Annotated in this window: 60 protein-coding genes, 3 tRNA genes and 1 pseudogene (2 of these 64 running past the window's edge); 19 read left to right on the forward strand and 45 right to left on the reverse strand. The window is 62.7% G+C overall.

Annotated elements, in window-relative coordinates; genetic code table 11:
- The 5 genes from dnaE to proS form a co-directional block, all read right to left on the reverse strand.
- Positions 1-330, reverse strand: partial view of a DNA polymerase III subunit alpha gene (gene dnaE, locus LZ538_RS10715; RefSeq protein WP_347402765.1) — the beginning only. Its footprint begins 3117 nt before the window's first position; the window shows 330 of its 3447 coding nt (coding positions 1-330); the start codon lies at positions 328-330; its stop codon lies off the left edge, out of view.
- A 61-nt stretch (positions 331-391) separates the two neighbouring features.
- Positions 392-1393: a lysozyme inhibitor LprI family protein gene (locus LZ538_RS10720; RefSeq protein WP_249832000.1), complete on the reverse strand. Its 1002-nt coding sequence runs from the start codon at positions 1391-1393 to the stop codon at positions 392-394.
- 56 nt (positions 1394-1449) lie between these two features.
- Positions 1450-2124: an ABC transporter ATP-binding protein gene (locus LZ538_RS10725; RefSeq protein WP_249832001.1), complete on the reverse strand. Its 675-nt coding sequence runs from the start codon at positions 2122-2124 to the stop codon at positions 1450-1452.
- Positions 2117-3367 carry a lipoprotein-releasing ABC transporter permease subunit gene (locus LZ538_RS10730; RefSeq protein ID WP_249832002.1) on the reverse strand — a complete coding sequence of 417 codons (1251 nt, stop codon included), beginning with the start codon at positions 3365-3367 and terminating at the stop codon, positions 2117-2119. The genes LZ538_RS10725 and LZ538_RS10730 overlap by 8 nt, the downstream gene beginning before the upstream one ends.
- Positions 3364-4686: a proline--tRNA ligase gene (gene proS / locus LZ538_RS10735; RefSeq protein ID WP_249832003.1), complete on the reverse strand. Its 1323-nt coding sequence runs from the start codon at positions 4684-4686 to the stop codon at positions 3364-3366. Before proS ends, LZ538_RS10730 begins: the two co-directional genes overlap by 4 nt.
- Positions 4687-5053: 367 nt before the next feature.
- Between proS and LZ538_RS10740 the strand changes: the two genes are divergently transcribed.
- Both LZ538_RS10740 and metC read left to right on the forward strand, forming a co-directional pair.
- Complete coding sequence (locus tag LZ538_RS10740; RefSeq protein ID WP_249832004.1) at positions 5054-5386, forward strand: hypothetical protein; 333 nt, start codon at positions 5054-5056, stop codon at positions 5384-5386.
- 68 nt (positions 5387-5454) lie between these two features.
- Positions 5455-6615: a cystathionine beta-lyase gene (gene metC / locus LZ538_RS10745; protein WP_249832005.1), complete on the forward strand. Its 1161-nt coding sequence runs from the start codon at positions 5455-5457 to the stop codon at positions 6613-6615.
- An 11-nt stretch (positions 6616-6626) separates the two neighbouring features.
- On the opposite strand, the gene LZ538_RS10750 is transcribed toward metC, so the two are convergent.
- The 5 genes from LZ538_RS10750 to LZ538_RS10770 form a co-directional block, all read right to left on the reverse strand.
- On the reverse strand, positions 6627-7214 hold the full coding sequence (locus LZ538_RS10750; protein WP_249832006.1) for a sulfotransferase family protein: 588 nt from the start codon (positions 7212-7214) through the stop codon (positions 6627-6629).
- A 58-nt stretch (positions 7215-7272) separates the two neighbouring features.
- Positions 7273-7755, reverse strand: a complete 483-nt coding sequence (locus tag LZ538_RS10755) for a hypothetical protein (RefSeq protein ID WP_249832007.1) — start codon at positions 7753-7755, stop codon at positions 7273-7275.
- A gap of 15 nt (positions 7756-7770) precedes the next feature.
- Positions 7771-7974, reverse strand: coding sequence for a hypothetical protein (locus tag LZ538_RS10760; protein ID WP_249832008.1), 204 nt, complete (start codon positions 7972-7974; stop codon positions 7771-7773).
- Complete coding sequence (locus tag LZ538_RS10765) at positions 7971-8870, reverse strand: DUF2092 domain-containing protein (RefSeq protein WP_249832009.1); 900 nt, start codon at positions 8868-8870, stop codon at positions 7971-7973. The genes LZ538_RS10760 and LZ538_RS10765 overlap by 4 nt, the downstream gene beginning before the upstream one ends.
- Before the next feature lie 425 nt (positions 8871-9295).
- Positions 9296-9372: transfer RNA gene (locus LZ538_RS10770), tRNA-Met, on the reverse strand.
- 126 nt (positions 9373-9498) lie between these two features.
- On the opposite strand from LZ538_RS10770, the gene LZ538_RS10775 reads away from it, so the two are divergent.
- Positions 9499-9924: a DUF3775 domain-containing protein gene (locus LZ538_RS10775; protein WP_249832010.1), complete on the forward strand. Its 426-nt coding sequence runs from the start codon at positions 9499-9501 to the stop codon at positions 9922-9924.
- On the opposite strand, the gene LZ538_RS10780 is transcribed toward LZ538_RS10775, so the two are convergent.
- Genes LZ538_RS10780 through LZ538_RS10790 form a run of 3 tightly spaced genes read right to left on the reverse strand, consistent with a single transcriptional unit; the run spans position 9921 to position 12955 of the window.
- On the reverse strand, positions 9921-10427 hold the full coding sequence (locus LZ538_RS10780; RefSeq protein WP_249832011.1) for a 2'-5' RNA ligase family protein: 507 nt from the start codon (positions 10425-10427) through the stop codon (positions 9921-9923). The genes LZ538_RS10775 and LZ538_RS10780 overlap by 4 nt on opposite strands.
- Entirely contained in the window at positions 10412-10975 is a 564-nt protein-coding gene (locus LZ538_RS10785; protein WP_249832012.1) for a PRC-barrel domain containing protein, read from the reverse strand. Before LZ538_RS10785 ends, LZ538_RS10780 begins: the two co-directional genes overlap by 16 nt.
- Positions 10976-11008: 33 nt before the next feature.
- Entirely contained in the window at positions 11009-12955 is a 1947-nt protein-coding gene (locus LZ538_RS10790; protein ID WP_249832013.1) for a potassium transporter Kup, read from the reverse strand.
- A 140-nt stretch (positions 12956-13095) separates the two neighbouring features.
- On the opposite strand from LZ538_RS10790, the gene ald reads away from it, so the two are divergent.
- Complete coding sequence (gene ald / locus LZ538_RS10795; RefSeq protein WP_249832014.1) at positions 13096-14199, forward strand: alanine dehydrogenase; 1104 nt, start codon at positions 13096-13098, stop codon at positions 14197-14199.
- A gap of 4 nt (positions 14200-14203) precedes the next feature.
- Here the strand turns inward: ald and LZ538_RS10800 are convergent, their stop codons facing one another.
- The 14 genes from LZ538_RS10800 to LZ538_RS10860 all read right to left on the reverse strand — a co-directional run bounded on the left by LZ538_RS10800 (position 14204) and on the right by LZ538_RS10860 (position 22268).
- Entirely contained in the window at positions 14204-14824 is a 621-nt protein-coding gene (locus tag LZ538_RS10800) for a tetratricopeptide repeat protein (RefSeq protein WP_249832015.1), read from the reverse strand.
- A complete protein-coding gene (locus LZ538_RS10805; protein ID WP_249832016.1) occupies positions 14824-15231 on the reverse strand; it encodes a cytochrome c-type biogenesis protein in 408 nt (135 codons plus the stop codon). Before LZ538_RS10805 ends, LZ538_RS10800 begins: the two co-directional genes overlap by 1 nt.
- Positions 15228-15755 (reverse strand): redoxin family protein, encoded by a 528-nt coding sequence (locus tag LZ538_RS10810; protein WP_249832017.1) that lies wholly within the window; start codon positions 15753-15755, stop codon positions 15228-15230. The genes LZ538_RS10805 and LZ538_RS10810 overlap by 4 nt, the downstream gene beginning before the upstream one ends.
- Entirely contained in the window at positions 15752-17686 is a 1935-nt protein-coding gene (locus tag LZ538_RS10815) for a heme lyase CcmF/NrfE family subunit (RefSeq protein WP_249832018.1), read from the reverse strand. Before LZ538_RS10815 ends, LZ538_RS10810 begins: the two co-directional genes overlap by 4 nt.
- The gene (ccmE, locus tag LZ538_RS10820; RefSeq protein WP_249832019.1) at positions 17683-18123 is read right to left on the reverse strand and encodes a cytochrome c maturation protein CcmE; all 441 of its coding nucleotides are present in this window, start codon (positions 18121-18123) and stop codon (positions 17683-17685) included. The genes LZ538_RS10815 and ccmE overlap by 4 nt, the downstream gene beginning before the upstream one ends.
- Positions 18124-18133: 10 nt before the next feature.
- Entirely contained in the window at positions 18134-18262 is a 129-nt protein-coding gene (locus tag LZ538_RS13305) for a hypothetical protein (RefSeq protein ID WP_283937755.1), read from the reverse strand.
- Positions 18259-18975, reverse strand: coding sequence for a heme ABC transporter permease (locus LZ538_RS10825; RefSeq protein WP_249832020.1), 717 nt, complete (start codon positions 18973-18975; stop codon positions 18259-18261). Before LZ538_RS10825 ends, LZ538_RS13305 begins: the two co-directional genes overlap by 4 nt.
- Positions 18976-18984: 9 nt before the next feature.
- The gene (locus LZ538_RS10830; RefSeq protein ID WP_249832021.1) at positions 18985-20034 is read right to left on the reverse strand and encodes a Glu/Leu/Phe/Val family dehydrogenase; all 1050 of its coding nucleotides are present in this window, start codon (positions 20032-20034) and stop codon (positions 18985-18987) included.
- A 466-nt stretch (positions 20035-20500) separates the two neighbouring features.
- The gene (locus LZ538_RS10835) at positions 20501-20701 is read right to left on the reverse strand and encodes a hypothetical protein (RefSeq protein ID WP_249832022.1); all 201 of its coding nucleotides are present in this window, start codon (positions 20699-20701) and stop codon (positions 20501-20503) included.
- A 46-nt stretch (positions 20702-20747) separates the two neighbouring features.
- Positions 20748-20933: a hypothetical protein gene (locus tag LZ538_RS10840; protein WP_249832023.1), complete on the reverse strand. Its 186-nt coding sequence runs from the start codon at positions 20931-20933 to the stop codon at positions 20748-20750.
- 403 nt (positions 20934-21336) lie between these two features.
- Positions 21337-21561, reverse strand: coding sequence for a hypothetical protein (locus LZ538_RS10845; RefSeq protein WP_249832024.1), 225 nt, complete (start codon positions 21559-21561; stop codon positions 21337-21339).
- Positions 21558-21776: a hypothetical protein gene (locus LZ538_RS10850; RefSeq protein WP_249832025.1), complete on the reverse strand. Its 219-nt coding sequence runs from the start codon at positions 21774-21776 to the stop codon at positions 21558-21560. Before LZ538_RS10850 ends, LZ538_RS10845 begins: the two co-directional genes overlap by 4 nt.
- A gap of 129 nt (positions 21777-21905) precedes the next feature.
- Positions 21906-22064 carry a hypothetical protein gene (locus tag LZ538_RS10855; RefSeq protein WP_249832026.1) on the reverse strand — a complete coding sequence of 53 codons (159 nt, stop codon included), beginning with the start codon at positions 22062-22064 and terminating at the stop codon, positions 21906-21908.
- A 127-nt stretch (positions 22065-22191) separates the two neighbouring features.
- Positions 22192-22268, reverse strand: a tRNA-His gene (locus LZ538_RS10860).
- An 89-nt stretch (positions 22269-22357) separates the two neighbouring features.
- Here LZ538_RS10860 and LZ538_RS10865 point away from each other — a divergent pair.
- A complete protein-coding gene (locus LZ538_RS10865; RefSeq protein WP_249832027.1) occupies positions 22358-22786 on the forward strand; it encodes an HIT family protein in 429 nt (142 codons plus the stop codon).
- An 83-nt stretch (positions 22787-22869) separates the two neighbouring features.
- A complete protein-coding gene (locus LZ538_RS10870) occupies positions 22870-23577 on the forward strand; it encodes a Crp/Fnr family transcriptional regulator (protein ID WP_249832028.1) in 708 nt (235 codons plus the stop codon).
- Between the two features lie 19 nt (positions 23578-23596).
- Here the strand turns inward: LZ538_RS10870 and LZ538_RS10875 are convergent.
- From LZ538_RS10875 to lon, 3 genes and pseudogenes are all read right to left on the reverse strand, one after another.
- Positions 23597-23671 (reverse strand) — tRNA-Val (locus tag LZ538_RS10875).
- A gap of 49 nt (positions 23672-23720) precedes the next feature.
- A pseudogene (locus LZ538_RS10880) lies at positions 23721-23996 on the reverse strand (HU family DNA-binding protein); the annotation flags it as partial.
- Between the two features lie 96 nt (positions 23997-24092).
- On the reverse strand, positions 24093-26492 hold the full coding sequence (gene lon / locus LZ538_RS10885; protein ID WP_249832030.1) for an endopeptidase La: 2400 nt from the start codon (positions 26490-26492) through the stop codon (positions 24093-24095).
- 93 nt (positions 26493-26585) lie between these two features.
- Between lon and LZ538_RS10890 the strand changes: the two genes are divergently transcribed.
- Together LZ538_RS10890 and LZ538_RS10895 are read left to right on the forward strand one after the other, a co-directional pair.
- A complete protein-coding gene (locus tag LZ538_RS10890) occupies positions 26586-26795 on the forward strand; it encodes a hypothetical protein (RefSeq protein ID WP_249832031.1) in 210 nt (69 codons plus the stop codon).
- 66 nt (positions 26796-26861) lie between these two features.
- A complete protein-coding gene (locus tag LZ538_RS10895; RefSeq protein ID WP_249832032.1) occupies positions 26862-28286 on the forward strand; it encodes a L,D-transpeptidase family protein in 1425 nt (474 codons plus the stop codon).
- A 3-nt stretch (positions 28287-28289) separates the two neighbouring features.
- On the opposite strand, the gene LZ538_RS10900 is transcribed toward LZ538_RS10895, so the two are convergent.
- Together LZ538_RS10900 and clpX are read right to left on the reverse strand one after the other, a co-directional pair.
- Positions 28290-28817, reverse strand: coding sequence for a CPBP family glutamic-type intramembrane protease (locus LZ538_RS10900; RefSeq protein WP_249832033.1), 528 nt, complete (start codon positions 28815-28817; stop codon positions 28290-28292).
- Positions 28818-28842: 25 nt separating this feature from the next.
- Positions 28843-30108 carry an ATP-dependent Clp protease ATP-binding subunit ClpX gene (clpX, locus tag LZ538_RS10905; RefSeq protein ID WP_249832034.1) on the reverse strand — a complete coding sequence of 422 codons (1266 nt, stop codon included), beginning with the start codon at positions 30106-30108 and terminating at the stop codon, positions 28843-28845.
- A 290-nt stretch (positions 30109-30398) separates the two neighbouring features.
- Between clpX and LZ538_RS10910 the strand changes: the two genes are divergently transcribed.
- Positions 30399-30722, forward strand: a complete 324-nt coding sequence (locus LZ538_RS10910; RefSeq protein ID WP_249832035.1) for a hypothetical protein — start codon at positions 30399-30401, stop codon at positions 30720-30722.
- Here LZ538_RS10910 and LZ538_RS10915 read toward each other — a convergent pair.
- From LZ538_RS10915 to dapA, 6 genes are all read right to left on the reverse strand, one after another.
- Complete coding sequence (locus LZ538_RS10915; protein WP_249832036.1) at positions 30716-31462, reverse strand: alpha/beta hydrolase; 747 nt, start codon at positions 31460-31462, stop codon at positions 30716-30718. The two genes, LZ538_RS10910 and LZ538_RS10915, sit on opposite strands and share 7 nt — an antisense overlap.
- A 33-nt stretch (positions 31463-31495) precedes the next feature.
- Positions 31496-31852 (reverse strand): response regulator, encoded by a 357-nt coding sequence (locus LZ538_RS10920; RefSeq protein WP_249832037.1) that lies wholly within the window; start codon positions 31850-31852, stop codon positions 31496-31498.
- A gap of 40 nt (positions 31853-31892) precedes the next feature.
- Positions 31893-34274: a hybrid sensor histidine kinase/response regulator gene (locus LZ538_RS10925; RefSeq protein WP_430741975.1), complete on the reverse strand. Its 2382-nt coding sequence runs from the start codon at positions 34272-34274 to the stop codon at positions 31893-31895.
- A 13-nt stretch (positions 34275-34287) separates the two neighbouring features.
- Positions 34288-36357, reverse strand: a complete 2070-nt coding sequence (locus tag LZ538_RS10930; RefSeq protein ID WP_249832038.1) for a M13 family metallopeptidase — start codon at positions 36355-36357, stop codon at positions 34288-34290.
- Between the two features lie 97 nt (positions 36358-36454).
- Positions 36455-36937, reverse strand: coding sequence for an SsrA-binding protein SmpB (gene smpB, locus LZ538_RS10935; RefSeq protein ID WP_249832039.1), 483 nt, complete (start codon positions 36935-36937; stop codon positions 36455-36457).
- A 6-nt stretch (positions 36938-36943) separates the two neighbouring features.
- Positions 36944-37819 (reverse strand): 4-hydroxy-tetrahydrodipicolinate synthase, encoded by an 876-nt coding sequence (dapA, locus tag LZ538_RS10940; protein WP_249832040.1) that lies wholly within the window; start codon positions 37817-37819, stop codon positions 36944-36946.
- A gap of 80 nt (positions 37820-37899) precedes the next feature.
- Here dapA and LZ538_RS10945 point away from each other — a divergent pair, with 80 nt between their 5' ends.
- Both LZ538_RS10945 and greB read left to right on the forward strand, forming a co-directional pair.
- A complete protein-coding gene (locus LZ538_RS10945; protein WP_249832041.1) occupies positions 37900-39870 on the forward strand; it encodes a lytic transglycosylase domain-containing protein in 1971 nt (656 codons plus the stop codon).
- Positions 39871-39882: 12 nt separating this feature from the next.
- Positions 39883-40368, forward strand: a complete 486-nt coding sequence (greB, locus tag LZ538_RS10950; RefSeq protein ID WP_249832042.1) for a transcription elongation factor GreB — start codon at positions 39883-39885, stop codon at positions 40366-40368.
- Here the strand turns inward: greB and LZ538_RS10955 are convergent.
- On the reverse strand, positions 40365-41099 hold the full coding sequence (locus tag LZ538_RS10955; RefSeq protein WP_249832043.1) for a polyphosphate kinase 2 family protein: 735 nt from the start codon (positions 41097-41099) through the stop codon (positions 40365-40367). The two genes, greB and LZ538_RS10955, sit on opposite strands and share 4 nt — an antisense overlap.
- Positions 41100-41196: 97 nt before the next feature.
- Positions 41197-42972, reverse strand: coding sequence for an aspartate--tRNA ligase (gene aspS, locus LZ538_RS10960; protein WP_249832044.1), 1776 nt, complete (start codon positions 42970-42972; stop codon positions 41197-41199).
- A 117-nt stretch (positions 42973-43089) separates the two neighbouring features.
- Between aspS and rnd the strand changes: the two genes are divergently transcribed.
- Positions 43090-44283, forward strand: a complete 1194-nt coding sequence (gene rnd / locus LZ538_RS10965) for a ribonuclease D (protein WP_249832217.1) — start codon at positions 43090-43092, stop codon at positions 44281-44283.
- Positions 44276-44572: an I78 family peptidase inhibitor gene (locus tag LZ538_RS10970; RefSeq protein ID WP_249832045.1), complete on the forward strand. Its 297-nt coding sequence runs from the start codon at positions 44276-44278 to the stop codon at positions 44570-44572. Before rnd ends, LZ538_RS10970 begins: the two co-directional genes overlap by 8 nt.
- Here the strand turns inward: LZ538_RS10970 and LZ538_RS10975 are convergent.
- Positions 44569-45192 (reverse strand): P-loop NTPase family protein, encoded by a 624-nt coding sequence (locus LZ538_RS10975; protein ID WP_249832046.1) that lies wholly within the window; start codon positions 45190-45192, stop codon positions 44569-44571. The two genes, LZ538_RS10970 and LZ538_RS10975, sit on opposite strands and share 4 nt — an antisense overlap.
- Complete coding sequence (locus LZ538_RS10980) at positions 45189-46478, reverse strand: heavy-metal-associated domain-containing protein (RefSeq protein WP_249832047.1); 1290 nt, start codon at positions 46476-46478, stop codon at positions 45189-45191. The genes LZ538_RS10975 and LZ538_RS10980 overlap by 4 nt, the downstream gene beginning before the upstream one ends.
- Positions 46479-46543: 65 nt before the next feature.
- On the opposite strand from LZ538_RS10980, the gene purM reads away from it, so the two are divergent.
- From purM to LZ538_RS11000, 4 genes are read left to right on the forward strand one after another with little or no spacing between them, the layout of a single operon-like run.
- On the forward strand, positions 46544-47632 hold the full coding sequence (gene purM, locus LZ538_RS10985) for a phosphoribosylformylglycinamidine cyclo-ligase (RefSeq protein WP_249832048.1): 1089 nt from the start codon (positions 46544-46546) through the stop codon (positions 47630-47632).
- Complete coding sequence (purN, locus tag LZ538_RS10990; protein WP_249832049.1) at positions 47625-48185, forward strand: phosphoribosylglycinamide formyltransferase; 561 nt, start codon at positions 47625-47627, stop codon at positions 48183-48185. Before purM ends, purN begins: the two co-directional genes overlap by 8 nt.
- Entirely contained in the window at positions 48182-48544 is a 363-nt protein-coding gene (locus LZ538_RS10995; protein WP_249832050.1) for an MmcQ/YjbR family DNA-binding protein, read from the forward strand. Before purN ends, LZ538_RS10995 begins: the two co-directional genes overlap by 4 nt.
- 43 nt (positions 48545-48587) lie before the next feature.
- Positions 48588-49031: a DUF6265 family protein gene (locus LZ538_RS11000; RefSeq protein WP_249832051.1), complete on the forward strand. Its 444-nt coding sequence runs from the start codon at positions 48588-48590 to the stop codon at positions 49029-49031.
- Here LZ538_RS11000 and ndk read toward each other — a convergent pair.
- The 3 genes from ndk to LZ538_RS11015 all read right to left on the reverse strand — a co-directional run bounded on the left by ndk (position 49028) and on the right by LZ538_RS11015 (position 51432).
- Positions 49028-49450, reverse strand: coding sequence for a nucleoside-diphosphate kinase (ndk, locus tag LZ538_RS11005; protein ID WP_249832052.1), 423 nt, complete (start codon positions 49448-49450; stop codon positions 49028-49030). The genes LZ538_RS11000 and ndk overlap by 4 nt on opposite strands.
- A gap of 77 nt (positions 49451-49527) precedes the next feature.
- Positions 49528-49965 (reverse strand): DNA polymerase III subunit chi, encoded by a 438-nt coding sequence (locus LZ538_RS11010; RefSeq protein WP_249832053.1) that lies wholly within the window; start codon positions 49963-49965, stop codon positions 49528-49530.
- A gap of 15 nt (positions 49966-49980) precedes the next feature.
- Entirely contained in the window at positions 49981-51432 is a 1452-nt protein-coding gene (locus LZ538_RS11015; RefSeq protein ID WP_249832054.1) for a leucyl aminopeptidase, read from the reverse strand.
- Between the two features lie 144 nt (positions 51433-51576).
- Here LZ538_RS11015 and LZ538_RS11020 point away from each other — a divergent pair, with 144 nt between their 5' ends.
- Together LZ538_RS11020 and LZ538_RS11025 are read left to right on the forward strand one after the other, a co-directional pair.
- Positions 51577-53790 (forward strand): LPS-assembly protein LptD, encoded by a 2214-nt coding sequence (locus tag LZ538_RS11020; RefSeq protein ID WP_249832055.1) that lies wholly within the window; start codon positions 51577-51579, stop codon positions 53788-53790.
- A gap of 59 nt (positions 53791-53849) precedes the next feature.
- A protein-coding gene (locus LZ538_RS11025; RefSeq protein ID WP_430741979.1) for a peptidylprolyl isomerase crosses the window boundary here: on the forward strand, positions 53850-54526 show its start. It continues 697 nt past the right edge of the window; the window shows 677 of its 1374 coding nt (coding positions 1-677); the start codon lies at positions 53850-53852; the stop codon falls past the right edge of the window.

A 54526-nucleotide genomic window follows, 5' to 3' on the forward strand; every position in this document is an offset into this window, starting at 1 on the left:
ACGGTCCAGGTGCGCGGACGACACGAGCTTGCAAAGGTGTGCATATCCCGTTTCGTCCTTGGCCAGCAGCGCGAGCCAGTCGATTCCCGCTTCGCCGCCGATCGCCGACGGACGAGAAATGGCCATCATGGTGCCGATGATCGGCTGGACGCCTTTCGAAAAACAGGCGTCGCCGAACGGCATCGCGCCATAGAGGCCATTGCGATCGGTGAGCGCGACCGCAGGAAAGCCCAGCTTCGCTGCACGTTCCGCAATGGTTTTTGGCTCGATTGCCCCTTCGAGCATCGTGAACGAAGAGAAAACGCGCAGCGGAACGTACGGCTGAGTCACCGCGATACTATGGGGTCACGGCGCCAACCCGGAAAGCTTTCTCGGCTTACTTATCCACGATTTAGCGGGGCGGCTGCCAACGACCTGACATGATGTCGCTGATTTCTCGCATCCGCCCCCGGTAGGCGTCGGCTATGCATCCGTTGGTCTGGCAGGAATCGCGATACGAAAGGAAGCGCGAGCGAGTCCGCTGCAGGATCGAACGTTCGTTCGGGCCCGCGATGCCTAGTGCGCGATTGAATTGCGCGGCCATTTGGCGGTCGAGAGTGGCCAGCCCCGCATCCGAGCAAACGGCTATCTCGCCGCGCGTGCCTGCGTTCCCACAATCGAAGCTCGGCCGGGTGTTGACGGCCCGAGGCTCGCTCCGGGGCGCCATCGGCGCTGCGGGCTGCGCTTCGGGTTGCGGGGCCAGGGGATCTGCCGGCGATACGACATTCGCGTCCGGACTCGCCGGTTGAGCAGCCGGCTCGGCGATCCGCGCCAGGGTCGCAAGTGGGGTGATGATCGGATCGGCATTGCGCAGCAGGACCACGGGGCCGCTATCGTCCGTCGCCTGTTGTACCGAATAGTCGACTTCTGCGCTGACTGTGCGCCGCCCGCCGACCACGGCGACGCCAAGCGGCAGGTCCAGCGAGAGGGAGCCGGAGCAATTGACGGCGCCCGTGCCGCTGTCTTCGCTCTCCATCACCGGATTTTCCATGCGTAGCGTCGCGTAGGACGACAGCCGGTCGAACGCGGCCTGGTCGCTGCCGCGCACCTGGGCAGCGCGGCGGAACAATTCGCGCTTGATCAGGTCGTAAGTCGCCTTCTTCGAGCAAAGCTTGTCCGGATCGGATGCCGAGCTTGTCTCCGTCGAGGGGTTGATAAGCTTGTCCTGATCTTCGTTTCGGGTGGTGGTGAATAGCCAAAGACCGAGAAGCAGCAGGAGCAGCACGCCCAGAGCGATGAAGACAGGGCTGATACGCCGCCCGCCGCGATCGACGACTGTCATATTGGTCTCGGCTCCATTCGGGCCGCGCCGTACTGGCCACTCCGGCTCGCTGCCGCGATCAGCGCCGTTCATCTACGCACTCCCTCCTCAACACCCGTCGCAACGCAGCCGAGGCCCCGAAGGATGCACTAATCGAGATGCCCCTCGTGAAGACGGACCACACGATCCATTTTGGCGGCGAGGCGCTCATTATGCGTGGCGACGAGCGCGGCGCTCCCCTCGCCTCGAACCAGTCCTAGAAACTCGGCGAGGACCTTGTCGGCGGTATTCTCGTCGAGATTGCCGGTAGGCTCGTCGGCGAGCACCAGCGGCGGCTTGTTCGCGAGCGCACGAGCCACCGCAACTCGCTGCTGTTCACCGCCGGAAAGCTTCGACGGTCGATGCTCGAGGCGCTGCGACAGGCCGAGCGCGCCCAATAATTGTTCGGCGCGGGCGCGGGCGGCTCCGGGATCCGCATCGCGCACAAGCTGCGGGAGGACGACATTCTCGAGCGCGTTGAACTCGGGAAGCAAGTGGTGGAATTGATAGACAAAGCCAAGCAACTCGCGCCGGAGGCGCGTGCGACCGTCATCGTCCAGTTCTGCAGCCTCCTGCCCCGCAAGGCGGATCGACCCCTCGAAACCACCTTCAAGGAGCCCCACGGCCTGGAGCAAGGTCGACTTTCCTGATCCTGACGGACCAAGCAACGCGACGATCTCTCCGGGGGCAACCTCGAGGTCGACGCCACGAAGCACTTCAATGGTAACGTCGCCCTGCGTGAAGCTGCGCTTGAGCCCGCGGGTCGCAAGCACGGGCTCACTCATAGCGGAGCACCTGGACGGGGTCCGTGCCCGCCGCTTTGTAAGCCGGATAAAGCGTGGCGAGGAAGGAAAGGATCAAGGCGGTCAGCACAATCGCAGTGACCTCGACTGGGTCGGTCTTGCTCGGCAGATCCGTCAGGAAGCGTACCGAAGGATCCCACAGATTTTGTCCCGTCACGACCTGGATGGCGTCGACCACATTCTGCCGGAAGAACAGGAAGATCGCGCCGAGGACGATCCCGAGGAGGATTCCGAGAGAGCCGATCGTGACGCCGACGGTAACGAATACCTTCATCATGCCGCGCCGGCTTGCCCCCATGGTCCGCAGGATCGCGATGTCACGCGTCTTGGCGCGCACGAGCATGATCAGCGACGAGAGGATGTTGAAGACCGCCACAAGCACGATCAACGACAGGACGACGAACATGGCCACGCGTTCGACCTCCAGCGCCTGGAAAAGTGCCGAGTTCATCTGCCGCCAGTCGACGATGATCCCGCGACCTTCCACGAGCGGCCGGAGCGGTGCCAATATCTCTGATACGCGGTCTGGGTTCGAAGTCTGGATTTCGACCATCCCTACCTGATCGCCGAGCATCAACAGCTCCTGAGCGTCCTGCATCGGCATGATGACGAACGCCTTGTCGTAATCGTAGACCCCGACCTCGAAGACCGCGCCGACCGTGTAGCTGACGATGCGCGGGACTGTCCCGACCACCGTGGATCGGCCTTCGGGGCTGATCAGGCTGACCTCGCTGCCGGGAAAAGCGCCAAGCGTATCAGCGAGCCGAGACCCGATCGCGATCTTCCCGCTGCCCGGCGTAATCGCCTTGATGTCTCCGGCAAGCACGTTCGACGTGATTGTCGGATTGCTTCGAATATCCTGGACGCGCAGGCCGCGGACGAGCACGCCTTCCACCCGTCCATTGGACGAAGCCATCAGCGGCTGCTCGATTAAAGGCAGTGCGGATGTGACACCCGGCGTCTTCCGAGCGGTGTCGGCGATCCTTTGCCAGTCCGGAAGGCGCCCCTCATACCCCTGGACGACCGCATGGCCGTTCAGGCCGACGATCTTGTCGAACAGTTCGGCGCGGAAGCCATTCATCACGCTCATCACGATGATCAGCGCGGCCACGCCGAGAGCGACCGCGATCAGGCTGATGGTCGCGACGAGGAAGATGAACCCCTCCCCCTTGCCGGGAAGTAGATAGCGCCGGGCGAGCATTCGCTCCGCACGGTTGAGAATCATGAAGTCAGCCTCGCCAATGCGGATTCGAGGCTCAACTCCTCACGCTCGCCGGTTGCCCGCTTCTTGAGCTCCACCGTACCTGCGGCGATCCCGCGCGGACCCACGATGATTTGCCACGGCAGCCCAATCATATCCATCGAGCCGAGCTTGACGCCGCCGCGCTCGTCACGGTCGTCAAACAGCGTCTCAATCCCCGCCCCCGTGAGATCGCCATAGAGCTTTTCCGCGGCAGCAGCGCTCGCTTCGTCATCGGCGCGCATCGTGATGAGGCCGACCTGCCACGGGGCGACGGCCTCCGGCCAGATGATACCAGCGTCGTCGTGACTCGCCTCGATGATTGCGCCGACCAGGCGCGATACGCCGACGCCATAGCTGCCCATCATCGGAGTGACCATGCTTCCGTCTCGGCCCGAGACCTTCAGGCCCATCGCGGCTGAATATTTGTCGCCGAAGTAGAAGATGTGACCCACTTCGATCCCGCGGCCGGTCCGCTGCCTATCAGCGGAGATCCCGCTCCACCGCTCTTCATCGTGCGTCTCGTCAGTCGCGGCATATGTCGAGTTCACGCGTTCGAAGAGGCCCTGCAAGCCCGCGGCGTCATCGTACCGGAGATCGGACTGTTGCCAGTCGAACTCCTCATAGGCGGCATCGTAGAAGACCTCGCTCTCCCCCGTCGGTGCAAGCACGATGAATTCGTGGCTCAGATCGCCACCGATCGGCCCCGATGCCGCCTTCATGGGTACGGCCTGGATGCCCATCCGCTGGAAGGTGCGCAGATAGGCGAGCATCTGTGTGTAATAGCTTTGCCGCGCTCCGGCTTCGTCGAGATCAAAGCTATAGGCGTCTTTCATCAGGAACTCGCGCCCTCGCATGACGCCAAAGCGGGGACGAACCTCATCCCGGAACTTCCACTGGATGTGATAGAGCGTGCGCGGCAGGTCGCGATAGCTCTTCACTTCATCCCGAAAGAGCACCGTGATCATCTCTTCGTTCGTGGGACCGTAAAGCATCTCACGCTCGTGCCGGTCCCGGATCCGCAGCATCTCCGGACCATAAGCGTCGTAACGCCCGCTCTCACGCCAGAGCTCGGCCGACTGGAGCGTCGGCATCAACATTTCAAGCGCGCCGGCGCGGTCCTGCTCCTCACGAACGATCTGCTCGATCTTTTTCAGGACGCGAAATCCGAGCGGTAGCCACGCATAGATTCCAGCCGCCGTCTGGCGCACCAGCCCGGCGCGCAGCATGAGCTTGTGACTGACGATCTGAGCGTCGGCCGGACTCTCCTTGAGAACCGGCAAGAAAGCACGGGACCAGCGCATGGTCCGGCGCTCTAGGGGGCCACTCTACGGCTGGCAACCACACCCTTGTGTGGCTCGCTCGACACAGGAGTCGCGGAAATGCAGCGATATGCGATTTCAGCGGTGACAGTCCGGCGGTCCGGGAATAGCAAGCCTTGTCCGAACAGCTGGCTCTTGGGTCGTGGTTCGGGATGCAGCGGGCGCTAATGGGGACACTCGCTGTCACACTCCAAGGGGGCTGACGAGCAATCGTCACGCAGGACGCCCGGATCGCTCGACGGTCCGGGCGTTTGCTTTATCCCGAAGTGGACTGCTTTGGCCCCCCGTTGGATGCCGGGCCGGATAGGCGTAGAACGACCGGCAGCTTGGACCGAACGGGAGGTATGCCATGCGCATGACCAAAGCTTTCATCTTCGCTGTCGCTGTCACGCTCGCTGGAACGCAGGCGGGCGCGCAAAATACTACGGACGCCGGAAACGCCGCGGACGTGGCCGCCGAGAACGCCGCGAGCACGACTACGAATGACGTCTCGGCGCCTTCCGCGGTACCTCCTGCTGACGCGAATGCCCTGGAACCGATCGACAGCAATACGGGCGAAATAGACAGCACCGATATGGGAACGCCGCCGCCCGTGGATGAAGGGGGCCGAAGCTTTCCATGGGGCTTGCTCGGCCTTCTGGGATTGCTCGGGCTTATCCCGCGGTTGCGCGGCGGCAGATAGCAATACGTAACCGTTCCCCTTCGCGGAGCGCGCTGCCATAACCCGTGGCGGCGTGCCGGGGAGTGCGGATGACGGAGCGGAAACCAGGGATTGGCACCAAGCTGGTGGAAGGCGGCCGCCGAAAAGAATGGCGCGGACGGCTGGTGACGCCGCCTGTGGAGCGTGCATCCACCATCCTGTTCGACAGCGTTGCCGACTTGGAAAACGGCACGCCTCGCCTTGGCGAATACCGCTACGGCCTGCAGGGCACCGCGACGCATTGGGCCCTTTCCGAAGCGTTGACACAGCTCGAGCAGGGCGCAGCAGGAACTGCGTTGTTCTCGTCCGGCCTGTCAGCGATCACGGGAACGTTGCTCGCTTTGCTTTCTCCCGGCGACGAGCTCCTTGTCACCGACAGCGTCTATGGGCCGACCCGACGCTTTTGCGACACGATCCTGAAGCGGTTCGGCATTGTCACGACTTACTACGCGCCCCTCATAGGCGCCGACATTGCAGACCTCATCACGGAACGTACCCGAGCCATCATCCTCGAAAGCCCGGGCTCGCACACGATGGAAATTCAGGACGTGCCCGCAATATGCGCGGCGGCGGCCGACAGAGACGTCGTGACCGTAATCGACAACACCTGGGCAACGCCCCTTTTCTTTCCGGCGCTTTCCGCTGGCGTGGACATCACCATCCTGGCGGCAACCAAATATGTCGCCGGACATGCGGACCTTCTCCTCGGTACCGCAACTGCGACGGCCAAATATTTTACGCGCATCCAACGGACCGCCTGGGACCTGGGCCACGCTGTTTCCGCAGACGATGCCTGGCTCGCCCTGCGCGGACTTCGCACGATGGCTGTCCGGCTGAAGCAGCATCAGGAAAATGCGCTGACCGTGGCGGGATGGCTGAAGCAGCAACCTCGAGTCGGTCAGGTCCTGCACCCAGCTCTGGCTGACTGTCCTGGCCACGAACTTTGGTCTCGCGACTTCAAAGGCTCATCCGGCTTATTCTCGTTCGAGCTGACAGGCGCGAATGATGCGGAACGGGCCGCGTTCGTCGACCGGCTCGACATGTTTGGTATCGGTTACAGCTGGGGAGGCTACGAAAGCCTTGCGCTACCCGTAAATCCCATTCGGACCGCTTCGACGGCGCCGGCGGACAATCTTATTCGGCTGCACATCGGGCTCGAGGATCCCGATGACCTGATCGCCGACTTGGCCGCTTCTTTCGCGGCGATGTAGGCCGGAGCGCATCACGCGCCGGGAACGATCGCATCGGGCTTGTGATCGGCCCATCCCTTGATCTGGATCCCAAGCGCTCGTCCAAGCTGCTGCGGGACATCGGGGCTTTCGATATCGATCTCGATGAAGCGATCGTCGGTCGCGAAGTAAGCGCGACAGGCGTCAAAGTGATTTTCGATCCACGTCACCAGTTGTTCCCGAGTGGCGCCAGCACCCGCGGGGAGCCCGGGAATCTCCGAGCGCTCGAGCCGGGTCTGCATTCCGCGCCAATTCATCAAGCTCTCGCAGATGGCCTCGGGCCTGCGATAATTGAGCACGAACAGGCACGTCGGATGCGCGCGGCGGATTGCTCTCAGAACAGCGAAATCGAGGTTGGGCCAATAATTCATGCCTCGCCGGGGAAGGCAGACGTCCGCTTGCGTGATAGCGTCATAGCCTTGGAGATGCGCGAACGGGTCCAACCCGTTCACCACCGCATGGTAGATGAGTTGCCCAACGAACCGATATTTGTCGTCCTGCCAGTGCGCCGCTTTGAGGCCACTGGTCTCGAGAGATCGGGTTAGACTGGTGGTGCCTGATTTCGGGAAGCCGATCGCCATGAGTTGCATGCCGTTCGTCGATAAAGAGCGCCGTTCGTAGGTCAAATGCCGCGTTCGTCTAAGAGGGGCATCTCTCCAATATTGCACTCAATGACCGGCGCACGGACTCCAGGGTGTACGGATCATCCCGATCCGGGGGAGCGCCCTCCCGCTCGAAATGAGGTCGCTCATCCATCGAGCGGCCCCATTCGATGTCCGCCTCCCCAACGATCTCGCTCAATCGGTTGTCCGAAGCGAGAACCTGACCGCAGAATGTGCTTATCGCGGTCAGCGGACGGTCGAGGTGTTGCAGGAGAAGCCTGCTGCCGTTGAGATGGCGGCAGAGCACGACCTTGAGCGCTCCCGAAGGATCGACGAGATTGGAGCCCAACCAGGTGCTGATCTCATTTTCGGCCTGCTGCTGAGGCGAAACGGCCGATGCGCCTTTCATCGCGCCGGGGCCGGCCATGCGCCCTAATGCTTCTTCGGGAGTAAACCTTCGCCCTTGCCGGATCTCGCGCTCGATCTCGGCATCGGTGACCGGCTTGTCGTCACCCTGCATTTTGCTCGCCGGGTGTCAGCAATAATAAACGCCGGCGGCGCAGCGCCTCGCGGTGCGGCGCGCTACTCCCGCGACACTGACCGGAGTCAACGGACGGCCCACTCGGGCCTCCGCCGGAGTAACCAGGCTGAACGATTGCGTCGCGGTAATCTCGTTCGCGGCCTCTGAGCCGAAGGAAATGACCACTGCCGCCAGCAGAATGGTCCGAAGCTTGGTCATTGCGATGCTCCCATCCTGTAGTTCTCCGGCAGGTCGCTGGTTTCCTTCAGAGCCTCCAGGTCCTTGGCGTCCAGCTTCTTGGCGCCAGCCGGCGGCGTGAACGCGAAGTCGGACTGGCCGACTCCCGACCCGGCCTTCCATTCACGGATATTCAACGTGAATTCGGGGGCTTGATCGACCTGCTTGCTGGTGATCACGTAGCGGCAAGGATAGGGCGTCCCGCCCTGCGCGATCCAGATTTGCCAGTCGGTCTCCTTGGCGCGGAACGCGATATGATCGCATTCCTTCCCGCCGATCACGCCCGAGCCGAGATCCTTCACATCGGTCACGTCGCTCATCAGCGTGCCATAGACGTCCGATCCCAGCAGATCGGCCCCCGGAAGCTGCCGGTGAAACTTGTCTCTCAACTGGTCGATCAGATTGTCTACCGTGCCCGGCGCTTCAGCCTGGATGTAGGCGTTCTGCCCCTTGCCCAGGAACGATACGGTCTTCCCGTCGAAAACCATCTCGGTATCGGAAAAGCCCGACTGGCGGGTGGTGTGGATCTTGTCCGGACGGTTCAGCAGGACGGTCCCGGAGGTCGCGAGCTGAAGCTTTTGCTGGTCCTTGGTGACCACTTCGAAGATCGAATCGTAGCTGAGCGAAATTGTTTGCTGTGCCGCGAGATAATCCGACATCGCCTTGAGCAACGCCTTGGCATTCTTCGCAGACTGATCTTCGGCCCCGGACGGCTGCTGCGCCGCAGCCGGCTCGCCTGCATTCTGCGCCGTTCCCGCTGGCTCGGCCGCATTCTGCTCCCCTGCGTTACCCTGCCCGCCCTGCGAACAGGATGAAAGACCGGCAGCCATGGCCAATGCCGCAGCGGAAAGTAGCGTGTCCCGGATGGTTGTCTTCATCGTGGGATCCTCTTCTTTGAGGCGAGAGAATCACGAGGATTGGTTCCATCCCGGACGGATCCAGGCTGTTACCAAAGCGAAGGACAACCGTAGCCATCAGCGCCGGGCGAAATATCGGGGGAAGTACCAGTGGGACTACGGTTAAGCCGTAGCCAAGCCGCGATCAGGGACCGAATTGTTCGAGGTTGCGCCTGATTTTTTCATCAACAGCAGCGTCTGCCGCGGCCGCGGCGTCACTTTTCTTTTGGGCATCGGATTTGAGGCGCCCGCTTCGCTCTTCGGTGGTCTCTGACGTGCGCTGCTTTCTCATGGCTTCGGCTCCCACCCCCTGGGCGACCGGCTAGCAACAATGGCGAGGGCCGCCACAATGTAGGTTAAGGCGGGCAAGCCGCTGCTTTTGTGCCTGTCTGCCGAAGTCAGTGAGATGGTAGCGGAGGAGGGACTTGAACCCCCGACACGCGGATTATGATTCCGCTGCTCTAACCAGCTGAGCTACTCCGCCCCATTCGGGTAAATCCGGCGTTTCGCGACGCCGGGAGCGCGCGATATAAGTGCGTGACCCCAGCCGGTCAACGCGGAGGAACCGCTTACGGCTGCTCTCGTTGAGCGTTGAGATGATGAGGCTCGAATGGACCCGCTGACACCGCTCGATACGCTCTGCAGGATCATCCTGCGCGCGCGCGAATATGAAGCGCAGACCGCTACCGACTATGATGGCGGCGAGGCTGCAGACAATGTGGACGATGAGGACGAAGGCACGCTTTCCGTCCTCGACGACACAATCAACGACAGCGTGGAGGAAGAGCTGCGCGCCGCCTTCGAGGATCTCGGAGAGGATCAGCTCGCCGAAGTCATCGCCTTCTGCTGGGTCGGCCAGGGGACCTATGAAGCGGGAGACTGGGACGAGGCTATCGCCGAAGCGCAGGATCTCGTCAGCGAGGGGAGCAACGGTGCGGTCGAAGAGCTGATGGATCAGCCTATGCTCGCGTCCGTGCTGGAATCGGGTCTCGCCGCTTTCGACCTCAGTTGCGACGGCATCGGCGACCTGAGCTAGCCGCCGCGGAAGGGATAAACGGCCAACGTCTCCCACGGCCCGTCGCGGTATCGATGCAGCCCGAGGCCCGCGATCGCCAGCGCTCTAGGCAAAGGCATCTTCTGAAGGCTTGAAAGCAGTTCGCGGGCGGCTTTCGGCGTCACCTTGTTCTGGACCGTAACGTGCGGCCGCCAGCCGGCTGCGTCCTGTGCGCTCAGCAGGCCATGGAAGTCGGCCGAGAGTTCTCGACGGATTGAATCGAGGTCATCGGAGACCACACGAAAGGCAACGCCGCCTCCGAGATCCATGAGGCCATCGACCCGCGCAACCGGCCTTCGGCCCGCAGCCAAGCCAGCGAGGCGGCTGCGAATCTCCGGCTCGGCCGATGGAGGAAGCGCGTGAAAGATGGTGAGATGCGCAGGAACGCGGTTGCGCTCGGTCGGATAATGCATCGCGCGAAGCCCGTTGAGCCACGCGAAATCGTCGCGGCCCAGCTCGGCAGTGACGATCAGCGCGCCGGCCATTCGTCCTTTTCTATCGTCTCGAGCCTATCGAACTCCTCGGCCGAGCCCTCGGCAAATAGCGCGCCGTCTTCGACATGCGCTCGGCGCCACGGAAGACGGCGCAAGGTTTCACCTACCCCGCCGACTCCTCCTTGAGAGACCACGACATAGGCAAGGCGGCCGCTGCGGCTTCCAGCCATTGCATCGATGCAGTTGCCGATCTGGTCGCCGCCGCATTTGACGCTCCCATGGGTCAGCAGGGACACAGGGAACAAAGCTTCGCCCGGAGTATCCTCGCTCGCCTCCGCGGCCGAGCGCGCGCCCTCCTCGACCTTCGCCTGCCGGCCGAGCCAGCGCCAGATTCCGAATATGTTGAGGATCGTCAGGACGATGTTCGTCCAAACAAGCGCGGGTTGACTCGTGGAAAGCCCGGCCGCGAGCCAGGACAGAGAGCCAAGCAGGAACACGCAGAAGCCGTAGCCGGTGATCCGTGAGCCGAGGTTAGCGGCAGTCATCGATGCGGCAATTATGGTCGCGACGGTCGCAACCCACGAGATGGTATCAGCCATAGACGCGGGGAATGCGCGGCCGTGCCCGAAGGTTCAGATTTCGACCTGGCTGCCAAGCTCCACCACCCGGTTCGTCGGGAGCTTGAAGAACTCCATCGCGCTTTCCGCGTTGCGCAGCATCCAGGCGAACAATTTCTCGCGCCAGATTGCCATTCCCGGCCGGGACGACGCCAGCAGGGTCTGCCGAGCCAGGAAGAAGCTGGTGTCCATCATCTTGCACTGCGGGCCGCAGTCCTTGAGCTGCGCGAGCGCGCTCGGAACATCCACTTCCTCCATGAATCCGTATCGCAGGACTACACGATAGAAGCCCGACCCATAGTCGCTTTGCTCGATCCTTTTTTCATCGGGAACATAAGGAACGTCCTCGATCCGGACAGTGAGCAGGATGATCCGTTCGTGGAGCACCTTGTTGTGCTTCAGATTGTGCAGGAGCGCATGCGGCACTCCGCTGGCGGAGCTCGTCATGAACACGGCGGTGCCGGGGACCCGCGCGGCGCTGGGCGCAGCCGACTTGATGAAAATCTCCATCGGCAGGCTCGCTTCGTTCATCCGGTTGATCATCAGCTGCCGGCCCTTCGCCCAGGTCGTGAGGAAGGTGAAAGCGATCGCTCCAACGAGCAGCGGGAACCAGCCGCCCGCGGGGATCTTCGTCAGGTTCGAGCTGAAATAGCCGACATCGACGATCACGAAGAGCGCCAGCAGTGCGCCGGTGATGATCCTGTTCCACTTCCACATGGTGATCAGCACCACCGCGATCAGGACCGTGTCGATCAACATGGCGCCCGTCACCGCGATGCCATAGGCGGCCGCGAGGTTCGAGGAGGTCCGGAAGGTCAAAACGAGGATCAGCACCATGACCATCAGCGCCCAGTTCACGACCGGAATGTAGATCTGCCCGGCGGCGCTCTCGCTGGTATGCGTGATCCTGAGACGAGGAACGAAGCCGAGCTGGATCGCCTGTTGAGTGACCGAGAAAGCGCCGGAGATCACGGCCTGGCTCGCGATGATCGTCGCGGCCGTAGCGAGGAGCACCAGGGGAAGCCGCATCGATTCCGACGCGAGATAGAAAAAGGGATCCCTGACCGCGGTCCCGACCTGGCCGACGGGAAGAGACAGCAGCATTGCACCTTGGCCCATGTAGTTGAGGACTAGGGCCGGGAGGACGAAATACAGCCACGCGACCTTGATCGGCCGCCGTCCAAAATGTCCCATGTCCGCGTAGAGCGCCTCCGCGCCTGTCAAAGCGAGGACGACGGAGCCCATCGCAAGGAAAGCGCGGACGGGCTCTTCCATAAAAAAAGCCGCGGCGTTCAGCGGATTGACCATCGCCAGCACGATGCTTGGGCGGTCCATGATGTGGATGAGGCCCAGCACCGCGAGCGAAGCGAAATAGATGAGCATGACCGGCCCGAAGAACAGGCCCACCCGAGCCGTGCCGTGCGCCTGGATCGCGAACAGTCCGACAAGGATCGCGATCGCGATTGGGACGACGAACGGCGCCAGCCCTCCGTTGACGGTCGTCAAACCTTCGACGGCCGACAACACCGAGATTGCCGGAGTGATCATCGAATCGCCGTAGAAGAGAGCGGTTGCGAACACGCCCATCATGACGATCCCACTCGCCCACTTCTTCTTCCCGCCGATCGTGCGGTTGATGAGGGCCAGCAGGGCAAGGCTTCCGCCCTCGCCCTTGTTGTCGGCCCGCATGATGATGGAGACATATTTGAGCGTCACTACGATCATCATCGACCAGAAGATCATCGATAGGACGGCGTGGATGTGAAACTCGTCGGGGACGAGCGGATGGTGGCCCGCGAACGTCTCGCGGAACGAATAGATCGGCGACGTGCCGATGTCCCCGAACACGATTCCAACGGCGCCTATCGCCAGCTTGTATAGTGGGCCCTGGGCGTGACCGTGGCCGTGCGAGGCGTCTAGCGGCGCCTCTGCCTCTGCGCCTCCAGTGGCGGTGATGTTCATGCTGCGGTGATCAAACTAGACAGTCCACGCCCCCGGGGGCGCCGACTAGCACCGACGTCAGAGTGCTGCAATCGCACGGGACAGGCCGCAAAACCCCGTCTATAGGCGCCCGCAAACATCATTGCGGGAGCGAACGAACAATGCGCGTTGGGGTGCCGAAAGAGATCAAGGTCCACGAATATCGGGTGGGTTTGACACCCGCTTCGGTGGCTGAGCTCATTGCAGCAGGGCACGAAGTCGTGGTGGAAGCCGGCGCCGGAAACGGCATCGACTGTCCGGACAAAGCCTATGAGAAGGCAGGCGCGCAAATCCTTCCGGACGCGCCTTCGGTCTTCAAGGCAGCCGACATGATCGTGAAGGTCAAGGAGCCGCAGCAGCAGGAGATTGCGCTTCTGGAGCCGCGGCACATCCTCTTCACCTATCTCCACCTGGCAGCGGACAAGCCGCAGGCCGAGGGTCTGATGAAGTCGGGCGCGACCTGCATCGCCTATGAGACGGTGACATCGCGAAACGGATCGCTGCCGCTCCTGAAGCCGATGAGTGAAGTTGCCGGCCGCATGTCCGTGCAAGTCGGCGCGCACTATCTGGAGAAGGAGCAAGGCGGGCGCGGCGTGCTCCTGGGCGGCGTACCTGGGGTCGCCCCTGCTCGCGTCGCGATCCTCGGCGGTGGCGTCGCCGGCGTAAATGCCGCCCAGATGGCCGTCGGAATGCGCGCGGACGTTACGATCTATGACATCAGCATGGAGCGCTTGGCCGAGCTGGACATGTTCTTCTCGAGCCAGATCAAGACGGCGTTCGCGTCCCGCAGCGCGATCGCAAACGCGGTCCAAAAGGCCGAGCTCGTGATCGGAGCCGTGCTGGTTCCGGGCGCTGCCGCGCCGAAGCTGGTCACGCGCGACATGCTGAAGACGATGAAGCGCGGATCGGTGCTCGTCGACATCGCGATCGATCAGGGCGGGTGCTTCGAAACGTCCCATGCGACGACCCACGCCGACCCGGTCTACGAGGTCGACGGCATCATCCATTATTGCGTGGCGAACATGCCCGGCGCCGTCGCGCGGACCAGCGCGTTCGCGCTTAACAACGCCACGCTTCCGTTCGCCCTGAAGATTGCAAATCTGGGTGCGGAGGAAGCCATGCGCCAGGATCCGCACCTCGCCGCGGGTCTCAACGTCTCCGGCGGGAAGATCCGGCACGAGGCAGTGGCGGAAGCCCTCGACCTACCGTTCGAGGCGGTTGCCTAGGACGTTAGCGCCGGGCGGCCCGCTGCCGCTCTCCAGCTGCGATCGCGATCGCGAGCTGTTCCGCCATCGGGCGCCAGCTCGCGTTCGGATATTCGCGGATCAACGCGATGAGGTCGTTCAACGCCGGCTCGCCCTGCCCTGAGCGAGCAAGCGCGAGATCGTGGAAGAAGCGGGGCGCCGGGTGACCGGGAAGCAGCTCGGCCGCCCTCGCATAAGCCATCTCGGCAGGCGGGGTCAGCCCGTGCGCATGATCGACCAAGGCGTTTCCAAGGCCGACCCACAGATGCGCGTCCCCGGGATAACGGGTGACCGCGTTCGTGAGGATGTTGACCGCATCTTCGGAATGTCCCGTCCTTGCGAGCGCCTCCGACATGCGCATCCAGCTTTCCTCCGGACTAAATTCTCCGAAGAAGGCGTGCCGCGCCTGCGTAAGCATGATCGGCTCCTCTTCTGCGCTGCCCCCTGCCGGAGCGCCGGCGAGCGTAGGGCGACCTTGAAGCGCATAGCCGGACGCGCCGAAAAGGAGGGCTGCGCCGCAAGCCTGGAGCAGGCCGCGCCTTACGCCGAGCAACCACAGCAGCCCGGCGCTAAGCGCGAGGAGAATGAGAAGGATCAGCCAGCCCATCAGCGGCCACTCCTCAGCATGATCCGGCGGCTGACGAGGAGCAGGCCGACGATCAGAAGGGCAACCGGGGCAAGCCAAAGCGGCCAGGCAGCAGCTTCGGCCGTCGGGCGATAACTGACCCACGATCCATAACGTTGGATGAGCCAGGCCCGAATGTGGGCCGGGGTTTCGCCTTCAGCGATCCGGCGACGCACGAGATCGCGCATGTCGCCGGCCAGCTCCGCATCCGAATCCGCAATCGACTGGCCTTGGCAAACCAGGCACCTCAGCTCTTCCATCAACGCCTGGGCTTTCGCCTCCTGGCTGGCGTCCGGAAGCTGGCGGTTCGCCCAATATGCCGGCGGCAGATTGCTGTCGGCGAAGGTCGGAATTGCGACGAGCGCTAGAAGTGCGACAACCGGTCTCATTTACGTAGCGACGCCCATTTGTCGCGGATGATTGCAACATCCTTCGCCTCGAGCGGGCCGATATGCTGGTATCGAACCACCCCATACGCATCGACGATGAAGGTCTCGGGAACCCCTGAAGCGCCAAATTGCATCTGAACGTTACTTTTGGGATCAGCGCCGATGGCATCATAGGGGTCGCCGCGTTCCTTCAGGAAAGCCGCGATGTCCTGGGGCCGGTCGCGCACCGCAATGCCATCAACCCCTACTCCCTGACGCTTTAGCTCCTGAAGCAGCGGCACTTCCGCGATGCACGGTACGCACCAGCTCGCGAAAAAGTTGATGACCCGCGGATTTCGAAAGGCATTCCCCACGTGGACGCCGTCCCTTCCCGGCAGGGCTGCAGGCGCGCGAACATTGGAAAGATCGCTGCCGATCATCTTGGACGGGATGGTGGTGTCTGACGGGGTAGCAAGGCGCCAAACCAGCCCTGTCAGCAGCACCAGCAGGATAACGAGAGGCGCAAAGCGCAGCGTGCGGCTCATATGTAGCGCTCCCGCCAGTTCGGTTCACGCTTGCGGCGAGCGCGCCATGCCCGAAGCGCCCTGCCGAACAACGCGATTGCCCCGCCCAAGGCGATGATTGCGCCGCCTAGCCAGATCAGGGTCACGAACGGCTTCCACCAGAGCCTGAGCTGCCACGCGCCTGACGGATCCGGTTTCCCGACAACCGTATACAATTGCCCGTTCCAGAACGTTTGGATCGCAGCCTCATTGGTCTCCGTCGGTGGATCGCTGAAGTAACGCGTTTGCGGCTTTAGAACGATCGGAGCCGCTCCGCGTGACGCACGAAGCTGGGCTTCGATCGCGGTCCAGTTCGCTCCCGCAGTCGGAGCGACGCTCTCCAGGCGAACGACCCACGGTCCGACATCCAGCGCCTCGCCGAGCCGGGCGACCGCGAGCCGCTCGGTCGTGAAGGCCGCGTTTGCGGCCATCCCGGCAAGCGCGACGGCGATCCCGACATGCGCGACCACCATTCCCCAGGTCTCGGGCGGCGCGCGAAGAGGGTTGCGTCCCACCAACGGCAAGATTGCCGCCGCTCCCAGGAACGCCGCTACCCCGAGCGCGAGACGCGGCAGGATCGCGATCCCCGGCGCCAGGACGATCGTGACGACCAGCGCGGTGATGCCCAGCAGGGCCGGCACTCGGAGCTTGGGAAGAATGGCCCGGCGCTCCCGCCGCCATGCCAACAACGGCCCGACGCCCACAAGCACGGCAAGAAGCAGCGCCAGCGGCCCCGCTACCGCATTGAAGTAAGGTGCGCCGACCGACAGCTTCTCGCCGCTGATTGCCTCCACGAAGAGGGGGTAAAGCGTTCCCAGGAAGACGATGGCGAGGATCACGCTCAAAAGCAGGTTGTTGATGACCAGGCCGCTTTCCCGGCTCACGAGCTCGAACGGCGCTCCTTCTTTGAGGGTTGCGCCGCGCAGAGCAAAAAGAGTGAATGCCGCGCCTACGTAGATCGCCAGAAGCGCCAGCAGGAAGGTTCCGCGCTCGGGGTCGATCGCAAATGCATGGACGGAGGTAAGCACGCCCGAACGCACCAGGAAGGTGCCGACCATCGACATGGAGAAGGCGATGACCGCGAGCATCATGGTCCAGGCCTTGAGCGCGCCGCGCGCCGCAAGCACGTTGATCGAGTGAAGCAGCGCCGTCGCGGCTAGCCAGGGCATCAGGGAAGCGTTTTCTACCGGGTCCCAGAACCACCATCCGCCCCAGCCGAGCTCATAATAAGCCCAATAGCTGCCGGCCGTGATGCCGAGCGTAAGCATGATCCAGGCCGCGAGCACCCACGGCCGCATCGCCCGGCCGAGCCGTGAATCGACCTGCCGCGTCAGCAGTGCTCCGACCGCGAGGCTGAATGCAACGGAAAGCCCAACATAGCCGAGGTATAGGGTCGGAGGGTGGAAGGCGAGGCCGGGGTCCTGGAGCAGCGGGTTTAGTCCCCGCCCTTCGATGGGCGCCGGATCGAGGCGGGCAAACGGATTAGAAGCAACGAGCAGGAAGGCATAAAAGCCGAGGGCGAGCGCCGCCTGCGCCCCGAGCGCGGCAGTGAGCGTGCTTTCGCCGATCCGGCGCGACAACAGCGCCAGGAAAGCGCCCGATGCGGACAGGACCGTCACCCACAGCAGCATCGAGCCCTCGTGGTTACCCCACGCGCCGGCCACCTTGTAGATGAACGGCTTCGCGCTGTGGCTGTTCTCGAACACCAGGGCGACCGAAAGATCGGTGCGCGCGAAGACGATCAGCAGCATGGCGAAAGCCAGCAGCGTCAGCACGCCCTGAACGACGGCTATCCCTCTCATCGCCCGTTCAGCGGCAAATTCGGTCCGAAGGGCGGCGATGCCCAGGATGAGTTGAAGGGCGGCCAGTCCCGCCGCCAACCATAGTGCCGCCAGTCCGGTCTCGGCGATCACCTTTCGAGCGTCCCGCCCGCCTTGTGCTCCGCCGACAGGTTGCCGAGTTCCGGCGGCATGTAGCGCTCGTCATGCTTGGCGAGAATCGTGTCGGCCATGAATGTCCCGTTTTGCAGCCGTCCCTCGGCAACGGCCCCGCTCCCTTCACGGAACAGGTCCGGAACGATGCCGCGGTAGACGACCGGCGTGGTCGCCTTCCCGTCCGTGACGACGAAGCGTATCGTCAGGCCGTCGCCCTGCCGCTGGATGGAGTGGGCCTGGACCATTCCACCCAGGCGCATGGCCTTGCCTTCGCTGGCCTTCCCCGCCGCAATGTCCGCCGGCGTGAAGAAATAGGATGCCTGTTCGCGGAGACCCCACATGGCGAGGAGCGCCGCGGCAACGACTGCGAAGAGCGCCGCCGCCACCAGGATCAGCCGCTGGTTCTTGGGCTTCATTCGCACCGGTTCATTTACGGCGCAGCGAGTCCGCTGCAGCCTCCGCGCTGCGCATTGAAATGTAAGACCAGGCCAGCAGGCCCACCGTGAGCGAGATCGCAACCGTGTAGGCGGCAGCGACGAACGGCCATGGGTTCATGCGCCGAGCCTCCGCATGCGGGCTTCGACCTTTGCTTCGGCAAGCTCTGCGCGCATCCGCATCAATACCGCGGCCCCGAACAGGAAGGAAAAGCCGATCATCGTCAGCGGCAGCGGCCAGAGGATCGCATTATCGATGCTCGATCCCCCCGTCACGGAGATGCTCTGGCCTTGATGCAGCGTTCGCCACCACAATACCGAGTAATGGATGATCGGCAGGTTGACCGCGCCGACGAGCCCGTAGATCGCCGCGATCCGGCCCTCCCCGCCGCGCTCGCGCTCCGCCGACGCAAGGGCGACATAGCCAAGGTAGAGGAAGAACAGGATCAGCATCGACGTCAGCCGGCCGTCCCATTCCCACCAGGTGCCCCACGTCGGACGCCCCCAGATGGAACCGGTGAGCAGGCAGATGGCGGCGAACGTGGCGCCCGCCGGAGCGACGGCGCGCCCCGCGACTGCCGCCAAGGGATGGCGCCAGACCAGCTGGCTGATCGATGCGGCGGCAATCCCGAGCCAGCCGCCCATGCCGAGCCATGCCGACGGAACGTGGACGTACAGGATCCGTACCGTCTCGCCCTGCAAATAATCGGGCGGCGTGAGGGTCAGGCCGGCGCTTATGCCCAACAGGGCGAGCGCCAGGCCGACGGCCAGCAGCCAAATGGTCGCGGGCCGGGCAATGCGCAGGAAACGCGCCGGGTTAGCGAGCGCGTGCATGGCGGCGCCTCAGGCTCTCCCGATCAGGCGCTGCGCCATCGCATCGGCGACGGAAGCCGGGTCGCGGCCGGTCTCGGCGCTTTCCGCCCAGATCTGCTCGAGCCGCACCGGAATGCCTTCGATCCGCTGGCGCACCAGGCTGGCATCGCCATCCGCGAGATATTCGGTGCACACGTTGATGATACCACCGGCATTAATGACATAGTCGGGCGCATAGAGGATGCCCCGTCCGTGAATGCGGGAGCCGTCTTCCGGGGTGGCGAGCTGGTTGTTCGCGCCGCCGGCGACGATCGGCGTCTTCAGCGCCGCAATCGACTGCTCGGTGAGGATCGCGCCTAATGCGTTCGGGCTGATCACGTCCGCTTCGACCCCCAGGATCTCGTCCGGCGATACGACCGTGCCGCCGACCTTGTCGGCCAGCTTCCGGGCCTTCGCCTCGTCGACGTCGGCGATCGTCACCTTCGCCCCCTCGGTGCACGCGTGGAGCGCAACGCCGCTCGCAACGCTGCCGGCGCCCTGCATCGCGATATGCAGTCCGGAAAGATTGTCCTTGCCCAGCGCCCGCTTGACGGCCGCCTTAATGCCCAGGAACACGCCAAGCGACGTATGCGGTCCGGGATCGCCTCCCACGTCGCCCGCCGAGTTCGGCAGGCCAGCGACATATTTGGTCGCCCGCGCAACCTCGATCATGTCGGCGACGCTCATGCCGACATCCTCCGCAGTGACATATCGGCCACCCAGACTGTCGACCGCTTTGCCGAATGCGTGCAGCAGCTCCGGCGTCTTTTGCCGGTCGGCGGGCGCCAGGAGCACGGACTTGCCGCCACCGAGCGGAAGGCCTGCCATGGCATTCTTGTAGCTCATGCCGCGCGACAGGCGCAGGGCGTCCGTCAAGCCGTCCTCGTCATGTGCATAATGCCAGAAGCGCGCGCCTCCTGCGGCGGGGCCAAGATGCGTCGAATGCATCGCGACAATGGCCTTGAGGCCAGTCGCCTCATCCTCGAAAAAGCGTACTTCTTCGTGGGCATCAAAATCAGGCAGAGCCTCAGGCTGAATCATTTGTCGGGAAAGTCCGCAGCAATGGTGAATGGGTGGGGCGTGCGACGCGACTTGAACCCGCGACCCTCGGTACCACAAGCCAACCCTAGCGTTGTTTTTATTGGGTTTTTTTGCAAACCGTGGTCCGGCACTCGCCGTAACGCTCCTAGACGCGCCCTGTGGCTGTAAACTGAAACGCTGTCAATTTCGCAGACTAAGCTCGTACTCGAGGCAGCCGTTGAGGGCATGCGTGAGGAATCTCGCTAATGGCGGAATGGGTGGAAAGCGGACCCTCAGCTCGATCGTGACCCTAGCAGTCGAACGAGAATGTCGTCGTAATCCGCGATGTCCTGGCTCAGCATGGTGATCGCTTCCTCCTTCGTCATGCCATGCGAAGGTTCGCAAACGTTCGCTTGGATTGAGGCGAGCAAGGCTGCTTTGTGATCGCGTTTGAGTTGGGTCTTGGCAATGCCCCTATCGGAATAGCTCAAGCGCTTTCGCCCGGTGTGTCCACTCCCGGCGGGATGGTGTCATTCGGTTCGACGGCGTCGAGCCGGTCGGCCTCCGCATCCAATTCGTCTGCCATCATGCGCAATTCGGTTTGGCCTTCGAGACTACTCATGTTGTGGGAAATGCGCCGCGCTTGTGTTGCGCGAGCGCGAAACGCGTCCGAATTCTCAGTACCCATTGTTGCCTCTTCCTAGTCACTTTCGCGGACGCCCTAGGCGGAAAGTTCAGGCACGCTCGTCGCCAAGTCGTTCGTTGAGTTGCGCCAGTCGCTTTTCAAGCACGGCCAGATCGCCCGACGTAGTCGCCTGCCTCGGATCGGATTTCCGATCGCGTCGGATGCCCAGGGCATGTGCGCAATGAAGAAGCTCAACCAAGCGATCCCGCTCCTCGTGCCAATTTTCCGTCTGCACAACGGGCTCCTTTCGCATCTCAAATTTGCATTCGCTGATGGGAAGCACCTGAGTTCGCAGCCCGCCGTGCGGATAACTCGCCCTCGAGCTCGGCCACTAGGCCACTGACCGATTTCTCGGAAGAATTGACAGGAATGCAGACTGCATATTCGGCAAGCATTCTCCAATGCCGCAGAGTATCATTATGCACCGGCTTGCCGCGCCACCTGCGCGCGCTCGCGATCGCCGCTAGTAGATTGGAGCGAACGCTGCCCTCAATCTTCATCGCTACGCCTTGCTCGACGGGTTCAGAGCCGGAGCCTTCTTCGATTTATTCGCCTTCGGTTTACGTGTCTCCTTGGTGGAGCGCTTCTGTCCTTTAGCCATGCCGTTACATCTACCTTTCAATACCTGACTTCCCCGGTCACCAGAGAGGGCTCGCCGGACGATGCCGCTCGCGAACAACTTCGCCCGTCATCAGATGCCGTTTGAACTTGCGCATCATTTCCGATGCGCCGTCACTGCTCATGCAGACAAGCCTGACGCCTCCCCCGGGAAGACGTTCGATAGCGGAAATGCCGACATTCGCGGCGAGGCACTGCGCGACGACCTGACCCTCATCGAGCGACACGAAGAGGACCCGGCTCATCTTTTGGGGGTCCGTCTGGCAGCGGCGACTGCGTCGCTCAGATTGCTGTAGCGATAGCCTCCCCAGAGAAACGCTTCGGTCTGCACCCTCTCTATCCCGAGGCGGGTCAACTCTGCATCATCGATATGATTGTCCTTCATCGGGGCCTCGCGATTTTGTTGGGGATTGGCGGCATCATCGCCGCAAGCTTTTTGGGTCGATGAGCCGAGCATCATCGTCGAACCTTTCGGCAACAGCCTTGAGCGCCGTCGAGCCAGAGGCCGTGCGGGCTCGCTGGGCGAGGCGGCGGCAGGATGCCGCCTGCTCTCGCAGCCCGTCGGCCGCCTCTTCGCGAGACGGGCCGTTCACGCGATTGCTACTCGATTGTCGCGCACCGCGTCGGCGATCCGGCCAGCATAAGCCCTCGCGAGAAATCGATGCACTCGGCGAGACCGGTCGCAGGCAGCGTTCTCGGCCATGAGAAGCGATACGCCGTGCCGGTGATAGAGATAATCGAGGTCCATTTGGGGCTCCCTTCAGTAAGCGGGAGCGCATGGTCTCTCAGCCGCGCGAAAGCCTACATGTGAAGAAGCGCGCGATGCCGCATCATATCACATGCAGTGCTGATTAGCTAACGCGGTGACAGTCTTATGGGGCGATCGACGGGACTTGAACCCGCGACCCTCGGTACCACAAACCGATGCTCTAACCAGCTGAGCTACGATCGCCACAGCGCTTCGAGGCCGCCCCGTCAGCGGTTCCCTAATGCGCCGGCGCCACTTAGGGTTCGTTCTATTCGAACGCAAGCGAGGCACCCGTGAACGAGACGATCCGGAAATTCGGCTATCCCTCGACCTTGGTCGCAGAGCTAGAGCATTGGGTGATCCTGCTTCGTCCGGCGCAGGTGACCCTTGGCTCACTCGTGCTCGCGGCGAAGAGCGACGCGACTGCCTTTTCGCAAATCCCCGTGGAAGCTTTCACGGAACAAGCGGACGCTGTCCGGCGCATCGAGCAGGTTCTCGCCGGATTTTGCTCGTACGAGCGGCTCAACTACCTCATGCTGATGATGGTGGACCCCAACGTGCACTTCCATGTCATTCCCCGCTATTCAGAGCCTCGACAATGGAACGGGCTCGAATTCGCAGATGCGGGGTGGCCTGGAATGCCCCAGCTCGGAACAGCGCGGGAGCTCACCGGCGGCGAAAAATCGCAGCTAACGAGCGAACTCGCCGAGAGATTCCGCTAATCGAAATCAGTACGCCATTTGTCTAATTCCCTTGCGGAGGCTTCTCGCGAGGCGCATCAACTAAGTGCGGGAGAGGCTTTAGGATGGCGAGTCGACGCGGAAGATCGCCACCTCCGGGTGTGTCGCTGCGCGATACCTTGATCGCGGCGGGCCTCGAAACGCATCTCGCCGATATGCTCGAGGAAATGCCCCACAAGGTCATGCAGGTGGAGCCTCGTCGGGCGTTCAGAGAGCCGGGTTCGCCTCGCGACGAAGTCCTGTTCGTGCGCTCGGGAATCCTTTCTAAATTCAAGACTGACCTTAGCGGCCGGCGCCATATCGTGGCGCTGAGGTTCGCCGGCGAGGGAATCCTTCCGCGGCCTGGCCGCTCCGACTTTGGCATCCAGGCCATCGTCCGAAGCGAGGTGATGGTGGGAAAAGCGGCGGATTTCGATCCGATCGTCGATGCTCACCCAGAGCTCCAGCGTTTCTTCATGCGGCTCATCCAGCGCCACGAAGCGATCGGCTACGAATGGCTGGTGAATTGCGGACGGCGGGATTCCGTCGCGCGGGTCGCGCATCTGCTCTGCGAGACTGCCGAGAGGATGCACAGCGGCACGAACCGCCTCGTCAATCCCTTCACGCAACAGCAGATCGCGGACATCACGGGCCAGACGTCCGTCAACGTCAATCGCGTTTTTGCGGACATGGAGCGGCAGGGGCTGATCAAGCGCGCCGGACGAGAGATCCAGTTCAACGACTGGATGGAAATGCGGAGGGTCGCGAGCTTCCGCCCGGAATATCTCGCTTAACTGGCCATCGATTCGTCGATGGTGGGCGCGGTAGGGATTGAACCTACGACCCCACCCGTGTGAAGGGTGTGCTCTACCACTGAGCTACGCGCCCGCGCTCTCGCGAGAGCCGCGGATATAGTGTCGTAAGACCGCCTGTCCAGCTACTGAACTGCGTCCTTCAGGACCTTGCCCGGGCGGAACTTGGGCTGGGAGCTAGCCTTGATCTGCATTGGCTCTCCAGTCCGGGGATTCCGCCCCGTCGACGCCTTGCGGCGAGTGACGGAGAAGTTGCCGAAACCGACGAGCCGGACCTCATCGCCCCGCTTCAACGTCGACGTGATGACTTCGAGCATCGTTTCGACGGCGCGCATTGCGTCGTTCCGGTTCAGCCCGGCGCGGTCTGCGACGTGGCCAATCAGTTCCTGCTTGTTCATCGACCCGTCTCTCCCCGCGGCGGGCCGAGACTCGCGCCCGCCAAGTCTCCAACTTTAAGGCAAGAGTTCGCGGGTGAGTCAAAGGAAAGGGTTAGCGCCTTAGTGACGAATGGCCGTACCGGTCTCCGCGCCCGGTGAATGGACGGGCGGTTCGGCCGCATGCTCGTCGGCATCGGTCCACTCGATTGCTCGGACCGGCTCGACCAGAGCCCGAGCCAGCACTTCATCGACATGCGAAACCGGGACGATTTCCAGGCTTTCCTTCACCGTGACGGGAATCTCGGCAAGATCCTTCTCATTCTCGATAGGGATCAGGACGGTCTGGATGCCGCCGCGAAGGGCCGCCAGCAGCTTCTCCTTCAGTCCACCGATTGGAAGCACGCGGCCGCGCAGCGTCACCTCGCCGGTCATTGCGATATCCCGCCGCACCGCGATGCCGGTCAGCGTCGAGATCATGGCGGTCACCATGCCAATGCCCGCGGACGGCCCGTCCTTGGGTACAGCGCCTTCGGGCAGGTGGACGTGAATGTCCTTGCGGGCGAAGATCGACGGTTTGACGCCATAGGCGGGAGCGCGCGCCTTCACGAAGCTCATCGCTGCCTGGATGGACTCCTGCATGACCTCGCCGAGCTTGCCGGTGGTCTTGATCTGGCCCTTCCCAGGTACCGTCACGGCCTCGATCGTGAGCAATTCGCCACCGACCTCGGTCCAGGCGAGACCGGTGACCGCACCGATCTGGTCCTCTTCTTCGCCCATGCCGTACCGAAATTTCCTGACACCGAGGAACTCGCCGAGATTCTCTGCGGTGAGCTCTACCTTCTCGATCTTTGCTTCGAGGATCTGGCGAAGCGACTTACGAGCCACCTTTGCAAGTTCTCGCTCGAGCGTACGAACGCCCGCTTCCCGAGTATAATGCCGGATCATCGCGCGAAGGCCGCCGTCGGCGAAGGTCAGCTCGCCGGGTTTCAAGCCGTGGGCATCCATCTGCTTCGGGATCAGGTGGCGCTTGGCAATCTCGACCTTCTCGTCCTCCGTGTACCCCTCGAGCCGGATGATCTCCATGCGATCGAGCAAGGGCTGCGGCATGTCGAGCGAGTTGGCGGTCGTGACGAACATCACGTCCGACAAATCGTAATCGAGCTCGAGATAATGGTCCTGGAACCGGCTGTTCTGCTCCGGATCCAGCACTTCCAGGAGCGCCGAGGACGGATCGCCGCGGAAGTCCTGGCCGAGCTTGTCGATCTCATCGAGAAGGAACAGCGGGTTCGACATGCCCGCTTTCTTCAGGTTCGAGATGATCTTGCCCGGAAGCGAACCGATATAAGTGCGCCGGTGGCCGCGGATTTCGGCCTCGTCGCGCACACCGCCCAGCGATTGGCGAACGAACTCGCGACCCGTCGCGCGCGCGATGGAGCGACCCAGCGAGGTCTTGCCAACGCCGGGCGGCCCCACGAGGCACAGGATCGGTCCCTTGAGCTTGTTTGTGCGGGCCTGCACCGCGAGATACTCGACGATGCGCTCCTTGACCTTCTCGAGTCCGTAATGGTCCTCGTCGAGGACGCGCTGCGCCTCGGCGATGTCCTTCTTCAGCTTCGACTTCTTGCCCCAGGGCAGCGCAAGGAGAACGTCGAGATAGTTGCGCGCCACCGTAGCTTCGGCGGACATCGGCGCCATCGCCTTCAGCTTCTTTAGCTCGGCCGTGGCCCTGACGCGGGCTTCCTTGGACAGGCGGGTCTTGCGGATCTTCTCGGCCAGCTCGTGGAGCTCGTCGCCGCCTTCCTCGCCTTCGTTCCCAAGCTCCCGCTGGATCGCCTTCAGCTGCTCATTCAAATAATATTCGCGCTGCGTCTTCTCCATCTGGCGCTTGACCCGGCTACGGATCTTCTTCTCGACCTGGAGTACGCCGAGCTCACCCTCCATGAAGGCGAAGACCATCTCCAGCCGGCGCGCAGGGTTCAATTCGCCAAGCAGGGCCTGCTTGTCGGACACCTTGATCGACAGGTTCGAGGCTACGGCATCGGCGAGCGCCGAAGGATCGTCGATCTCAGCAAGCTGAATGCCCGTCTCGGGAGGGAGCCGCTTGTTGAGCTTCGCGTAATTCTCGAACTGATCGAGCACGGAGCGCATGAGCGCCTGGCCCTCGGGCCCGGCCGCTGCTTCCTCGTCCACGTCCTCGATCTCCGCCACGACATAGCCGTCGCGGGGCAGGAGATTGACCAGCCGCGCCCTCTTCACGCCTTCGACAAGCACGCGAACCGTGCCGTCCGGCAGCTTCAGGAGCTGCATTGCAGTCGCGATGACGCCGAGATCGTAAAGTGCGTCCCGATCGGGGTCGTCCTCGCCCGGATCGAGCTGCGCGACGAGGAAGAGCTCCTTGTCGGCGGCCATTGCAGCCTCGAGCGCGGCAACCGACTTCTCGCGGCCAACGAACAACGGAACGATCCGGTGGGGGAAAACGACAATATCGCGGAGCGGGAGGATCGGGAGAAAACGAGTCATGAGCGAGTATATGGGCGCCGCCTCGGTCCTCCGCAACAAAGTCGGGAACATTCGCGCTCGCCTGCTCGCTTGATCCGCAAAAGGGAGGCGCAAATGACCGACGATCGAGAGAAAATCAGCAACGGACCGAACGAGCGCGCCATCGACGAGAATATCGCAGGGACCGGTCCGGGCATTCCGGATGACGCGCTGGCGCCCGGCGAGGAGCTTCCGCAGCCGCCAACCGACGAGCAGGTCGAGAAGGCCGCCGAGGCGCTCGGAATACGGACCGAGCGGGACACGCTTCCGCTCGAAGGTGAATAAATTACGCGCTAGCGTTAATCGCTGATTCCGTTGCCGTTCAGTTTCGGTCACTATCTAGGGATGGTGATGAAACCTTCTGTTTTGCTTGCGCTTGGCGCCCTCGCACTGCCCGGAGCCGCGGCAGCCCAATACGGCATGCCCTACCCGCCGATGCCGCCCGCCCCGATGCCCATGCCAGCGCCATCCGTACGCGCGGAGCCGTGGATGGCGCCCCCTCCGGGCGTTCAGGCGCCCCAGCCGTGGGGCCGGACCGCCGCGTCGAAGTCCCGGTCCCCCGCGCTCGAACCCATCGATCTGCCGCCGGCGATCGAACAGGGCGTGGACATGATCTACATCGACGAGGAGCTCGTTCCTCGCGCGGTGCAGGACCCTGCCCTGCTGCACAACATGTCGTTCGACGACTGGAGCGGCGCGCCAGTAGACCTCTTCACCTCGGTGAACCCGATCTACACCGACCTTCGTCGCGGATTGATGCGCTACCAGCAGCGCTGGGGCGACCTGCCTCAAACCACGATCCCGTCGGGGCCTACCCTCAAGGCGGGCGTAACCGGTGACCGCGTCTCCATGCTGCGCGAGCGGCTCGGCCTGGCCCCCGGAGGCAGTTTCGACGCCGCTCTGGGAAGCGCGGTCAAGGAATTCCAGGCCGTTCATGGCCTCAAAGCGGACGGCGTAGCCGGCGCGGGCACGATCGATGCGCTCAACCGCGGCGCTCGTTATTACGAGCAGCTGATCATCATCAACATGGAGCGGGCGAAGCGGCTCCCGGCGCCCGAAGAGCAGCGGAAATATGCGATCGTCGACTCCGGCGGTGCGCGATTGTCGCTTTGGGAGAACGGCCGGAAGGTCGACGAGATGAAGGTGGTCGTCGGCAAGGCCGAGACCGCAACCCCCATGATGGCGGCCTATATCCGCTACGCCAGCGTCAACCCTTACTGGAACGTGCCGCCCGAGTTGGTGAGGAATCTCATCGGCCCGCGCATCGTCTCCCAAGGCATCAGCTACCTGACCGAGCGCGAATATCAGGTCCTGTCGAGCTACGGAGAGGACGCCAAGGTGCTCGACCCGAGCAGCATCGACTGGCGGGCCGTGGTGGACGGACAGCAGGAGGTGCGCCTGCGCCGCCTGCCCAGTCCGGCGAACTCGATGGGCATGATGAAGTTTATGCTGCCCAACTATTTCGGCATCTATCTCCACGATTCGCCGGAAAAGGAGCACTTCACCAAAAACGAGCTCTGGATCAGCAACGGCTGCGTTCGCGTCGAGGATTACAAGCGGTTCGCGAGCTGGCTGTTCGGCGGCTACGTGCCGAAAGGCGGCAATCCGAAGGTCGAGGAAGAAGTAAACCTCCCTGCGCCGGTGCCGGTTTACATGACCTATTTGACGGTACAGCCCACAGCATCGGGGATTCAGTTCCTTGCCGACCCCTATGGCCGGGATGCCCATCTCATGGAGCGGTTCGGATCGCGAATGGTGGCCGGCGTCGGCGGCTGATCGTCAGATCGCCGTTCCGGCTCCGTAGAACAGGAGCAGAGCGGGCAGCAGGTTCTGCAGCGCATGGGCTGAGGCCGGAACGAGGATGGCCGCGGCCAACGAATGGCGCCGCCACGCCACAAACAACGTAGAGAATACGAAGAACGGCCACCAGATCACGAGGCCCCAGGCCGGTGCAGCCATGGAATGAGCGACGCCCCAGCCGATCGCGCTGATCACGACTGCGACAGTCGGCGGCACGAAGCGCAACAGGATCGCGAGCACGCTGGCCATGATCAGGGTCTCGGTCACCGGCGCGAACACCACCATGAGGAACACGCCCAGCCAATTCGAAACCGGAAGCTGCGGTTGCGCCGATTGCGGGAACAGGTGCGTGACCAGCGCGCCGATAAGCAAGCTCGGCAGGAATGCAGTCAGCCAACCGATCACGATCGACAGCCACAAGCGCCGGGGCTCGCGCACGGCCGGTGGAAGGAAACTCACCGGCGCCGTCCACTGTGCAGCCTGCAGCGAGCGCGCAGTCTCGTCCATTTAGCTTGTCAGTTGTTCCGGCAGGTCAGGCGGCGTCGCCGGCCTTGTCCTTGGCCGCATAGACCCGGACAGGTTCCTTGCGGCCTTCGACCACGTCCTTGTCGATGTGAACTTCGTCGACGCCATCCATCGACGGCAGGTCGAACATCGTGTCGAGGAGGATTCCTTCGAGAATGGAACGAAGGCCGCGAGCCCCCGTCTTCCGATCGATCGCCTTCTTCGCAACAGAATGGAGGGCGTCGTCGGTGAACTCGAGCTCGACGTCTTCCATGTCGAACAGCTTCGCATATTGCTTCACCAGCGCGTTCTTCGGCTCGACGAGAATCTTGACGAGCGCTTCTTCGTCCAGGTCCATCAGCGTGGCGATCACCGGCAGGCGGCCGATGAACTCGGGGATCAGGCCGAACTTCAGCAGATCCTCAGGCTCGCAATGCTTCAGCGTCTCGCCCGTCTTGCGCTCTTCCGGAGCGGCAACATGCGCACCGAAGCCCATCGACTTGCCTTGCATGCGGTCGTCGATGATCTTCTCGAGGCCCGCGAAGGCGCCGCCGCAGATGAACAGGATGTTCGTCGTATCGACCTGCAGGAATTCCTGTTGCGGGTGCTTGCGCCCACCTTGCGGAGGAACACTCGCGGTCGTTCCTTCCATCAGCTTCAGCAACGCCTGCTGGACGCCCTCGCCCGAAACGTCGCGCGTGATGGACGGATTGTCCGACTTACGGCTGATCTTGTCGATCTCGTCGATGTAGACGATGCCCCGCTGCGCCTTCTCGACATTGTAGTCGGAGGCTTGCAGCAGCTTCAGGATGATGTTCTCGACGTCCTCGCCGACGTAGCCCGCCTCGGTCAGCGTCGTTGCGTCAGCCATGGTGAAGGGCACGTCGAGAATGCGCGCGAGGGTCTGCGCAAGCAATGTCTTGCCGCAGCCCGTCGGCCCGATCAGCAGGATGTTGGACTTGGCGAGCTCGACCTCGTTGCCCGTTTTCGATCCGTGGGCAAGGCGCTTGTAGTGATTGTGAACGGCGACCGAGAGAACGCGCTTGGCCCGATCCTGGCCGATTACATAATCGTCGAGGACCTTGCAGATCTCGGAGGGAGTCGGAACGCCGTCCCGCGTCTTGACGAGCGCGGACTTGGACTCTTCACGGATGATGTCGTTGCAGAGTTCGACGCATTCATCGCAGATGAACACGGTCGGGCCGGCGATGAGCTTGCGGACTTCGTGCTGCGACTTGCCGCAGAACGAGCAGTAAAGTGTGCTTTTGCTATCGCCGCCTGAAAGCTTGGTCATTCGTGTCCTTGCATCCCGGCCTTTAACGACCGTCTCTCATGGGCATGCTAGCCCGCTTTATGCCACAATCAACTCTGCCGGAGTCTTAACGCCGCCCCGCGAAAGATTGCTCCTTTAGTTTCAGGAATATGGATGGCGTTGGGACGAGTAGCAAGGGACTCTGGCGTCGCGGTAACCTTACCATGTCCCAAGATAGGGCGAGGAACGTGGCTCTCCGGCCAGGCGTTTAACCACCGGAAGCCGACCTTCCCCGTTGCGTAAGCGTACAGGGGGCCAAAAGGAGCTCCACCATGAGGAAAATCGTCACGTTGATTGGCGCCAGCGCATTTGCGCTCGGGCCGGCCATAGGTGCCCAGCCGGCGCCTGGAAGCATTTCGCCCCACCATCAAACAGGTCAGCAAGTTGGCGACCAGGTCCCGGATGGCCTGGAATGCGACGAAGGCGGCACCCCGCCCAGCCAGTCAGGCCGTGAGCCCGGTCCTGGATCGCCATTCCAGGAGGACAGCATCTCGGGCGACCATTATGCGGGCAATCGGGACGGCATCAACAACAAGAACACGGCATCCGTGTCGCAGTATGACATAGCGTGTTTCAGGGGCCCGGATACTCACTGACCGCTGACGGCGGCCACGGCCTCCCGCATGGCTAGTTGGAAATCGGATCGGGCGTAAATGTCGTTGTGGCCAGCGCCCGCGATGGTGCGGTCGAAGACCAGGTTCTTTACCTGGTGGCGCAGCGCGTCCGTACGCTCGCCCGAGATGAGCTCGTCGCGTTCGCCTGCAATGATCGCGACGAGCGCCTCGGCATCGCGAAGCGGCGTCGCCGCGTCGATCTCGTGCCGGAAGAATGGACCGATCGGGAGCCAAGGGTACATCCCCTGGGCGACCGCCTTCAGCGAATCGAACGGTGTGACCAGCACCAGGCCATCCAGCGGACGCCGGGCGGCCAGTTGGGCCGCTACGCCCGTGCCAATGCTGAATCCCACGGCGATGATGCGACGGGGCTTCAGCCGTTCGACCGCAAAGTCATAGAGAAGCGGAGCGTCCGCGATGAGCGTGTCTGCCGAGGGCGAACCCGTGGACGGCCTGTACCCGCGATAGTGGAATGCCGCGACCCCGTGGTCCGGGAGGACTTCGTGCAGATATTCCGCGACGTCCTGCGCGTTCCAAGCATTCCCGCCGAAGCCGAGGATCAGGTCGGGCGCTCCGCTGGGCGCCCGTTCAGGCGGAATATATACTCCGGACAGCTTGTGACCATCGATCTCAAGTGCAAGCCGTTCTGCGTCGCGAGGTAACGGCCCGGCCTTCGGCACCGCATGCGTCGGAAAGATCAGGCTGTCCTGGAAATCAAACATTGAAAGCACGATTGGGAGGGGCTGCGCAGGTAATTAGCGCGCGAAAGCCGCGTCGATGGCCGGAGTGACACGATCCACGGTGTAGGGCTTTTCAATGACTGGCGCGTCGTCGAACTCGGGCGGAGGCGGATCGACATGCCCGCCGGTCGCGATCACGAACGGGACGTTCTTCTCGCGCAGGCGCGTTGCTACCGGCCAGACATTCTCGCCCTTCAGGTTCACGTCCAGAATCGCGAGATCGAAGCCGCCCTTCTCGACCTCGTCGAGCGCGCAGCGGACATTGTCGCAGGTATTGCGAACAGTGTGACCGAGCGACCCGAGGAAATCCTCGAGCATCATCGCGATCAACGGTTCGTCCTCGACAATGAGGATTGAACGCCCCTCAGCCATCGGATGGGAGATAGTTGCGCAATGCGAACGAGGAAAGAGCCTATTTCGCCGTAAGGGTTCGTTTCGCCGCCTCAGCGAGTTCCTGCACCGAAAACGGCTTGGGCAGAAAGCTCACATTATCGACGTCGATCGAGTTCCGGAGCTGCTCCTCCGCATAACCCGACATGAACAATATCTTCAGCTCCGGCCAGCTCTTGCGCGCCTCGGCGACCATCGTCGGACCATCCATGCCGGGCATCACAACATCGCTGATAAGAAGGTCGATCTGTTCCCCGCCTTCCAGGACTTCGAGTGCTCCCTCGCCATTCTCGGCGGTGATGACCTTGTAGCCGTGACGCGTCAGCGCTCGCTCGGCCACGGCCCGAACCATAGGCTCGTCCTCCACCAGCAGGACGGTGCCGCTGCCCCACAGCTCGCTCTCTTTGTCCTTGGATGTTTGCCGTGATTTGGCGGCGGACTCTTCCTCGTGGTGGACCGGCAGATAGATCACGAAACGAGTGCCATCGCCGACTTTCGAATCGGCGAAGATGAATCCGCCGGACTGCTTCACGATTCCGTATACGGTCGACAGTCCCAGCCCCGTGCCCTTCCCCACTTCCTTGGTTGTGAAGAAAGGCTCGAAGATCTTGCCGAGCACGCTCGGCGCAATTCCGCAGCCCGTGTCCGTGACGGAAAGCGCAGTGTAGTCGTCGACGGGAAGAATGTCGGAGCCGAGCTCCGCCACCTGGTTTGCCTTTACCGAATAGGTCTGGATGGTGAGCGTGCCTCGCCCTTTCCCTTCCATGGCGTCGCGCGCGTTTACGGCGAGGTTGATGATGACCTGTTCGAGCTGGCCAGGGTCGGCCCGCACGGGGCCGAGGTTGCGGCCGTGCTTGACGACCAGCTCGACCGTTTCCCCAAGCAACCGCTTCAACAGATGCGAGACTTCGGAGACGACGTCCGGAAGCTGCACGACTTGTGGCCGGAGCGTCTGCTGCCTGGAAAAGGCGAGAAGCTGACGCGTCAGGCCGGCAGCGCGGTTTGAGTTCGACTTGATCTGCTGGATGTCATCATAATCGCTGTCGCCGGGAGTATGACGCATCAGCATGAGGTCGCAGTGGCCGATGATCGCCGTGAGGATGTTGTTGAAGTCGTGCGCGACACCCCCGGCGAGCTGACCGACCACCTGCATCTTGGTTGCTTGCGCGACCTGCCGCTTGAGCTTCGCTTCCTCGCTATTGTCTTTCAGGAGAAGCAGGACCGAAGCTTCACCTAGCCCGCGAAGGCCGGCGATGGTCAGCGCAACCGGCTCCGATGCCTGCCGAGAGAGACGGACTGCGAGGTCTCCCGACATGGCCGGACCGCGAGCATTACGGCGTACAGCATCGGCTACCGCGGCCTTGTCTTCCTTGACGACGAGGTCCCCGGGATAGACCGGGAGCGAATTGCCCTTCACCCCCGCGGCCTGACTGAAGGCCTGGTTCATGGTCAGGAAGCGTCCGTCCCGGTCTACCAGCGCCAGTCCGACCGGCAATACGTCGAGGAGGGCCTGAAGGTTAGTGGACTGGTTGGTAGGGCCATCCTGGTTTTCAAACAGGATGAACATGCCCGCTCCACTTTCCGGGACCCCATCGAGGGGCAAGTGGACCAGTCGAAGGGGCTGCGCATGTTCGCCTTCGATGGTGAGGCGGACCTGCTGGTCGCCAGCGCGCTGCACAAGATGGGCGAAGATCGCCTCCCGGCGCTGTTCGCCCTCCATCGCCCTGCCGAAGAACAATCGATTGGCGCCGAGGACCACGCCCTCATTGTCGACTACAGCGGCAAGCACGCCCGCGGCCGACAGTCGCTCGCCCTCCAGGCCCTGTGCCTGTCTCACAGCGACGCTCAACGGATCGACGGCAGCAGTCGGCTGGGGAAAACGCCATAGGAGCAACTCACCGGTCGACCCCACGCGCTCGACCTCAACGGGACAGGTGCCGGAGCTCGTCGCGACTCCTGCGACGCAGCCGCCGCCGTCGCGCCAGGCCATGTTCCTTGCGACAGCCAAAGCTTCACGCCCGTCATCATCGGTCGCAAGTAGGAGCGGTTGTTTTGTTGCTCCAAATCGCTCGCGATATGCCGCATTGGCTATCAGCAGGGAGCCTTCCGGACTGGTCAGCGCGGCGGGTTCCTTCAAAAGGCCTAGCGCTGACCCGACCAAGGCGTAGTCCGGGCCTACGGCGAGCTCTGCGCCGCCTAGGACCGGAGCCGAAGGCCTCGCCAACGCGACACCGGCGGCCGCAACGCCCAGAATTACCGCGCCGGCTGCGATCAGCGGAAAGCCAATCAACAGGATCACGAGACCAAGGGAAATCCCTGCGGCCATCAGGATGGCCGGGATCAGCCAGCGCTCCCATCCCGCCGGTGCGGCGGTATCGAGTGAAGGGAGCGCCGGCTGCAACATCAGGAAACGACTGTTACCAGATTCGCACGCGATCCGCAGGGGCGAGGTACAGCTTTTGCCCCGCCTGCACGCCAAATGCGTTGTACCACGGGTCCATATTACGGACGATGCTCGCGCGCTGCTCCGAGGGCGAGTGCGGGTCGGTCAGGAGCCGCTGCCGGAGGTTCGGCTCACGATAGTTACGGCGCCACACCTGCGCCCATCCGTAGTAGAAACGCTGATCGCCCGTCGTCCCGTCGATCACCGGTGGTTCCTTTCCACCGAGCGAAGCGATGTATGCATCATGGGCAACGGTCAGGCCGGCGAGATCGGCGACGTTCTCACCCATGGTCAGCTTGCCGTTCACATGAAGGCCCGGAAGCGGCTCATAGGCATTATACTGCTGCTCGAGCTTGTCGAGGCGCGCGGTGAACGCCTTCGTATCGCCCGGCGTCCACCAGTCGATCAGTTGGCCCTTCGAGTCATATTTGGCGCCCTGGTCGTCGAAGTGGTGGCTGAGCTCGTGGCCGATCACCGCACCGATGCCGCCGTAATTCACGGCCGGGTCGGCGTTCGGATCGAAGAATGGCGGCTGAAGGATCGCAGCCGGGAAGACGATCTCGACCATCCCGAAATTGGCGTAGGCGTTGATTTCCATGGGGGTCATTCCCCACTCCCAGCGCCGGATCGCGCCGCCAAGCTTGCCGATCTGGTATTCGTGCTCGAAGCGCGCCGACCGCATCGCATTGCCGAGCACGTCGTTGCGGTCGACCTGCAGACCGCTCATGTCGCGCCATTGCGAGGGATATCCGATCTTCGGCGTGAAGGCGGCGAGCTTCGCGTGCGCCTTCACCTTCGTCTCCGGCGCCATCCACTCGAGCTGGTCGATACGACGGTCCATCGCCGCGATGACGTTGCGAACGAGCTCATCTGCTGCGGCCTTGGTCTCGGGCGGGAAGTATTTCGCGACGTAAAGCCTACTGACGTCATCCCCGAGTGTGTTCGTGGTGAAAGTGACAGCCCTCTTCCAACGGTCCTCCTGCTGAGGCGTGCCTGAGAGAGCCGTCCCGAAGAAGGAAAAGCTTTCATTGTCGAAAGACTGCGGCAGGTAATCGGAATAAGTATCCAGCGACCTTACGAGCAGCTGATCCTTGAGAACCTGGACCGGCGTCTTGCCGATGAGAGCCGCGATGCCCTTGAAGGCGCTTGGCTGCGCGACGATGACATTGTTCTCGTTGATGCCGGCGCCCTTCAGGAACGCGCCGAAATCATAGCCCCGCGCCATCTTGTCGAGCTGCGCGACCGTCATCTTGTTGTAGGTCTTGTTCGCGTCGCGACTATCGGTCTTTGTCCAGTGAACGCGCGCGATCCCGGTCTCGAAATAGAGAATAGCCTTGGCCCGCGCCGCCGCGTTCTTCTCCCCAGCCAGATTCAGCATGTTCGTCAAATGCTGAAGATACTTGGCGCGCGTCTCCGCGAGCTTGGCGTCCTTCGAGAGATAATAATCGCGGTCCGGCATTCCGATTCCGGCCTGGAACATCGTCGGAGAATAATTGTCGGGCGCCTTGTCGTCCTGCCCGATGAAGACGCCAACCGGCCCGCTGATTCCGAGCCGATCCGCTTCCGCATAAAGGCTCGCCAAGTCATTCTTCGACTGAAGCCCGCGAACCTGGTTGAGCCAGGGCTCGAACGGCGCAAGCCCCTTCGCATCGATCGCCGCCTGGTCCATGAAGCTGGCATAGGCGGCGCCGATCTTGCTGTTGGGATCCTTCGATTGCTCCTCGATCAGCCCGCGAGTGCGCTCGCGCGACAGGTCATCGAGGATATTGAACGAACCGTAGTTGGACTTGTCGGCCGGGATCGGCGTGCTCTTCGCCCAAGTGCCGTTTGCGAACTGATAGAAATTGTCCCCGGGCGCAAAGCTGCGATCCATGCCGCCGGTGTCGAACCCGTAAGTTCCATATTGCGGCTTCGGGCTCTCGGGCACCGGAGCCACGGGTGGAACGGTTTCGGCCTGAACAGGCGGCGGCGGAACCTCCGCGGGCGCCGTAGCGCAGCCGGCAAGAGCCGTCGTTGCAGCCAAAACAACAATCAATTTAGTCATTTAGTCACCCTCCACGAATCTCTTCCATGCGACAGCACCGGAGCGCAATCGGTTGCCAGAAGCAACCGACAAGGCGCCGTGAGAAGCCGACGAACGGTCATGCGCTGCGCCTCAGCAACCGCTGCTGCTCGCGCTTCCAATCCCGTTCCTTCACGGTCTCGCGCTTGTCATGCACTTTTTTGCCGCGAGCGAGCGCGAGTTCGACCTTTGCGCGGCCGCGGCTGTTGAAATAGATCGACAGCGGAACCAGCGTGAGCCCCTGTCGGGTCACAGCCCCGTTGAGCCTGCCGATCTCCCGGGCTTTGAGGAGGAGCTTTCGCGGGCGGCGCGGCTCATGATTCAATCGGTTGCCGTGGCTATACTCAGGGATATGGCTGTTGATCAGCCAGATTTCGTCGCCTTCGACGGCAGCGTAGCTCTCCGCAATCGACCCTTCGCCATGGCGAAGCGACTTCACTTCCGTGCCTGAAAGCTGGATGCCCGCCTCAAACCGGTCCTCGATGAAATAGTCGAAGCGTGCGCGCCGGTTCTCGGCCACGACCTTTGCTTTATCGAAGGGAGCTGGGAGCGGTTTCGTCATCGCGGTTTATGCCAGGCCGGCATGCTCCAGCGCGGCGTCGACGGCGCTGCGCGACGCTTCCGACGGTCCAACGAGCGGCAGGCGCACGTCAGTGGGGAATCCTGGCCGAACCCGCGACAGCGCATATTTCACCGGGCCTGGAGATGCGTCGGTGAACAAGGCGGTGTGCAGAGGATAGAGCTTGTCCTGAAGATTGAGCGCCTCGTCCCAGCGACCCTCCCTCATAGCTGCCTGGAATTGGGAGCAGAGCTTGGGTGCGACGTTGGCAGTCACGGAGATGCAGCCGACACCGCCCATTGCATTGAAGGCAAGTGCAGTCTCGTCGTTGCCGCTAAGCTGAACGAAACCCTGTCCGCAAGCGAGGCGCTGCGCAGTAACCCTGCCGAGATTGCCGGTAGCGTCCTTCACTCCGACGATATTCGGCAGCTTCGCGATCTCTGCGAGTGTCTCGACCGAAATATCGACCACGGCCCGCCCGGGAATATTGTAGACGATGATCGGCAGCGCCGATGCCTGCGACAACGCCTTGAACGCCGCGATCATACCGGCCTGGCTCGGCCGATTGTAATATCCCATCACGATCAGCGCCGCGTCTGCACCGACCTCCTTGGCCGCATGAAGATATTCGATCGCGTGGTCGACATTGTTGCTACCGCAACCGGCGATCACCGGCGCACGCCCTCCCGAAACCTCAACCGTCAGCTCAATGACCCGGCGCTGCTCGGCCGCGCTCATCGTCGCGCTTTCTCCAGTGGTTCCACAGGGCACCAGCGCATTGCTGCCATCGGAGATTTGCCATTCGACGAGCTCGCGAAATGTGTCCTCCGCGACACGGCCGCCTGAAAATGGCGTCACCAGCGCCGGAATCGAGCCGGAAAACATGAACTTATCTCCTCGATGAGGCGTTTTTCTGTGGACAACCCAGGCTGCGTTCATTGCCTGATAAGGAGCGGGGGCGGACGATGTCCAGCATGTGGCGCGTTGCTGTGATACCTCCGCTTCTCCTGGCGATCTCCGCGTCTAGCTCGGCGCAATATTCGGCGGCGCCGCCAAGCCCCGCCCCAGCCCAGGTTTATGCCGCTCCAGCAATCGCGAATTCGCTGAGCGAGTGGCGCAACTTGCGGCAGAGCAGCGGCTATCGATTCTCAGACTATGCGCATTTCCTGATCTTCAACCCCGATTGGCCTGAAGAGACCAAGCTGCGCCGCTGGGCGGAGCGCGCGATGCAGCCCGGAGAGAATGGCCCCACGGTCATCGCCTTTTTCGCCAATGATAAACCGGCGGCCGGCAATGGATGGGCGCGGCTCGCGGACGCCTATGCGGCGAGCGCCCGCATGACCGAGGCGCTACAGGCGGCACGGGAAGCCTGGGCATCCGACGACCTCAGCGCGACCGACGAACAGGCGATCTGGTCGCGGTACGGAAGCAGTTTCACGTACGCTGACCACGATCGCCGAACAGATGCCTTGCTGTTCGCCAAGGACGCACAGGACGCGGCGCGTTTTGTGCCGATGACTAGCCCGGGACGGCGCGCTGCCTTCGCTGCACGCGTGGCGATGCTCTCGGGTGCGGCCAACGCAGACGCGCTTTATTCAACGGTGATCGGGACGGTGACCAACGACGCGGGCCTGATGATGGACCGTGCGCGGTATCTGCGCGGCAAGGGCTATACTGGGGCTGCTCGGGACTTGGCTGCACGATCCCACAATTTCACCTACAGGCCGTCAGACCCCGAGCGCTTCTACGACATGCTTCTTGTTCTCGCGAACGAAGCTGCGCAGGCGAGGCAATGGCAGGCGGCGTACAATATCGCTCGTCAGCTCGACGACGTGCTGCCGGTTGGTGCCCTTGTTCCGGATCAATCGCTGGGCGTCCGCGACAATTACACCAGCCTGGCCTGGCTTGCCGGATCCGTCGCACTCGACCGTACGGGTAATTATCCCGGCGCCATCGCGATGTTCGACCGCTATGCGCGCGCCGGCCGCTCCCTCCAGGTGCAGACCAAGGGCTATTATTGGTCGGGTCGCGCAGCGCTCGCCGCGCACCGCATCCAGGACGCCAACGGCTATTTTCAGCGAGCCGCGTCCTATCCTGAGCTTTTCTACGGCCAGCTCGCGCTCGAGCGGCTCGGTCGATCGGTCACTCCGCCGCAGCAAGCGGTGGCGAGCTATACATCGACGCCGGCGCAGCGCGCGGCTTTCTACAACGGGCGGCTCGTCCAAGCGACGCGCATGATCGCGCAACGGGGCAATGCGACGGAGCGGGCGCAATTCGTCAGAGCGCTGTCGGAGTCTCTGGATAACGACGCCGAACGTGCCCTCGCTGTGGAGCTTGGACAGCAGATTTCGCGACCTGATCTCGCCGTCTGGGTTGCGCGCTCGGCAAGGATCAAGGGGTCGATGTTCTACGTCCGTCAGGCGTTCCCAAGCCTGCCCGCGCAGGTGTCGGGCGATCTGTGGTCGCTCGCTCACGGGATTTCGCGCCAGGAAAGCTCCTTCGATCCATACGCAATCAGTCACGCCGGCGCGCGCGGCATGATGCAGCTGATGCCAGGAACCGCCCGCGAACAAGCCGGGAAGATGGGCGTCGGCTACGACGGGACGCGGCTTTATACGGACGCCAATTACAACGTGATGCTCGGCTCGGCCTACTTCCGCCGCATGCTGAACATGTGGGACGGAAACGTTCCCCTTGCGGTCGCCAGCTACAATGCGGGCTACGGCAATGTCCGCAAATGGGTGAACGCTTATGGCGATCCGCGCGGCGGCGTCGACGTCCTCAAGTGGATAGAGGCGATCCCCTACGTCGAGACCAAGGCGTATGTGCAGCGGGTCATCGAGAACAGCGTGGTCTACGATTCGCTGCGCTCCACCTCGCAGCAGCAGCAAGCTTTCCACGTATCTCGCTATCTGGGGAAGAGCCGACCAGGCTGATACTTCCTAACTATGAGCGATTCGCGGCCGCGCTTCATTACTCCGCAGGGCTTCGCGCGCGTCCGCGCCGAATATGACGAGCTATTCGGAATCGAGAGGCCGAAGCTCGTTGAGACAATCGCCTGGGCAGCCGCCAACGGCGACCGCTCGGAAAATGGCGATTACATCTACGGGCGCAAGCGTCTTCGCGAGATCGACAGGAGGCTCGCCTACCTCGGCAAGGTCATGAAGACGGCAAAGGTAGTTGACCCCTCCGCGCAAGAGTCGAGAGATCAGGTGCGCTTCGGCGCGACCGTCGAGCTGGCCGACGAAGACGACAATCGCCGACAGCTGACGTTGGTAGGCGACGATGAGGCCGACGCCTCGTCTGGGAAGATCGGCTGGAGCGCTCCGCTCGCGCGGGCCCTCATCGGGGCGAAAGTCGGTGACGAAAGGATCGTCCGCCTGCCATCCGGTGAAAAGAGCTACGAGGTCTTGCGGATCGCCTATCCCGCCTAGGCGGCGCGGCCCGAAGCGTCGATCACATGCGGAGGCTCTGACGGCATCGCCTCGGCCCACGCATCGGCGATCGCGGACAAGGCCGCGATCGAGGCCGCCTTTTCATCATTGGCATCGATCATCCGCCAGGGCGACCAGCGCGTGTCGGAATTGGCGCGCAACTCATCGAGGGCGTGACCATAGGCCACCTCTCCCACGCTTACTGCCTCATCCCCGCGCCGCATTCGGGCCCATGGGTGCTCGGCGCGTTCATCCAGGCGTGCCTTTTGCTCGTCCGCTCCGACGTCGAAATAGAGCTTTACGATCAAGGTGCCGTAGTCGCGCTGCTGCGCTTCGAACTCGTTGATCTCATCGAAGGCGCGAGCGATCGACTGCTCGTCGACGCGACCGAGGATGCGATCCTCCAGGACGCGGCGATACCAGCTCCGGAAGAAGATGGCGGTATTCCCCGCGACGGGAAGCTGGCGCCAGAAGCGGGCCAGCCAATGTCCTTCGGCGGCTTCGCGACGATCGTAGGTCGTGCAGTGCACTGCGTAGTGACAGGGATCGAACGCCGCAGCGAGCTGCCTGAGCGCAAACTTCTTCCCGGCGCCCTGGGGGCCTTCGAACAGGATTATCGCTCTGCGGCCGTGCGCGATCTGGGGCTGCTGAAGCTCGAACAAATGCTCCCGCAGCGCGGCAAGCGCCGAGACATGGTCGCCGTCTTTGGCAATCGGTGTGCGAACCCCCACCCGGCTACATCTAGCCAAGGGGCTGAATCGCGACAATCGCGCTTCGGAATCGCGTGCCGAAATGGGTCAGATGTGGCGCGTGCGCCACTCAGTGGGCTCAACTCGGGTGGACGATCTTGATGTGGAGCTCCTTCAGCTGCTTCGGATAGACCTCTGCAGGAGCGTTCATCATCAGGTCCTCGGCCTTCTGGTTCATCGGGAAGAGGATAACCTCCCGGATGTTCGGCTCGTCCGCCAGCAGCATGACGATGCGGTCGATGCCCGGCGCGGAGCCGCCGTGCGGCGGAGCGCCGAACTTGAAGGCGTTGATCATGCCCGAGAAGTTCGTGTCGACCTCGTCCCGCGTGTAGCCGGCGATCTCGAACGCCTTGTACATGATGTCCGGGCGGTGGTTTCGGATGGCGCCCGAACTCAGCTCGACCCCATTGCAGACGATGTCATATTGCCACGCGAGGATATCGAGCGGGTCTTTCGTCGTCAGCGCTTCCATCTCGCCTTGCGGCATCGAAAAAGGATTGTGGGAGAAGTCGATCTTCTTCTGCTCGTCGTTATATTCGAACATGGGGAAGTCGACGATCCAGCAGAAGCGGAACGAGCCCTTCTCGATCAGGTCCAGCTGTTCGCCGACACGAGCTCGAGCGGCGCCTGCTAATTTGGCCGCATCCTCTTCCTTGCCCGCCGCGAAGAAGATGCCGTCATCGGGCCCGAGAGCCATGGCTTCCGCAATGCGGTTCATGCCGTCTTCGCCGTGGTTCTTGGCGATCGGCCCGCCCCACTCGCCGCCCTTGCGGGTCGCATAGCCCAGACCGGCGAAGCCCTCGCTCCTTGCCCACTCGTTCATGTCGTCGAAGAACTTGCGGCTCTTCTCGGCGGTGCCGGGTGCAGGAACGGCGCGAACGACGGCGCCCTTCTCAACGAGCCCGGCGAAGAGTCCGAATCCGGATCCTTTGAAATGGTCCGAGACGTCGGTGATGAGCAGCGGGTTGCGAAGGTCCGGCTTGTCCGAGCCATATTTCAGCAGCGCTTCCTTGTACGGAATACGGGGATATTCGCCGGCAGGCGTCACCGAGCGGCCGTCGGCAAACTCCTGAAAGACGCCCGACAGCACTGGCTCGATCGCGTTGAAGACGTCGTCCTGCGTGACGAAGCTCATCTCGAAATCAAGCTGATAGAATTCGCCGGGGCTGCGGTCTGCCCGGGCGTCCTCGTCGCGGAAGCAAGGCGCTATCTGGAAGTAGCGATCGAAGCCCGCGACCATGATCAGCTGCTTGAACATCTGCGGCGCCTGCGGAAGCGCATAGAATTTGCCCGGATGCACGCGGCTTGGAACGAGGTAGTCGCGGGCGCCTTCCGGCGAACTCGCCGTAAGGATCGGCGTCTGGAATTCGGTGAAGCCCTGGTCGATCATGCGCCGCCGGATCGAGCTGATCACCGACGAGCGCAGGATAATGTTGCGGTGCACCTGCTCCCGGCGAAGATCCAGGTAGCGATATTTGAGCCTGATTTCCTCGGGATAGTCGGCCTCGCCGGCTACCGGCATCGGCAGCTCAGCGGCTTCAGACTGGACCGTCACGCTTTTCGCGAAGACCTCGATCTCGCCGGTCGAGAGGTTGGCGTTGGTCGTGCCCTCGGCGCGCGCCTTCACATTGCCTTCGATGGTGACGACCGATTCGACGCGAAGGCGATCGAGCACGGGAAGCGCGGGGCTGTCGGTATCAGCCACGACCTGCGTGATTCCGTAATGATCCCTCAGATCGATGAACAGCACGCCGCCATGGTCGCGCTTGCGATGGACCCAACCGGACAGGCGGACCGTCTCGCCAACATTGCTTTGGCGCAGTTCGGCGCAGGTGTGGGTGCGATAGGCGTGCATGATGAAGCTTGTGCTCTCTGTAATTCGGAAAATGGCTGGAAAAGCGCGCGCCGCGCTTCACTGGCGAGAAGCTTTTTGTCAACCCGCGAGGGCGGGGCTATGGGCCTTTACAAGAACATGCGTATCCACCCGTTGATTACCAAGTCCGAGGACCTCAAGGCCCTCGTCGACCGTCTTTCGCAGCACCCGTTCGTCGCCGTGGACACCGAGTTCATGCGCGAGAATACCTACTGGCCCGATCTGTGCCTCATTCAGGTTGCGAGCAGCGATGAAGCTGCGGCTATCGATCCCAAGGCCGACATCGATCTGAAGCCCCTGCTCGACTTGTTCGTGAAGAATGAGGACGTGCTGAAAGTCTTTCATGCGGGCGGTCAGGATCTGGAGATCATCCACAACCTGACGGGCAAGGTGCCGCACCCTTTGTTCGACACACAGATCGCGGCAATGGCGCTCGGCCATGGCGAGCAGGTGGGATATTCCAACCTGATCGAAAGCCTGCTCGGACATAGCTTAGACAAGGGAGCTCGGTTTACCGACTGGGGCCGCAGACCTCTGGACAAGCGCCAGATCGACTATGCGATCGCGGACGTGACCCATCTGGCCACGGTGTTCCCGCGCATGGTCGAAAAGCTGAAGAAGACTGGCCGGGGCGCCTGGCTCGATGAGGAGATGGAGCGCCTCGCCGATCCTTCGACGTTCGCTTTTCCTCCGGAAGACGCCTGGAAGCGCCTCAAGCTGCCGAGCCGCAATCCGGTCGTGCTGGGCCGGCTCAAAGTCGTCGCCGCATGGCGGGAGACCGAAGCCCGTTCCAAGAACCTGCCCCGCGGCCGGATAGTCAAGGACGACACGCTTAGTGAAATCGTGCTTCACCCGCCAAAGTCACAGGACGATCTCAGCCGGATCCGCGGACTTTCCGCCGGATGGAAAACGAACGACATCGGAGCTCGCCTGATGACCGCCATCGAAGGCGCGACGCCGCTCGATCAAGGTGAGATGCCCGACCGCGAGCCGCGCCGTCCTGGCCTCACGAAGGACGCCGCGCTTGTCAGCGACCTTTTGAAGCTGCTGCTCAAGATCCGCGCCAAGGAGAGTGGAGTTGCCGCACGGCTCATCGCGCGCTCCGACGATCTCGAGGCTCTGGCGGCGGGAGTTCGGAAGAACCTCAGCATCCTCAGTGGCTGGCGCTACGAGCAGTTCGGCAAGGATGCCCTCGACCTCGTTGAAGGCCGGCTGGCCTTCGCCATCGAGAATGGAAAGCTGAAAATGAGCCGGGTTGTCAGCGAGAAGCGTGAGGAGCGCGTCCATGCGTAACTGGTTGCTTTTGGCGCCCTTGTTGCTCGCCAGCTGCGCCGCCAGCGAGAATAAGAACCCAGGACTGGATCAGCTGCCGCCGGGCTCGGCCTGTACGTCGACCGCTCTGGATTCCTTCGTCGGTCAGCCGGCAAGCGCCGATCTCGGTGCGCGAATGTTGGCGGCATCGCACGCGAGCAAGCTGCGTTGGGTTCCTTTTGGTGCCGTCATCATGATGGACTTCAGCCCAATGCGCCTGACCGTCCGCCTGGATCAGCAAAACCGGGTGGCTTCGGCGACCTGCGGCTAAGCCGCCTCGCCAATCATACTATTCTCGATCAGCGCGCGGCGGATTGTAGGTAGGCTGAGCCTGGCGCGTTCGGCGATCGCGAATCGGTCCACGGCCTCAACGGCGCGTTCGGCAGTCCAATAGTCGCGATGGAGACGCTCGCTCATGAAGCGCAACGCATCGGCCGGCACATGTAGACCCCGATCGGCGAAGAAAAGCTGGATCAGCCCCGAGAAGAGCATGTCGTCGGGATGATCTATGCGCGCGACCGGCGTAACTGCGAGCCGCGTCTTCAGATCAGGCAGTCGCGGCGACCATGCCGGCGGCGCTTGATCCGCGACCATCACCAAAGGATGCCCGCTGTCCTGCGCCTGGTTCCACGCATGGAACAGCTCTTCTTCGTCTCGCTGCTCGGCCTCGTCGAACAGCCGACCACCTACCCTTTCGGCAAAGGTGCGCGCCAATAACGTACGGCCGGAACGCCTTGGACCGATCAGGATCGTCGATTTGACCGGCCAAAGGCTCCACTTGCGAAAGTGCTCGAAGGCCTCCCGATTCGCTTCGCTGACGATGAAGCGGGCGTCGCCTTCGCTTTGCGGCCAGTCGAGCGGGAGCGCGATCTGGTCGTGACCGCGGTTCATTCGGCCCCGGAAACCTGGTTCGACGCGGGCGGCGGCTGCGCCGGTGTGGACGGAGGCGGCGCTTGTGGCGCGGGCGGCTGCGGAATCGGCGGCGGCTTTTCGGAACCGGAGCGTACCCGAACCACCGTTCCAGATGCCTCCGCGACCCACCCACGGGCGCTCAGCGCGGCAGCCAGGCTGGAAATGCCCCCGCGGTATGAGACCAGCACGTAGCTCGTGCCACCCGGATTGATCTGCTGCGGCGTGGCCGATTCGATCCCCGGCAGGGTCCGAAGGTGGGCCATGGCGAAATTGTACATGTTCACGTCGCCGCTGATCTGCACCTGATAGGCATTGGCCGGCGCCGCGACTGCCGCGACCGGCGCTTCCAACGGAAGCTCGAGCACTGGGGGCGGAGGAAGATCGAGCGACGAATCGCGCACGAGCATGCCGGCAGCGAGCGCATTGCCGAAAAGCTCATCCATGCGCCGCACGCCTTCGGCCATCATCTGAGGCAAGGCATCGCTGTTTGCGGCCGTCAGGGTGAATCCTCCAACAATCTCATTGTCGGGACCGTGACGGGCGATGAACCGCGCGCGAGCCGGTCCGCCCGGATAGAGCCGCTGAACCTGCACCTCCGCGACGAGGATATCGGCGGCGCCATAATAATCGATGATGTTGCGCCACCAGCCTCGTCCGGGCCGGATCGTTTGGGAAGCGTTGACCAACATCGGATCGGCACCAAGGCCGCTCACTCGAACGTAATCGATCGGGCTCTGGGACGTGCGGAACTGCGCCCAGGCCCGCTGCCACGCATTCCTTAGCTCCACGCTCGTCGAAGTCCCGGCGGTCACCGTGATCGGGATAAGCAGCATCGGAACGGAACGCTGCACTTCGCCGCCTTCGACGCCGAGGTACTGCGCTGCCCGCGCGCGATCGAACAATATGCCCAGATCCGCGATGTAGCGGTTGGGACCGATCTGCTCACGCTCGACATTGATCGAGCTCACGATGTCATCGAGCGTGGCGTCCGGCAGGTTCGGGGCCTCTTGCGGGGGTACGCCGCGCATCTTTGCGTACAGCATGCGGAAACCTTGTCGCTGAGCGACCCGCCAGCCGGCGAAGCGGGCCGATTGGGCATCCGGTCCGCCCACATCGACATGGATGCCGGTGATTTCGAGCGTTCCCGAGCTGTCGATCGGCAGAATGCCGCGATCCGCCGTCTCGAGCTGAGCGTACAGCGCGCCGGCAAGACCGAGCGTCAGGAGCAAGAGCAGAAGAGAGACGGCAAGTCGGCGGCGGAGCATTCGCTGCGCCTTTTGGCGACAACGGCGTGGAAATCCAAGCGGCTTGTCTCTAGTGCGCGCGTTCAATGAGCCAAAAGCCCCTCACTTACGCCGATGCGGGCGTATCGATCGACGCCGGCAATGCCCTGGTGAAGGCCATAGCACCGCTTGCAAAATCCACATCGCGCCCCGGCGCGGACGTGCAACTGGGCGGCTTCGGCGGTTTCTTCGATGTAAAGAGTGCCGGCTATCGCGACCCCCTGCTTGTCGCAGCCAACGACGGGGTCGGCACAAAGCTGAAGCTGGCGATCGAAACCGGTCGCCACGATGGCGTGGGGATCGACCTGGTCGCGATGTGCGCCAACGATCTCATCGTTCAGGGCGCTGAGCCTTTGTTCTTCCTCGATTATTTCGCGACCGGCAGACTCGATAACGATGTCGCGACCAAGGTTGTGGCCTCTATCGCAGAGGGATGCCGCCAGGCTGGCTGCGCCCTGATCGGGGGCGAGACCGCCGAAATGCCGGGGATGTATGCGGACGGCGACTACGACCTCGCCGGGTTCTGCGTAGGCGCCGTTGAACGGGAAAAGGTGCTGACGGGCGACAGCATCTGCCCTGGTGACGTCGTTCTTGGGCTCGCCAGCTCAGGTGTCCACAGCAACGGCTTTTCGCTCGTCCGCCGAATCATCGCTGACCGCGGGTGGGATTTGACGCAAAGCCTTCCTTCACACGACGGACGCAGCCTTGGCGAGACATTGCTTACGCCAACCCGAATCTACGTTCGCTCACTTCTAGCCCTAGTCCAGCAAGGCCGCATCAAGGGACTTGCGCATATTACCGGTGGCGGAATTCTAGAGAATATTCCGAGAGTTCTGCCGGATTCCTGCCATGCAGTGATCGAAACATCCTCTTGGGACCTGCCGACGATATTCGGGATGCTGCAAGAAGGCGGTCGGATTGCTCCACAGGAGATGGCGCGAACCTTCAACTGCGGGATCGGCATGGCCGTGATCGCGGATGTGGACGAGGTCGACCATGTCAAAGCGTCCCTCGAAAGCGCCGGTGAAGTGGTCTACCGGATCGGCCGTATCGACGAAGGGCAGCGCGGCTGCACGGTAACCGGCGGTCGGAATTGGAATTCTTCAGAGGACTGGTCCGCAATCCATCATGCGTGATCCGCGGCGCGTCGGGATCCTGATTTCGGGGCGCGGGAGCAACATGCGCGCGCTCGTCGAAAATGCGATTTCCTACGAGGTGGCCCTCGTCGTTTCGAACAAACCGCGAGCACCGGGCCTCGAATGGGCCCGCGCCCATGGCCTTCCCACCTGGTCACAGGACAGCAAGGGCGCCGAGAAGGAGGCGTATGATCGCGTGGTCAGCGCGGTCCTCGATGAGCAGTCGGTCGGCACGATCGCCTTAGCGGGATTCATGAGGATCCTGTCGCCGTGGTTCGTGGAGGAATGGCGGGGACGAATCGTCAACATCCACCCTTCCCTGCTGCCTAAATATCGCGGCCTGGACACACACGCTCGTGCGATCGACGCCGGCGACAAGATTGCGGGCTGTTCCGTGCACATCGTCACTGACGAGCTCGATGCAGGAGAAGTCCTCGGACAGACCGAAGTGCCGATCGAACCGGGTGAAACCCCTGCAAGCCTCGAGCAGCGCGTTCTTTTGGCGGAGCATGCGCTATATCCGCGGCTCTTGAACGAGTTCGTCTGCCGATGATCGACGCCCTGCAAATCGTCCGCGAGACTGCGTTGGCTCTTCCCGAAACGGAGGAGCGTGCCTCGCATGGGCAACCGACCTTCTTCGTGGCCGGCAAACAATTCGCGCAGTTTCGAGACAACCACCATGGCGACGGGAAGACGGTGGTTTGTGTGCGCACGAGCAGCCTCGATGAGCAGGCGACCCTGCTAGATGCGGCGCCGGAAGTTTATTCCAAGCCAGCCTACCTCGGCTCGTCGGGTTGGGTGTCCGTGAACCTGGCTGGCCCGGCCGTCGACTGGAGCCATGTGGTCGACCGCATTTCCCAGAGCTGGGAGATGGCGGCACCACAAAGACTGCTTGAAGCGGGCGGAAGGTAGCGATTACTGTTCGGGTTAACTCGGGGATCAACGGAGAACCGTCATGATCCTTACCCTCTTGATTCTTGCCAATGCCGCCAATGCCGAATTGCCCATGCCGAGCTTTCTCGCCGGATGTTGGGAGGAAAAGCGTACCGACGGCTGGACCGAAGAATGCTGGACGAGCGCCCGAGGCGGACTGATGATCGGGTCCGGCCGCGACGGCGCAGCCGACAGCGTGCGCCACTGGGAGTGGATGCGCATTCAAAAGACAGCCGATGGGTCGGTGACGCTCTACGGATCGCCCAAAGGGGCGACCCCGGTCGCATTCCAGGCGACAGCAAGCGACGGTCGGTCAATCACCTTCCTGAACGCGAGTCATGATTACCCGCAGCGCGTTACTTACCGGCTGACCGAGTCCGGGCTTCGCGCCGAAATCTCGCTCGCAGACGGAAGCAGGCCCAACCGCTGGAATTACCAGCGGCCAGACCGTCCCTCGGCAGATTAACCGACGATCTCGTCGGGGCTGAAGAAGAAGTCGATTTCGATCTTCGCGTTCTCGTCGCTGTCGGAACCGTGCACCGAATTGGCTTCGATCGATTCCGCGTAGGTCTTGCGAATCGTGCCCTCGTCGGCCTGGGCGGGGTTTGTGGCGCCCATAACCTGTCGATTGCGTGCGACAGCGTCTTCACCCTCAAGCACCTGCACGACGACAGGACCTGACGTCATGAAGTCACACAGGTCGTTGTAGAAGGGCCGCTCCTTGTGGACCGCGTAAAAGCCCTCGGCCTGGTCGCGCGTCATGTGGATGCGCTTCGAGGCGACGACGCGGAGGCCCGCCTCTTCCAGCATCTTCGTGACCGCGCCGGTAAGGTTGCGGCGGGTGGCGTCGGGCTTGATGATCGAAAAGGTGCGCGTCACGGCCATGACCGGGCGATCTCCTGCTGGTGGTTTGGATGGAATTTGGTGCGCCGCCTAGCGGCGAGCGCGCCCGGCGGCAAGCCTCAGGCCTTCTTCACCCACTTGCCGTCTTCCTGCGCCCAATATCGTCTCTCAACCCCTTCGCGCCCTGCCAGCAACTTCCAGGCCAAACGGGCCGCTTCCAGCGTCGCGGCGTCGAACAGGTAGAATGCGCGGTCATAAGCCAGGGCGGCCTCTCGCCACTGACCATCGGCGATGAGCATGTTCCGTGCGAGATTCGGAGCATCGGGGCTTGTCGAGAGCAGGATGGGTTGGCGCGCGTCCTCTGCCCCGCCCGCTAGTCCATGCGGCAGGAAGCTTGTCGGTGCCTGGTCCCAGAGCATCCGATCGAGGCGCGCGAGAACACCCTCGTCTTCGGCGACGACGAGAAGCCGTCCGTCCTGCGAGAGCAGCTTCTCTGCGATGCTGGCGATGATTTGCTCGACCGGACTTGAGCCTAGTTGATAAAAATCCACGAGCATCGCCAGCCTGCCTGGTCAGGCCTCGATCACGTCTTCCACATATTGATCGAGCAGCCGGACGCCGAAACCCGTCGCGCCTTTTTCGCGGTCGTGACTGGCTTTGTCGGACCAGGCCTTGCCGGCCATGTCGATATGCGCCCACTGCACACCGTTATCGATAAAACGCTGGATGAACTGGGCCGCGGTAATGGACCCGCCCTCGCGTGGGCCGACGTTCTTCATGTCGGCGATCGGAGAGTCGATCAGACGGTCGAAGACGTCTCCCATCGGCATCCGCCACAACTTGTCGCCGGACGTGTCGCCCGCCTTCGTCAGCTTGGCAGCAAGATCTTCATTGTTCGAGAACAACCCGGCATATTCATGCCCCAGGCTGATGAGGATCGCGCCAGTCAGGGTCGCGAGATCGACGATGGTCGAAGGCTTATAGGTACGCTCGACGTAAGTGATGGCGTCGGCGAGGACAAGACGCCCTTCAGCGTCGGTATTGATCACTTCGACGCTCTGGCCCGACATGGTTGTTACCACGTCGCCTGGCCGTTGCGCTGTTCCGGACGGCATGTTCTCGACCAGTCCGCAGATGCCGACGATGTTCGCCTTCGCCTTGCGCCTGGCCAATGTCTTGAGGGCGCCCGCGACGGCCCCGGCGCCGCCCATGTCCCACTTCATCGCTTCCATGCCGGCGGCGGGCTTGATCGAGATTCCGCCCGTGTCGAACGTCACGCCCTTGCCGACGAATGCGGTCGGCGCACCGTCTGAGCCGCTGCCGTTCCAGCGCAGGATGAGGAGGCGCGGATCGCGCGCCGATCCCTGCGCGACGCCGAGCAGGGCGCCCATCCCGAGCTTCTCCATCTGGGCGCGATCCAGCACTTCAATCTCAACGCCCGTCCCATCGAGCGACGCTTGAACGCGCTCAACGAAGCTTTCTGGATAAATGATGTTCGCGGGTTCGGTGACCAGCTCACGGGTCAGCGCAACTCCGTCCAGCACCGGCTCCCAGCGAGACCGGTACCGATCTTCGGCCCCTTCGCCGGCGCCAACGATCGTCACCTCGGCAAGCGTGGGCTTCTGCTTTTCCTTGAGCGTGGTCCGGTAGCGATCATAACGCCAGGCACGTAGCGCGGCGCCAAGAGCGACCCGGGCAGCGCCGTCCGCATCATAATTCAGACCCGTAAGATCGATAACCGCCGCGGTTTCACCGGAGGTGAGCAGCCGCGCGACGGCGTTGCCGCCGAGCTTTTCTGCCGACGCCGGGGAATTCCCGTTCTTCTCGAGACCCAGAACGACAATCCGGCGTCCGCCCTGAAAATGCTCGGCCGCGCTGGCGGCATCACCTTCGAACCGCTGCCTGCTGAGGGCATCGCGCAGCTCACCGCCCAGGTTGCGAACGGATTCGGCGTCGGGGCCCGTTGCGGGCACGACAAGCGCGAAATTTCCGTCTGGAAGGCGGTCGGCAAAGCGGATTTTCATGAAAGGGTCCTCGAAACAAAACGGATTTGCAGGCGGCCTTTAAGCTGCGGGTGGCGCCTTGGCAAAACCTCGGTGATTGTCGGCAAACGGGTGAGGCTATAGGCACGAGAGTCGAAGCCAGTCGGATGAGCGGGACAAACTGAGTTGCGGAGATCATTTGCCTGGTGGATTGCCTTGCCGGTCGCGGCTGCGTCAGCTGCGGTCGCCAACGCGCAGACGATCGCTCCCGCGCCTCAAGCAGCCCCGGCTGCCACCGAGCCCGTGATCGAGTTCAGCGCCGACGCGGTCACTTACGACAGCAACTCGGATGTCGTGACCGCCACTGGCGCAGTGCGCATGGAGCGCGAAGGCAATTACCTCGCGGCGGATGAGGTGGTCTGGAACCGGAACAGCGGCGAAGTGCGCGCCCTCGGCAACGTCGTCATCCTCACTCCGGAAGGCGACAAGCTGGTCGGGGAAAATGTCGTCCTGACCGACACGCTTCGGGACGGCACCGTCGACAACCTGCTGGTCGTCCTTGATAGTGGGGGAAGGATCGCGGCTGCGCGGGGCACGAGGTCGGGAAGAGTCACGACCCTCGAAAACGCGATTTACTCGCCATGCCCGGTCACCACCGAGAGCGGCTGCCCGAGGCGGCCGAGCTGGTCGATTACCGCGGCGCGCGTCTTAAATGACCCGAGCCAGGAGCGAGTACGCTTTGAGGGTGGGCGCCTCCAGCTATTGGGCATCACGCTGCCCCTGCTGCCTGTCTTCTCATTCGGAACCGGAACGAACGGCGATTCCGGTTGGCTGACGCCGGACTTCAGTCTGTCGACGAAGAAGGGCCTCGAGGTCGCTGTGCCATATCACTGGCAAATCGCCCCTAATCGAGACTTCACCGTCACCCCTCACCTCTACACGGGCGTGTGGCCGGCGCTCGAAGCCAAGTACCGCCAGCTGGACGAGATCGGCGCCTTTCAAATTGGCGGTTTCGTCACCTACGGTGAAATCGAAAGCGCCGATCCGACCGCGACAGACGAAGCGAACGACCGAGGCATTCGGGCCTATTTCGAAGCCAATGGCCGTGCGCAGCTCGATCCGTACTGGAGCATCACGAGCTCGCTTCGCGTAGCGACCGACAAGACCGTGACCCGGCGTTACGACATCACGCGCGACGACCGGCTTCGCAACGTCATCAATGTCGAGCGGATCAGCCCAAATTCGTACATCACAATTGCCGGCTGGGCCTTCCAGGGGCTGAGGTCCACCGACGAGCAGGACCGCATTCCCTTCGCCCTGCCCGCCATCGACGCCCATTTCCGCTTGCCCAACCCGGTGGCCGGCGGCCGCGTCGAGATCCAGGCAAACAGCCTCTCTATCCTGCGCATCGACGGCCAGGACACGCAGCGGGCGTTCGCGAGCGCGCGCTGGGACCTGCGCCGGCTGACACCTTGGGGCCAGGAGCTGACATTGACCGGCTACGCTCGCGGTGACGTCTATCACACCGATGAGGTCAACGAGACGGCGGTCGCAATCTATCGCGGCACCGAAGGATGGCACACGCGAGGCATCGGAGCTCTCGCCGCCGACTTGAAATGGCCCCTGATCGGTCCGGCATTGGGTGGGACGCAGCGGCTCGTGCCCCGCCTGCAGGTCGTGCTCACTCCGCCGACCGAGAATCTGGAAATCCCCAACGAAGATGCGCGCTCCATCGACCTCGAGGACAGCAACCTCTTCGCCCTGAACCGTTTCCCCGGTTACGACCGCTGGGAGGACGGGTCCCGTGTCACCTATGGATTCGATTGGGCGCTGGACCGTCCAAAACTATCGATCATGACCACAATCGGGCAAAGCTATCGGATCACCACGAGACAAATATTCCCAGAAGGCACTGGTCTTACAGACCGTTTCTCAGATATCGTGGGAAGAACGCGCATCCGCTATGGGCGCCTCATCGACATCACGCACCGCTTCCGCCTGGACAAGGACAATCTTGCGGTTCGCCGCAATGAGGTCGACCTGACCTTGGGCAGCGAGCAAACCTACGTGCAGGTCGGATATTTGCGCCTGAACCGCGATATCGACCCCCTGATCGAAGACCTCCGGGACAAGGAGGAGCTCCGGCTCGCCGGGCGAATCCTGTTCCACCGCTACTGGTCAATCTTCGGAGCGACCGTCATCGACCTCACCAGCCAGCGCGAGGATCCTCTCTCCACCACCGACGGATTCAACCCGGTGAGGCACCGTCTGGGGCTTACCTACGAGGATGAATGTCTGGAGCTTGGCGTCTCGTGGCGCCGCGACTATGAGGACTTCGGCACCTTCCGCAAAGGAAGTACCTTCGCCCTCCGCTTCTCGCTGAAAGGACTCGGTCGCTAAGGCTGCGTTCAGCGGGTCGGGGTAAACGGCGTCGTCGCATTGGGTTGGGGAATAAGGAAATTCTGAACGTGGTAGCTTTCGTACCAAAGTCGACGCGTGCTCTATCGGCCACGGCGCTTTTCGCTCTTGCCATCGCCGGCGCCGCCTTCGCCCAGGACCCATCGCAAGAGTCGCAGCCTACTGCGCCCAGCAGCACCAGCGGACTTAAGCTCCCGCAAGCCATCGAAGTATTCGGCCAGAAGATGCCGTCGGTCGTGAAGGCGACCGCGATCGTCAACGGCGAGGTGATCACCCAGACCGACATCGATCAGCGCCTCGCGCTTCTAGCCATTGCGAACGGCGGTCAGATACCGAGCGAAGAAATGGAGCGCTTGCGCCAGCAGATTCTGCGCAATCTCATCGACGAGACGCTGCAGATCCAGGCAGCCAAGGCCGAGAAGATCGAGATCAAGAACGCGGACATTGAGAAAACCGTCGCGCGCGTTGCCGGTAACGTGAAACAGACGCCCGAGCAGCTGACCAACTATCTCGAGGCCAACGGTTCCTCCATCAAGTCGCTGCGCCGTCAGATCGAAGGAGAACTGGCGTGGCGGCGCCTCCAGCAAGCTAAGATCGAGAGCGGAGTCAGCGTCGGCGACGAGGAAGTGAAGGCGGTGCTCGACCGTATGAACGCCTCCAAAGGATCGGAGGAATATCGCGTAGGCGAGATCTTCCTGTCCGCTACGCCGGCCAACGA

Origin of the sequence: Sphingomonas hankyongi (genome assembly GCF_023516575.1) — a bacterium.
Taxonomy (GTDB): domain Bacteria; phylum Pseudomonadota; class Alphaproteobacteria; order Sphingomonadales; family Sphingomonadaceae; genus Sphingomicrobium; species Sphingomicrobium hankyongi.

Coding starts and splice junctions, on each gene's coding strand:
- LZ538_RS10925 (WP_430741975.1), bottom strand. CDS start 34,274: ATGTTGCAGCCGGCGCTCCCTTCACTCGATACCGCCGCACCGGCGGGA.
- ndk (WP_249832052.1), bottom strand. CDS start 49,450: ATGGCCGTGACGCGCACCTTTTCGATCATCAAGCCCGACGCCACCCGC.
- LZ538_RS11000 (WP_249832051.1), top strand. CDS start 48,588: ATGATCCTTACCCTCTTGATTCTTGCCAATGCCGCCAATGCCGAATTG.
- LZ538_RS10750 (WP_249832006.1), bottom strand. CDS start 7,214: ATGGCGATCGGCTTCCCGAAATCAGGCACCACCAGTCTAACCCGATCT.
- smpB (WP_249832039.1), bottom strand. CDS start 36,937: ATGACGAAACCGCTCCCAGCTCCCTTCGATAAAGCAAAGGTCGTGGCC.
- LZ538_RS10805 (WP_249832016.1), bottom strand. CDS start 15,231: ATGAGACCGGTTGTCGCACTTCTAGCGCTCGTCGCAATTCCGACCTTC.
- LZ538_RS10945 (WP_249832041.1), top strand. CDS start 37,900: ATGTCCAGCATGTGGCGCGTTGCTGTGATACCTCCGCTTCTCCTGGCG.
- LZ538_RS10740 (WP_249832004.1), top strand. CDS start 5,054: ATGCGCATGACCAAAGCTTTCATCTTCGCTGTCGCTGTCACGCTCGCT.
- LZ538_RS10800 (WP_249832015.1), bottom strand. CDS start 14,824: ATGGGCTGGCTGATCCTTCTCATTCTCCTCGCGCTTAGCGCCGGGCTG.
- LZ538_RS10720 (WP_249832000.1), bottom strand. CDS start 1,393: ATGAACGGCGCTGATCGCGGCAGCGAGCCGGAGTGGCCAGTACGGCGC.
- LZ538_RS10775 (WP_249832010.1), top strand. CDS start 9,499: ATGGACCCGCTGACACCGCTCGATACGCTCTGCAGGATCATCCTGCGC.
- LZ538_RS10730 (WP_249832002.1), bottom strand. CDS start 3,367: ATGATTCTCAACCGTGCGGAGCGAATGCTCGCCCGGCGCTATCTACTT.
- LZ538_RS11010 (WP_249832053.1), bottom strand. CDS start 49,965: ATGCTCGTGGATTTTTATCAACTAGGCTCAAGTCCGGTCGAGCAAATC.
- LZ538_RS10850 (WP_249832025.1), bottom strand. CDS start 21,776: ATGATGCTCGGCTCATCGACCCAAAAAGCTTGCGGCGATGATGCCGCC.
- aspS (WP_249832044.1), bottom strand. CDS start 42,972: ATGCACGCCTATCGCACCCACACCTGCGCCGAACTGCGCCAAAGCAAT.
- LZ538_RS10975 (WP_249832046.1), bottom strand. CDS start 45,192: ATGAACCGCGGTCACGACCAGATCGCGCTCCCGCTCGACTGGCCGCAA.
- lon (WP_249832030.1), bottom strand. CDS start 26,492: ATGACTCGTTTTCTCCCGATCCTCCCGCTCCGCGATATTGTCGTTTTC.
- purN (WP_249832049.1), top strand. CDS start 47,625: ATGCGTGATCCGCGGCGCGTCGGGATCCTGATTTCGGGGCGCGGGAGC.
- purM (WP_249832048.1), top strand. CDS start 46,544: ATGAGCCAAAAGCCCCTCACTTACGCCGATGCGGGCGTATCGATCGAC.
- proS (WP_249832003.1), bottom strand. CDS start 4,686: ATGCGCTGGTCCCGTGCTTTCTTGCCGGTTCTCAAGGAGAGTCCGGCC.
- LZ538_RS11015 (WP_249832054.1), bottom strand. CDS start 51,432: ATGAAAATCCGCTTTGCCGACCGCCTTCCAGACGGAAATTTCGCGCTT.
- LZ538_RS10790 (WP_249832013.1), bottom strand. CDS start 12,955: ATGAACATCACCGCCACTGGAGGCGCAGAGGCAGAGGCGCCGCTAGAC.
- LZ538_RS10830 (WP_249832021.1), bottom strand. CDS start 20,034: ATGATTCAGCCTGAGGCTCTGCCTGATTTTGATGCCCACGAAGAAGTA.
- LZ538_RS10910 (WP_249832035.1), top strand. CDS start 30,399: ATGAGGAAAATCGTCACGTTGATTGGCGCCAGCGCATTTGCGCTCGGG.
- LZ538_RS10930 (WP_249832038.1), bottom strand. CDS start 36,357: ATGACTAAATTGATTGTTGTTTTGGCTGCAACGACGGCTCTTGCCGGC.
- LZ538_RS10725 (WP_249832001.1), bottom strand. CDS start 2,124: ATGAGTGAGCCCGTGCTTGCGACCCGCGGGCTCAAGCGCAGCTTCACG.
- LZ538_RS10855 (WP_249832026.1), bottom strand. CDS start 22,064: ATGGACCTCGATTATCTCTATCACCGGCACGGCGTATCGCTTCTCATG.
- LZ538_RS10845 (WP_249832024.1), bottom strand. CDS start 21,561: ATGAGCCGGGTCCTCTTCGTGTCGCTCGATGAGGGTCAGGTCGTCGCG.
- clpX (WP_249832034.1), bottom strand. CDS start 30,108: ATGACCAAGCTTTCAGGCGGCGATAGCAAAAGCACACTTTACTGCTCG.
- LZ538_RS10980 (WP_249832047.1), bottom strand. CDS start 46,478: ATGCTCCGCCGCCGACTTGCCGTCTCTCTTCTGCTCTTGCTCCTGACG.
- metC (WP_249832005.1), top strand. CDS start 5,455: ATGACGGAGCGGAAACCAGGGATTGGCACCAAGCTGGTGGAAGGCGGC.
- LZ538_RS10895 (WP_249832032.1), top strand. CDS start 26,862: ATGAAACCTTCTGTTTTGCTTGCGCTTGGCGCCCTCGCACTGCCCGGA.
- rnd (WP_249832217.1), top strand. CDS start 43,090: ATGCGTATCCACCCGTTGATTACCAAGTCCGAGGACCTCAAGGCCCTC.
- LZ538_RS10920 (WP_249832037.1), bottom strand. CDS start 31,852: ATGGCTGAGGGGCGTTCAATCCTCATTGTCGAGGACGAACCGTTGATC.
- LZ538_RS10785 (WP_249832012.1), bottom strand. CDS start 10,975: ATGGCTGATACCATCTCGTGGGTTGCGACCGTCGCGACCATAATTGCC.
- LZ538_RS10835 (WP_249832022.1), bottom strand. CDS start 20,701: ATGGGTACTGAGAATTCGGACGCGTTTCGCGCTCGCGCAACACAAGCG.
- LZ538_RS10780 (WP_249832011.1), bottom strand. CDS start 10,427: ATGGCCGGCGCGCTGATCGTCACTGCCGAGCTGGGCCGCGACGATTTC.
- LZ538_RS10995 (WP_249832050.1), top strand. CDS start 48,182: ATGATCGACGCCCTGCAAATCGTCCGCGAGACTGCGTTGGCTCTTCCC.
- LZ538_RS10755 (WP_249832007.1), bottom strand. CDS start 7,755: ATGCAGGGTGACGACAAGCCGGTCACCGATGCCGAGATCGAGCGCGAG.
- greB (WP_249832042.1), top strand. CDS start 39,883: ATGAGCGATTCGCGGCCGCGCTTCATTACTCCGCAGGGCTTCGCGCGC.
- LZ538_RS10900 (WP_249832033.1), bottom strand. CDS start 28,817: ATGGACGAGACTGCGCGCTCGCTGCAGGCTGCACAGTGGACGGCGCCG.
- LZ538_RS10870 (WP_249832028.1), top strand. CDS start 22,870: ATGGCGAGTCGACGCGGAAGATCGCCACCTCCGGGTGTGTCGCTGCGC.
- LZ538_RS13305 (WP_283937755.1), bottom strand. CDS start 18,262: ATGAACCCATGGCCGTTCGTCGCTGCCGCCTACACGGTTGCGATCTCG.
- LZ538_RS10970 (WP_249832045.1), top strand. CDS start 44,276: ATGCGTAACTGGTTGCTTTTGGCGCCCTTGTTGCTCGCCAGCTGCGCC.
- LZ538_RS10825 (WP_249832020.1), bottom strand. CDS start 18,975: ATGCACGCGCTCGCTAACCCGGCGCGTTTCCTGCGCATTGCCCGGCCC.
- dapA (WP_249832040.1), bottom strand. CDS start 37,819: ATGTTTTCCGGCTCGATTCCGGCGCTGGTGACGCCATTTTCAGGCGGC.
- LZ538_RS10915 (WP_249832036.1), bottom strand. CDS start 31,462: ATGTTTGATTTCCAGGACAGCCTGATCTTTCCGACGCATGCGGTGCCG.
- LZ538_RS10810 (WP_249832017.1), bottom strand. CDS start 15,755: ATGAGCCGCACGCTGCGCTTTGCGCCTCTCGTTATCCTGCTGGTGCTG.
- ccmE (WP_249832019.1), bottom strand. CDS start 18,123: ATGAAGCCCAAGAACCAGCGGCTGATCCTGGTGGCGGCGGCGCTCTTC.
- ald (WP_249832014.1), top strand. CDS start 13,096: ATGCGCGTTGGGGTGCCGAAAGAGATCAAGGTCCACGAATATCGGGTG.
- LZ538_RS10760 (WP_249832008.1), bottom strand. CDS start 7,974: ATGACCAAGCTTCGGACCATTCTGCTGGCGGCAGTGGTCATTTCCTTC.
- LZ538_RS10890 (WP_249832031.1), top strand. CDS start 26,586: ATGACCGACGATCGAGAGAAAATCAGCAACGGACCGAACGAGCGCGCC.
- LZ538_RS10765 (WP_249832009.1), bottom strand. CDS start 8,870: ATGAAGACAACCATCCGGGACACGCTACTTTCCGCTGCGGCATTGGCC.